This window comes from Chloroflexota bacterium, from assembly GCA_026389585.1.
In the GTDB taxonomy this organism is placed as follows: Bacteria; Chloroflexota; Dehalococcoidia; order UBA2247; family RBG-13-53-26; genus JAPLHP01.
Map to the genome: position 1 here is coordinate 1 of JAPLHP010000095.1, position 40797 is coordinate 40797.

Annotated in this window: 38 protein-coding genes and 1 pseudogene; 13 read left to right on the forward strand and 26 right to left on the reverse strand. The window is 54.1% G+C overall.

What is annotated here, in order from left to right; genetic code table 11:
- The 15 genes and pseudogenes from NTZ04_08720 to pdxT all read right to left on the reverse strand — a co-directional run.
- The coding region (locus NTZ04_08720; GenBank protein ID MCX5992386.1) for a glutamine synthetase beta-grasp domain-containing protein at positions 1–450 on the reverse strand (450 nt) is incomplete at its 3' end.
- Positions 451–517: 67 nt separating this feature from the next.
- Positions 518–856, reverse strand: coding sequence for a P-II family nitrogen regulator (locus NTZ04_08725; GenBank protein MCX5992387.1), 339 nt, complete (start codon positions 854–856; stop codon positions 518–520).
- A 3-nt stretch (positions 857–859) separates the two neighbouring features.
- Positions 860–2046 (reverse strand): annotated as a pseudogene (locus tag NTZ04_08730) (ammonium transporter).
- Positions 2039–2263, reverse strand: a complete 225-nt coding sequence (locus NTZ04_08735) for a hypothetical protein (protein MCX5992388.1) — start codon at positions 2261–2263, stop codon at positions 2039–2041. The pseudogene NTZ04_08730 and the gene NTZ04_08735 overlap by 8 nt, the downstream one beginning before the upstream one ends.
- A gap of 117 nt (positions 2264–2380) precedes the next feature.
- Positions 2381–3058, reverse strand: a complete 678-nt coding sequence (locus NTZ04_08740; GenBank protein ID MCX5992389.1) for a response regulator transcription factor — start codon at positions 3056–3058, stop codon at positions 2381–2383.
- 6 nt (positions 3059–3064) lie between these two features.
- Complete coding sequence (locus NTZ04_08745) at positions 3065–4084, reverse strand: NrpR regulatory domain-containing protein (GenBank protein ID MCX5992390.1); 1020 nt, start codon at positions 4082–4084, stop codon at positions 3065–3067.
- A 32-nt stretch (positions 4085–4116) separates the two neighbouring features.
- Positions 4117–4890, reverse strand: a complete 774-nt coding sequence (locus NTZ04_08750) for a hypothetical protein (GenBank protein MCX5992391.1) — start codon at positions 4888–4890, stop codon at positions 4117–4119.
- A 1-nt stretch (position 4891) separates the two neighbouring features.
- A complete protein-coding gene (locus NTZ04_08755; GenBank protein MCX5992392.1) occupies positions 4892–5071 on the reverse strand; it encodes a hypothetical protein in 180 nt (59 codons plus the stop codon).
- 21 nt (positions 5072–5092) lie between these two features.
- On the reverse strand, positions 5093–5860 hold the full coding sequence (gene hisF / locus NTZ04_08760) for an imidazole glycerol phosphate synthase subunit HisF (GenBank protein ID MCX5992393.1): 768 nt from the start codon (positions 5858–5860) through the stop codon (positions 5093–5095).
- Positions 5861–5950: 90 nt separating this feature from the next.
- A complete protein-coding gene (gene hisH, locus NTZ04_08765; protein MCX5992394.1) occupies positions 5951–6571 on the reverse strand; it encodes an imidazole glycerol phosphate synthase subunit HisH in 621 nt (206 codons plus the stop codon).
- Positions 6568–9312, reverse strand: a complete 2745-nt coding sequence (locus tag NTZ04_08770) for a glutamate synthase (protein ID MCX5992395.1) — start codon at positions 9310–9312, stop codon at positions 6568–6570. Before NTZ04_08770 ends, hisH begins: the two co-directional genes overlap by 4 nt.
- Complete coding sequence (locus NTZ04_08775; protein MCX5992396.1) at positions 9305–10810, reverse strand: glutamate synthase-related protein; 1506 nt, start codon at positions 10808–10810, stop codon at positions 9305–9307. Before NTZ04_08775 ends, NTZ04_08770 begins: the two co-directional genes overlap by 8 nt.
- Positions 10807–12216 (reverse strand): glutamate synthase-related protein, encoded by a 1410-nt coding sequence (locus NTZ04_08780; protein MCX5992397.1) that lies wholly within the window; start codon positions 12214–12216, stop codon positions 10807–10809. Before NTZ04_08780 ends, NTZ04_08775 begins: the two co-directional genes overlap by 4 nt.
- Before the next feature lie 42 nt (positions 12217–12258).
- Positions 12259–14100, reverse strand: coding sequence for an FAD-binding protein (locus tag NTZ04_08785; protein ID MCX5992398.1), 1842 nt, complete (start codon positions 14098–14100; stop codon positions 12259–12261).
- Between the two features lie 243 nt (positions 14101–14343).
- Positions 14344–14919 carry a pyridoxal 5'-phosphate synthase glutaminase subunit PdxT gene (gene pdxT / locus NTZ04_08790; protein ID MCX5992399.1) on the reverse strand — a complete coding sequence of 192 codons (576 nt, stop codon included), beginning with the start codon at positions 14917–14919 and terminating at the stop codon, positions 14344–14346.
- Between the two features lie 149 nt (positions 14920–15068).
- Here pdxT and hisF (NTZ04_08795) point away from each other — a divergent pair, with 149 nt between their 5' ends.
- The 6 genes from hisF (NTZ04_08795) to NTZ04_08820 all read left to right on the forward strand — a co-directional run bounded on the left by hisF (NTZ04_08795) (position 15069) and on the right by NTZ04_08820 (position 21663).
- On the forward strand, positions 15069–15839 hold the full coding sequence (hisF, locus tag NTZ04_08795; GenBank protein MCX5992400.1) for an imidazole glycerol phosphate synthase subunit HisF: 771 nt from the start codon (positions 15069–15071) through the stop codon (positions 15837–15839).
- Positions 15840–15882: 43 nt separating this feature from the next.
- A complete protein-coding gene (nuoE, locus tag NTZ04_08800) occupies positions 15883–16359 on the forward strand; it encodes an NADH-quinone oxidoreductase subunit NuoE (protein MCX5992401.1) in 477 nt (158 codons plus the stop codon).
- Between the two features lie 2 nt (positions 16360–16361).
- A complete protein-coding gene (locus NTZ04_08805) occupies positions 16362–18221 on the forward strand; it encodes a 4Fe-4S binding protein (GenBank protein ID MCX5992402.1) in 1860 nt (619 codons plus the stop codon).
- A gap of 12 nt (positions 18222–18233) precedes the next feature.
- A complete protein-coding gene (locus NTZ04_08810) occupies positions 18234–18902 on the forward strand; it encodes a 2Fe-2S iron-sulfur cluster-binding protein (GenBank protein MCX5992403.1) in 669 nt (222 codons plus the stop codon).
- 57 nt (positions 18903–18959) lie between these two features.
- Positions 18960–20537 carry an FMN-binding glutamate synthase family protein gene (locus NTZ04_08815; GenBank protein ID MCX5992404.1) on the forward strand — a complete coding sequence of 526 codons (1578 nt, stop codon included), beginning with the start codon at positions 18960–18962 and terminating at the stop codon, positions 20535–20537.
- 130 nt (positions 20538–20667) lie between these two features.
- Positions 20668–21663: an NrpR regulatory domain-containing protein gene (locus NTZ04_08820; protein MCX5992405.1), complete on the forward strand. Its 996-nt coding sequence runs from the start codon at positions 20668–20670 to the stop codon at positions 21661–21663.
- Here NTZ04_08820 and NTZ04_08825 read toward each other — a convergent pair.
- The 8 genes from NTZ04_08825 to NTZ04_08860 form a co-directional block, all read right to left on the reverse strand.
- On the reverse strand, positions 21658–22995 hold the full coding sequence (locus tag NTZ04_08825; protein MCX5992406.1) for a DUF1015 domain-containing protein: 1338 nt from the start codon (positions 22993–22995) through the stop codon (positions 21658–21660). The two genes, NTZ04_08820 and NTZ04_08825, sit on opposite strands and share 6 nt — an antisense overlap.
- Before the next feature lie 40 nt (positions 22996–23035).
- The gene (locus NTZ04_08830; GenBank protein MCX5992407.1) at positions 23036–24247 is read right to left on the reverse strand and encodes an acetyl-CoA acetyltransferase; all 1212 of its coding nucleotides are present in this window, start codon (positions 24245–24247) and stop codon (positions 23036–23038) included.
- A gap of 23 nt (positions 24248–24270) precedes the next feature.
- Entirely contained in the window at positions 24271–25710 is a 1440-nt protein-coding gene (locus NTZ04_08835) for an OB-fold domain-containing protein (GenBank protein ID MCX5992408.1), read from the reverse strand.
- Positions 25711–25817: 107 nt separating this feature from the next.
- Complete coding sequence (locus tag NTZ04_08840) at positions 25818–26495, reverse strand: endonuclease (GenBank protein MCX5992409.1); 678 nt, start codon at positions 26493–26495, stop codon at positions 25818–25820.
- A gap of 32 nt (positions 26496–26527) precedes the next feature.
- On the reverse strand, positions 26528–27217 hold the full coding sequence (gene sfsA, locus NTZ04_08845; protein ID MCX5992410.1) for a DNA/RNA nuclease SfsA: 690 nt from the start codon (positions 27215–27217) through the stop codon (positions 26528–26530).
- Positions 27218–27236: 19 nt separating this feature from the next.
- A complete protein-coding gene (locus tag NTZ04_08850) occupies positions 27237–29321 on the reverse strand; it encodes a molybdopterin-dependent oxidoreductase (GenBank protein ID MCX5992411.1) in 2085 nt (694 codons plus the stop codon).
- 330 nt (positions 29322–29651) lie between these two features.
- Positions 29652–30128 carry a hypothetical protein gene (locus NTZ04_08855; GenBank protein MCX5992412.1) on the reverse strand — a complete coding sequence of 159 codons (477 nt, stop codon included), beginning with the start codon at positions 30126–30128 and terminating at the stop codon, positions 29652–29654.
- Between the two features lie 168 nt (positions 30129–30296).
- Positions 30297–31520, reverse strand: a complete 1224-nt coding sequence (locus tag NTZ04_08860) for a homocitrate synthase (GenBank protein ID MCX5992413.1) — start codon at positions 31518–31520, stop codon at positions 30297–30299.
- An 890-nt stretch (positions 31521–32410) separates the two neighbouring features.
- Here NTZ04_08860 and NTZ04_08865 point away from each other — a divergent pair.
- Positions 32411–33262, forward strand: a complete 852-nt coding sequence (locus tag NTZ04_08865) for a hypothetical protein (protein ID MCX5992414.1) — start codon at positions 32411–32413, stop codon at positions 33260–33262.
- A 16-nt stretch (positions 33263–33278) separates the two neighbouring features.
- On the opposite strand, the gene NTZ04_08870 is transcribed toward NTZ04_08865, so the two are convergent.
- Positions 33279–34337, reverse strand: a complete 1059-nt coding sequence (locus NTZ04_08870) for a transposase (protein MCX5992415.1) — start codon at positions 34335–34337, stop codon at positions 33279–33281.
- 394 nt (positions 34338–34731) lie between these two features.
- Here NTZ04_08870 and NTZ04_08875 point away from each other — a divergent pair, with 394 nt between their 5' ends.
- The 6 genes from NTZ04_08875 to NTZ04_08900 all read left to right on the forward strand — a co-directional run bounded on the left by NTZ04_08875 (position 34732) and on the right by NTZ04_08900 (position 39382).
- The gene (locus tag NTZ04_08875; protein ID MCX5992416.1) at positions 34732–35427 is read left to right on the forward strand and encodes a hypothetical protein; all 696 of its coding nucleotides are present in this window, start codon (positions 34732–34734) and stop codon (positions 35425–35427) included.
- Positions 35428–35531: 104 nt separating this feature from the next.
- Positions 35532–35822, forward strand: coding sequence for an Asp-tRNA(Asn)/Glu-tRNA(Gln) amidotransferase subunit GatC (gatC, locus tag NTZ04_08880; GenBank protein MCX5992417.1), 291 nt, complete (start codon positions 35532–35534; stop codon positions 35820–35822).
- 2 nt (positions 35823–35824) lie between these two features.
- Positions 35825–37282, forward strand: coding sequence for an Asp-tRNA(Asn)/Glu-tRNA(Gln) amidotransferase subunit GatA (gene gatA, locus NTZ04_08885; GenBank protein MCX5992418.1), 1458 nt, complete (start codon positions 35825–35827; stop codon positions 37280–37282).
- Positions 37283–37324: 42 nt separating this feature from the next.
- Positions 37325–37804 (forward strand): hypothetical protein, encoded by a 480-nt coding sequence (locus NTZ04_08890; protein MCX5992419.1) that lies wholly within the window; start codon positions 37325–37327, stop codon positions 37802–37804.
- Positions 37805–37871: 67 nt separating this feature from the next.
- Positions 37872–39179 carry an FAD-dependent oxidoreductase gene (locus NTZ04_08895; GenBank protein MCX5992420.1) on the forward strand — a complete coding sequence of 436 codons (1308 nt, stop codon included), beginning with the start codon at positions 37872–37874 and terminating at the stop codon, positions 39177–39179.
- 20 nt (positions 39180–39199) lie between these two features.
- On the forward strand, positions 39200–39382 hold the full coding sequence (locus NTZ04_08900) for a 4Fe-4S binding protein (protein ID MCX5992421.1): 183 nt from the start codon (positions 39200–39202) through the stop codon (positions 39380–39382).
- A gap of 69 nt (positions 39383–39451) precedes the next feature.
- On the opposite strand, the gene NTZ04_08905 is transcribed toward NTZ04_08900, so the two are convergent.
- Positions 39452–39931 carry a MarR family transcriptional regulator gene (locus NTZ04_08905; GenBank protein MCX5992422.1) on the reverse strand — a complete coding sequence of 160 codons (480 nt, stop codon included), beginning with the start codon at positions 39929–39931 and terminating at the stop codon, positions 39452–39454.
- A gap of 345 nt (positions 39932–40276) precedes the next feature.
- Positions 40277–40797 (reverse strand): hypothetical protein (locus tag NTZ04_08910; protein ID MCX5992423.1); only part of this gene is annotated, 521 nt, incomplete at its 5' end.

Below are 40797 nucleotides of genomic sequence, written 5' to 3' on the forward strand. Positions count from 1 at the left end.
GGTCTCGGTGCCCTTTGAGTCCTTGAAGTAGAAGTACTCTAGTTCCGGACCAACGTAGTAGGTGTAACCCAGGTCTGCGGCCCGTTTCAGGTTCCTCTTCAAGACTAATCGCGGGTCACCTTCGTAAGGTTCACCTCCCGGATTCATAATGTCGCAAAACATCCTGGCCACGGCATGGTGCTCCTTCGGTCTCCAGGGGAGCATGCGAAAGGTATCAGGGTCGGGCAGGGCCATCATGTCGCTCTCGTCAATGCGAGCGAACCCCTCGATGGACGAGCCATCGAATCCCATACCATCCTCAAGAGCAACCTCCAGCTCTTCCACAGTGATGGCGAAACTCTTGAGCATGCCGAGTATGTCAGAAAACCACAATCTGATGAACTTTACATCGTGCTCCTTCGCCATTTTGAGCACATATTCCTTGCTTTCCTTCTTAGACTTAGCTGTCATTTCTCCTCCTTTCAGTACTACCTATTCTGGTATGCTGCCTTGGCGCTCATATCCGCCCTATCCCTATCTATATGGCGTTTTCTCCTTCATCACCTGTCCGAACACGTATGGCATTTTCGATGGGCAAGACAAATATCTTGCCATCTCCCCGTTCACCGGTCCTGGCTTTCACCATGATGGTGTTCAGCGTCTTTCCCAGGTCCTCATCCAGTACCACCACCTCGATCTTAACCTTGGGCAGGAATTCCACCCGGTATTCTCCCGCTCTCCATTGGAGGGGAATGCCATTCTGGCGGCCTCGGCCGCTTACTTCCATCACCGTCATGCCAATGATGCCAATTCCCTCAAGTGCCGCTCTAACTGGTTCCAGCTTCTCTTCCCTGATAATCGCTTCTATTTTCTTCATGGGTTATATCCCCCCATACGCTTTCTCACCATGCTGGGATATATCCAGTCCGACCGCCTCTTCCTCACTCTTCACCCTCAGGCCAATAACAGCATTGATGATCTTGGCCAGAATCCATGTGCCTGTAAAGGCAAAGACCCAGACGACGGCCACGGCTGCAATCTGCTTACTCAGCAGCAGGGCACTCCCATAGATCAGGCCATCGGTTGCTGCTGCATTGACAGTAGCGCTGGCGAAGATGCCCGTGGCCAAGGCCCCCCACGTGCCGCCCATGCCGTGGCATGCCCAGACATCGAGGGACTCATCGACGTTCTGTTTGGATCTCAGGATCATGAAATAGTAGGAGATTACTGCCGCTGCCATGCCTATAGGTATGGCAGCTAGAGGGGTCACAAACCCTGCGGCTGGCGTAATGGCTACCAAGCCGACTACTGCTCCTGTGGCAGCACCCAGGAGAGAGGGGCGTTTATTGATCCATCCCAGGATTATCCAGGTGAAAGCCGCAGCACAGGCGGAGGTATTGGTAGCCACAAAGGCGCTCGCGGCCAATCCGCCGGAGGTCAGGGCGCTGCCGGCATTGAAGCCAAACCAGCCAAACCAGAGCAGTGCTGCTCCCAGGGCCACCATAGGGATGTTCGCGGGCTCCATTGAGTGCTTCTCTGCAAACCCCTTGCGCGGTCCCAGCACCAATGCCAGGGCCATGGCCGATACCCCAGCGGTTATGTGAACCACTGTTCCGCCGGCAAAGTCCAGAGCTCCCAGCTTGGCCAGCCAGCCACCACTGCCCCATACCCAGTGAGCTACGGGGCAGTAGATCAGCGTAAACCATAAGACTGAGAAGACCAGCAAGGCGCTAAACTTGATCCGCTCCACCACCGCTCCGGGAACATCATGAAGGCCAAGTGGGGGACAGTTGTAGCATACGTAGAAGAGGGGCCCTGTCCCACATTTCTCAGGCCAATCCAGTCAAGCCCGCCGATGATGCCACCTTTGTCAGGCCCAAAGGCCAGGGTGTAACCGTAGAGTACCCAGAGCACGCCTATGACGGCGAGGATGGCAAAGCTCATCATCATGGTGGAGAGAACATTCTTCTTCCTCACCATGCCGCCATAGAACAGTGCTAGCCCGGGTGTCATCAACATCACCAAGGCAGTCGAAATCAGAAGCCAGGCAGTATACCCACTAGCCATCCCACACCTCCACCAAGAAACCGCCAGCCGGGACTGCATATCTGATATCCGTATCGTTCGCTATAGCGCCTCTGCAATGCAGTGACCAATAGTAGAGCCCCGTCATAGCTGCAATGGTCGCCTTCATTGACTGGCCGCTGGTACACAGCTTTAGCTTCAACCCAGGTGCCAACAGATCCAAACCAACTTCTATGGTCCCGCAAGTGCTACTCTTCATGATTAACCTCCCTTTTATGCTTATAACCAGAGAGTAACACCCATATATTTCCAACAGATTTCAGGGAGGTTAAATCTGTGTTAACAAGTAGCGCCGTAGCCCATTATCACAGGTGGATTAAGCTGGGCTAGGGTTGTCGTTGAACCTGTAGCCGATGCTCCTCACCGTCTCGATACAAGCAGAGTCTCCCAGCTTGCTTCTGAGTCGCCTGATATGTACATCGACTGTCCTGTCACCTCCATAGTAGTCGTAGCCCCAGACCTTGTTGAGCAGCGCTTCCCTGGTGAAGACCTTTCCCTTCTTGCTTGCCAGAAACCGGAGCAACTCGTATTCCTTGAACGTTAGCTCCACCAACCTCCCCCCCACAGCCACCTCACACTTGGCCAGATCAATCGTTATGTTGCCACAATGGACCAAGTCCTTGTTGTCAGAACCATTTGTTCTCCGCAGGGTCCGCCTTGCTCTTGCCATCACTTCATCCACTCCCCAGGGTTCCATGACGAAATCATCTATGGGCAGATCAGTATCAAAAACATCGAGGTTAGCATTGGACAAAAGGGCAATAACAGGTAAACGGGTCTCCTCCTTGATCCTCTGAAGCAAAAGCCCTGTTTCCGAACCGGGCAGTGATCCATCTACAGCTATGATCACCAGATCCATTGGGTGACTGCAGATCTTCTCCAGAGGCTCGTCATGTCCAGAGACAATCGAGCACAGGAAGCCCCTCTCGGCAAGTCCGGAATTGAGTTCCCTTACCTGCTCGCTTCTATCGGCTATTATGAATACCCTGAACATGGCTGGTTATGCGCTGCTCCTTTTATTCGCAATGTCTCTAAATCTGCTCAAATTCTTGTATTCAATTAATCCACTCATGGCGCGGTTTGTGACCTCTATACTTGCTTCCGCGGCGGCTGCCACCGGGTTAAGCCCATCATAAAGTATCAGCCCAACCTTGTTCAATTCTGAGGTGATTTCGCATATCGGTTCATTCGTCTCTCCCAGCTTGATCAGGCCATTGAAGCCCGCTGCCTTCAGCTTCCTCATAATGGCCTCCGTTTCCGGTCTGCAGGGAGAGGGAATCTCGCCGAAGCTAGCCAGTATCTTGCCGCCGCCTTCGATGCTTGCCTTCCTGACACTGGTCATTCTACTGGCAATGAATATCTCGGCGGGGTCCAAGGAGCACCCCGAGTACTCTATCAGATCGGTGAACCTGAGTGGTTTTTGATTCCTGACCTGCAGCATTCCTCCAAACCTGGAGACCAGTGGGATGCCGGCTTTTAACAGGGCACCGCTCACTACAATGCTGGATATTGTGGCCAGCCCGACCTTGCCCTGGGGTACCGTCACTCCTCCAAGCTTTGCCCCTTCGTGGGCGATTGCCACCAGGTCGCTGACGCACAGGCCAGATCTAAAGGCATCACTCATCAGCTCTAGAGCACGGTTAAATTCCTCCTCAGCGAACAAGGACGTGTTAATAGGGACATGCCCACTATAGTTATCAAGGTCGAGAGAGGTGGCATACGCTAAGAGCTCGATCCTGGCGGATATGTGTCCCAACCTATCGGACACCAGGGCACTCTTCAGTTCCTCAAGACCTGAAGAGGTGATCTGTCTGCCATCCCTCTTTCCTACAGGTTGGGTCAGACCTCGCTCATCCATCAGCCTCAGATGATACCTCACCGCCCTCTCACCGAGCTCAAAGCCAAGATCGCACAACCGGCGGGCAATCACCCTGCCGCCGAGAGGCTCCGGGGAATCGCTGAGCACTTTAAGGATGGCGACCACTTTCCTTTCCACCACTCTAGTCTCTTGGCCTATCATTTCTGACTCCTGATTCAATCGGTGTCTAATATCTAATAGGTATGGAGCCTGCCATATGGTCTAAGATAAAGCGGGAACAGCTTGATAAACTTGTGTCTGAGTATCTCCTCAGCATCGCAACTGAAGTAGGCTGCAAAGTCGGTCACGAATGCCCGGAGAATCTGGAGATCCTTCTCCTCCAATTCAGCAGTGCCCATCTCCTTGCCGAGTTGATGATCTTTGACAGTGCCCCTCAGATAGATGACACCGCCGTGCATTCCGGTTCCGATGAAGTTAGCCCTATGGGGCTCATCATTCTTTAGGCCAAGGCCAAGAAGGATCAGGATTCCGCCAGCCATGTATTCACCGAGAAAGTCCTGAGCAGTCCCTCCGATGACCAGCACCGGTTTCTTTTCCTTGTACTCCTTCATATGAATGCCTGCCCGATACCCCACATCTTCACGGACAAAGATCTTCCCCCCTCGGGCTGACAGGCCGACGATATCGCCAGCGTGCCCATGAACAATTATCTCGCCGTTGTTCATCGTATTCCCGCAGCCGTCCTGGGCGTTCCCATGAACAATTATCCGCGGACCATTCATAAATGCTCCCAGATCGTTGCCGGGAGTGCCGAATATCTCGACCTCCACTGTCTTTCTCAGATTGGTGCCAATGTATCTCTGACCACAGATATTATGAAGCTCAATTCTCTGAACCCCGTTGATCACAGCATTACGCAACCTGGTGTTAAGGTCACGGTATGGAATGTTGCTGGCATCGATGCTCAGTACCGAATCAGCTTTCACCTGGCCAATACTCTGTGTCATATCAACCTCCTGCCATCCTTACTCCCAGGATTTCGAGTCTGGTGTCAGTCAGCCCAACACCCCTCAAATGCAAGCGATTGCCGCGCAAGCTCTCCAATGCATTGATTGACACACCTGGCGCTGTATGCACCGGGATGAATCTCTCTACTGTGAACTTTGGTGGGAGGTAGGTCTTCATCATAGTAATCCTCTTGCTACGTTACTATCTCCTTACGGGAATCCCCTTTCCTGCCAGATAGTCTTTCGCCTGGCGAATCGAGTAGGTCCGGTAGTGAAAAATGCTGGCAGCAAGAACGGCATCCGCCTTGCCTGCAAGCAGGGCTTGATAAAGATGCTCCAGGTTTCCAGCGCCGCCGCTGGCGATGACCGGTACTGATACCTGCTCGCTAATAGCCCGGGTGAGCCTCAGGTCATATCCGCTCCGGTGGCCATCATTATCCCAACTGGTCACCAGCAACTCCCCGGCGCCGAGTGCAACGGCCTGATTCGCCCAAACGACGGCGTCAATTCCCGTTCCCTTCCGGCCGCCGTGAGTAAGAACCTCCCACTTTGGTGCTTCACCGTTTTCCACCAGCCTAGCATCAATGGCTACAACGATACACTGGGAGCCAAATCTTTCTGCTCCTTTACCTATTAGTTCCGGGTGGAGCACTGCCGCAGTGTTGACGGCTATCTTATCGGCTCCAGCCTTCAGCATCAGTCGCATATCATTGACACTGCGCAGCCCTCCACCTACGGTAAGCGGGATGAAAACCTGCTCGGATACACGTTCCACTATCTCTACCATGGTGTTACGGCCCTCAGGCGTCGCACCAATATCCAGGAAGACCAACTCATCGGCATCTTCCTTATAGTAGAAGGCAGCCATCTCCACAGGGTCACCCGCATCATGGAGATCCATGAAGCTGGTGCCTTTGACCACTCGCCCGCCGGTCATATCAAGACAGGGTATGATCCTCTTCGTTAGCATTGCCGAAACCGTCCTTACTTAACTCTGACCATGTTCACTCCGACTTTGGTATCCACCGACCGCTGGAGGGGCCTTCCCAGGTCACGTGGATTAAGCCCTCTTTCCGGCCAGCGCCATCTTGAGGAAGTTATCGTACATCCTCAAGCCATGCTCACCGCTCTTCTCAGGATGAAACTGGGTGGCCACCACATTGTCCCTGATCACGACACTGCAGAAAGAAACCCCATATTCTGTTGTTCCAGCTGTCACAGACAGGTCTTCCGGAGCAGCATAGTAGCTGTGAACAAAATAGAAGTTGGCTCCGTCCGGTATAGAATCAAATAGCGGATGATTCTCTTTTCGGTTCACCTGGTTCCACCCCATGTGAGGGATCTTGAGCCCTGGCGGCAACCTTCTCACAATTCCAGGGATAATCCCCAGACACCTGTGCCTGCCACCCTCTTCAGTTTCTGTGAAAAGAACCTGCATCCCCACGCAAACCGCAAAAAGGGGTCTGCCGTCAGTGACTAGCTGACGAACGGCCTGGGACATGCCCGACCTATCCAGATTGTGCATGGTATCAGCAGCTGCGCCAACACCGGGGAGGATAACTGCTGCAGCGCTAAGCACATCGCCAGGGTTGCCCGTCACCTTCGGCTGGTAACCCAGCTTGGCGATGGCATTAGCTACACTGCGCAGGTTTCCGGCACCGTAGTCGATGATGGCAATCATTTAACTTTGCCTCCGCTGTCACCATCAATACTCAGTATAAGCGCTTCATTCGGACAGTTGGCAATGGACACCGGGGTCTCCTGTCCAGCGCAGAGGTCATATTTGACCGACTCGCTCAACCCGTCGTCGTCTTCGGCGGAGGTCCCTGTCTTTTTCGGCCTGATCTTTCTGTAGACGTCTTTGGGGGCCCTTTTTCTATCGTCAATCGTCAAGAGCCGGTCGATGGTGATGTCGAAAAGTCTCTCATTCTCTTCGAGATAGGGCTGGATCAATTTCCAGTCGGCATCCGTGATCTTGGCGAACTCGCCGCCATTGAGTTGCTCATCAACCAGTTTCCGGTGCGGGTCGCGCACATAGATCGCACCGCCGGAGGCCAGGGAAAAGATATTGGACCCCGGATAAGGCGATTCATACTCCCGGATCGACCCGTCATTGTCATCAAAGCCGATGCCGTTCAGGATGACAAACCCGCCGCCGTCCAGCGGATCGCCAGCCATGAAGGATTCGGCCAGGTAGTCAAGGGCGGTGCCGTTGATGACCACGCGCGGCTTGCCGACGGCATTGACCAGGGGTCGTCCGGCGGCATTGCCCATGATATAGGCCGCGCCTCCCTTGGCGCCGTACATGAATGTCTGCCCGACATCGCCGAAGACCACCAGCTTGCCCTCTTTCATGATCTGGCAGAGTTGATCCTGGGCGTTGCCGTGCACGTAGATCTCCATACCGTCGATACCCGACGCCAGATAGTCGCCGGATGAGCCGTAGACGTCGATCCGCACGCCCTTGGTCGCCGGACCGCAGCCGCAGCCCGTAAACCGCTGGCCGCGGTATTTGTACACGATGAAGCGTCGCCAGCCGAGTTTGCAGGCCTTGACTATCATCACTGCATCGCACTTGTCGCCTTCCGGCTCAAAATACTCCGCATCGATGACAAGTATCTGATTGTTCTGCTGCGGCGCCCGCAGGGTATCACGGGTGGCGAAATCGATTTGACTGAACTGCGACGCCGTCTTTTCCGTAATCATGGGCGTGGCGGCCAGTATCTCATCCAGGTTGATTTTCAGGACATGCTGCACGGAGCTGCGCTTGATCCTGCCGGTATGGTAGCGCCGGTCGTTCAACAGGGTCAGGGCCGTGATGGCCGTTTGCTTGAAGGTATCATTTTTCAGGGCCTGACTTTTGATGATTTCAATCGCGAACCTGAAACTCACGGCATCAAATCCCCTCATAGCGTCCCGGACACAGGCGAAAATCTTGTGCGCCGCAGAGGACGCGTCTGCTTCCACGAATAAACCACGGAGACTCTCTTCTATGGGCTTGCCTTCGGGCGTTGTTTCTTTCAAATCCTTCGAGATATCGCAGATGACCTTATCCTTGGCCGTTTCGATCACCTTCCCGAATTTGTCGGTACAGATGAGCTGCTTGTTGCCCGAACCGTCGCCGGCATCCTTCAGGCTGAAGATGAACGCGCCACCGTCGGTATGACTGCCGCCGCGGGCGTTCCAGTATTTGTCGGCAATGGGCCTAAAGCGCGGATCTTCCCGCTCCAGCGATATGAGCGTCGCATCGATGGCCTGTTTTTCCGAGCAGATCAGGCCGATCTTCACCTCGCCCTCCTGCAGGGCGAACACCTGCGGCCTGAGCATGGCCGTATCCGTGAGGCCGATCAGCTGGAACTGATCGTTCTGTACGTCATTGCGGGCGATGATGAAGAACCACGGCCCGTCGGGCGATGCATAGACGTGATGAGTCTGAATGGCCTTGTATAGCGCCTGCTTTTGTGCCGGCAGCATGTCGAAGTCCATCTCCGAGGTCGGCGCCATGGCCTCGATCAGGTATTCCAGGGGATATTTGTAGACCCTGCTCCACAGATCGAGCAGGAGCGCCGCCTGCTCCGTATCGGTCCGAAACAGGGGGTGGTAGTTGCGCTGTTTGAGATATTCGTAAACGGCCTGATAGTTGGCAAAGTCGCCGTTGTGCACGAGGGCCTCGTTGAGCGCGCTGAAGGGATGACAGCCGCCGGGATGCCAAACCCGGCCGCGGGTCGGATAGCGCTGGTGGGCCAGCCAGGCGTGGGCCTTGAAATCATCCAGTTTATAATAGCGGACGACGTTCTCGGCATAGCCGACGATCTTCAGGATCATCATGTTCCGGCCATGGGACATGACAAAGGCCTTCTTTTCGCCGAGGGAGGCATAATATCGCGCGTTGATCCTGAAGCTGTTCTGATAGACAAACTCGTCCTCGGCGTCGCGCCGGTCCAGGGAGATGAAATGGTTCTCCGCGATGAATTTATCCAGGACGTCGGCCTTGACACGGACGAAATAACGCATAACATCCGGGGGCCTGACATCCAGACCGATACTGCGATGGTCATCGAGCGTGGCGAGCTTCTCGGATTTGTCAATCTTGAAGTAGGGCTTGATGAAGGTGTTTTCAAGCTCATCCGCCACGCCGGCATCCAGGAGGGCGATGTGGAACATGTAGTCCTCGTCCAGTACCTGCCTTGAAACACCGAGGGCCTCGGGGATAAATCCGACGGCGCCAATGCCGCCGCCTTTCCCATTGCCCCGGTTATGCATCTGCACGGAAGGCTCGAAGATGTTTTTTCCGGTCACGGGGATGGAACAGATAAATCCGGTGACGCCGCAGCCGCCTTCCTCTTCGGTGTTGGGGGCGAGAATCGGTGTCTGCCTGCACAGTTCAGTGCGTGAAGACAATATTCTTTCGGCATTATCCATTATGAGCAAACTCCGTTTCATGACTGTAATCTATATGCTCCAGCAAGTCCGTCCGTCCGACGAGTTCCTTGACGCTACGCATGCCGAACCTCTGGAGGATCTCGACCAGCTGGACATTCCAGGCATGGTACATATTGACCAGGCGCTGTGTCGCCCAATCCTCGTCAAACAGGTCGGCCAGCTCGGAGTCCGTTGAGGCGATGCCCCGAGCGCAGCCACGTCCCGATTCACAGTTGCCGCAGCGGACGCACTCCAGCGATACCAACTCCGCCGTGCCGATAACTACCCCATCGGCACCCAGGCAGATGGCCTTGGCCAGGTCATGGGCGGTCCGGATGCCGCCGGAGGCGATGAGCGTCATGGCATCGCGGGCGCCCTCGTCCTTCAGAAAGTTATGGACCTTGGTGATGGCATACTCGATGGGCATGGCGATGTTCTTCTTGGCGATATCGGGCGCTGCCCCGGTGCCGCCGTAGCCGCCGTCGATATGGATGATATGCGCGCCAGCATAGTACGAGCCCACGGCGACCATGTCCACGTCGTTGGGGGTTGAAACCTTGACGGATACCAGGGCGTTGGGGTTCATCTCCTTAACCCAGTCGATGTGCTTCTTGTGATCTTCGATAGAATACACCGAGTGGAACGGGAAGGGGGAAAACAGCGGGTAACCCTTGACGGCCTCGCGCATTTTAGCCACGCTTTCCGTATTTTTTTCACCGAGAAGGTGCCCGCCGAGGCCGGGCTTGGCGCCCTGGGCATATTTGAACTCGATGATTTTTACCCGCTGGATGGTCTCCTCGCGCACCCCGAACAGGCCGGTGGCGATCTGGGTGATCACGTGGTCATCGTACGGCTGGAGCATCTCGGGGTAGCCGCCCTCGCCGGTGCAGGTAAAGGTATTCCATATGGTCGCATTGCGCGCCTTGGAAACCATGGTAGGCAGGCTCACCGATCCGAAGGACATGCCGCCGCCGTAAACGGGGGTGGAAATGACCACGTTCGCCCGCCCGTCGTTTCTGCGGTTCAGCGGGATGGCGGTGGAGATCTCGGATTTATCCACCTGGGGTGGATGGGCGGGGAACTTGAACCGCAGCTTGTCGAAGCCGCCGCCGGAATTGCCCACGTTATATTCGAGGTCGGTGCGCTGCGGCGGATAGCCGGTCTCGGCCATGATCCAGGTCCCAGTGATCATGTCCGCGGTCCAGCGGAAGTCGCCCAGCGTCGCATACATGGGGTTCAACGACAGGCTCAAGGCCTTGCGCGGGCATTTGGCGACGCAGTAGAAATCCTTGCCCTGGCATTCGAAGCCGATGCATTTGTAGTCGATGGGCGGCTTGACCTTGTTATGCCCCTCGACCCTTTCATGCACGCCGTAAGGGCATGCCCTGGCACACGTACCGCAGTTGATGCAGGCATCGGAGCGGGTGACCTTGTATTTCGGCACCTGGTGCTTGAACCTGGAAGGCATCTTTCTGATTTTTACGGTTGATGGTTTCATACGCTCACTGCTTCTCTTTTTTTAAATAGTTTTCCAAAGGTGTCTTTGTCTATTTCTTCAAAGAATATGGCCCGGCCGCTTTCTCCCCGCAGACGACGGGCCTCGCGAATACCCATGGCACCCATCATCTCCAGTATCTGCGAATGCCAGGCCCCCATGAGGTTAACGATCCGCTGGGTGACGATGGGGAGCGGAATTTTACCAAGCCCTTCCGGGAAAATCAGCAATTTCTCCGGCTCCTCATAGATCCTGGCACCCAGAGCAATCATGAGCGGTATGTCTATGGCCGTCAGGTCGGCGCCGCAGAGCATGGCCTTGGGCACGTGCTCCGCCATGGCGATACCGCCCGAGGCGATAAGGGTGATCTCATCGCGGATCCGGTCTTCCACCAGCCTCAGGTGGACGGCCCGGATAATGTCCTTGAGGAGACGCCGATCCGATCCCGCCGAACCGTTGAGCTCCTGGCCGCGGTAATCGGCCACGATGTGGATGATCTCCGCGCCGCTGTGCGCCAGCTTGGCAACGATGCCTTCCACGTCGTTCATGGCTGGGATGCGTATGATGGTAAGGGCATCGCTGAGCTTTTTGATCTTTTTCTTCAGGCCCGGAAAATCGTTCAGCACCGCATCGCTATATTCGATGGACACGAGGCGCGCCTTTTTTAGTACGGCCTTATGCGTGTCGATTTCTGTGGGCGCAAGGCAGGGGATGATGTTGTCGCGATATTTCTCGACCCTGGGTGTGATGTCGGCCGCCGGCATGATGATGCAGGTGCTGATCTCTGCGGCCGCCTTTACCAGGGCCTCCTTGACATTCGAACTCAGATTATCCGCCGGGGTATCGAAGAGGATGGGTATGGGGAGATCGACGGTATCCGGGACCGTCGATGCCAACTGCCCGTCCGCATCAAAGGTCAGGTGATTGAGTTTGCGGCCCAGGTCAACGGAGGTGCTGATATATTCCCGTCCGTGGATCCCGTCGCGGGTCGGACGCACGATCTCGGACATGTCGGTCCACATGCTGTCGAAACCCGTTCCGGTAAACGGTCCGCGGTAACCGGCACCGGAAACGGGGACCTTTCCGTCCTCGGCCTGCTTCCAGAGGCTGATCAACATATCGGGTTTCCAGAACGCACCGCCGATATTGGTAAAATCCTTATCAAGGGATTTCTCCAGGGCCCCCCGCGGGCACTCCTGGATGCAGCGGAAACAGTTCCTGCATACCACGGTGTTCGGGTCTGCCATCTTGCGCGGATCGTCTTTGCGGCGTTTGTGCGCTTCATAGATACAAACCTTCGTGCATTTGCCGCAATTGATGCAGTTTTCCCCCCGCACGATCTTGAATTTAAATACATAGTCCAGATCGAGGGGTGTAATCTTGGGGTGAATGTGATATTTCTTTGGCATAGTCTTTATCCGTCTTTTTAGATTCTGTTTATATACGGAGGTTCAGCTGTTCTGCTCCACCATATCCCAGTACTCCTTGCTGGCATCGACCTTTTTCAGAAATTCCGCGATCTGAGCCTCCGGCCGGCCGAATTGACCTTCAAGCCTTTTTTCCAGGGCGTCCCAGAGCATCATCAGCTCGAGGTTGGTCTGGCATATCTCCTCGCAGGCCTTGCAGTGCATACACATGAAGGCATTGGCGGCTTCCTCCCGCGTCACGGCCTGGCCGGCAAGAAGTTTCTTGGCCAGGGCGATCTTCCCTTTGGCCGTTGCAGCTTCATTTTGGGTGACAAGATAGGCCGGGCATACCGCTATGCAGTTTCCACATTTGGCGCACGCATGGGTGCTGAGCTCGAAATCCAGGCTGTCAATCTTCTTATCGTCTCCCAGAAGGGTTGTGGCGACTTTCCCGATCACAGGCGCCATCAGCACCATGAGCTGCATGGAAGGACCGAAAACGGCTGGATGGAAGATCAGGGCGGAGATCCCCTTTGAACCGACGCTGAAGAATTTGCCCGGGTTCAGGATATTGTTGGGGTCCACCCGGGCCTTGTAGTCCTTCAGGTCGCGCAGTTTGGCACTGCTGTACAGGTTATGGATAAAGGCGGCATTCCAGAGGCCAAGCCCGTATGGTTCCGCACCCAGCGCCACCGCGGCCTTGGTGAGTATGGAAACCAGGGGCAGGTTGATATAATATTTCTTGGTCCTGGAATCGCACAGGAAGGTGGACATGATGAGCGCCTTATGGGCATCGATGATGTAGGAGTCGATACAGATCTCCACCCCGAAATGGCCGCCTATCTTCTTGGCCTTTTCGATAAAGGCGGCGGCCGACGTAATCGGGATGATGATTTCACTGGCCAGGATGGTCGGCCCCAGGCGCTTGATCTTCATGCCGAACAGGCGCTCGTTCCAGAGGTAGCTCGCAACGTAGCGGGGCGCTTCTTCAATGCTGCCGTTTCGAGCCATGGATTTTACGAAATGCTCTTCATCCTCGGCGCTGCCGAACTCCACCATAACGGCGGCGCTCTTCTTGAATATGCCGGCCCGCATGATCTCGTTGGTATCGGCCAGTTGATTTTCATCCAAAAACCGGATGACATTGGGGTTGAGCTGCGCGGCGCTCAGATCTCTTACGAACCGGCCGATGAAGGCAAAGGCCTCCTTGTCGCTCGGAAAATACAGGAGATGGGGGTATGAACCCTGAGGAACATCCCGCAACTTTAGGGTTACCTCAACCACGATGCCGAACTCTCCCTCGGTGGAGACGAAGTAGGTGAAATCACGGTCCGATGGGGATAGCTGCTTGACCTCGCCGGTGCCCGTGACGACCGTCATGGACACGATCTGTTTCGACAAGTGGCCGTACTTGAAGCTGTTGATGCCATATCCTCCGGTCGAGATCCAGCCGCCCACCGTGGAAAACTTGCTTGAGGGGTATGTCATCAGACACAAGCCCTCTTTCTTGGCCATGATGTCGATATCGCTCCAACGGGCGCCCGCTTCTACGGTAACGGTCTTTTGGGCAGTGTTGATCGCCACGATCTTCCGGAAGGGGGACAGGTCGATAACGATTCCCGCGTTGGTCGGGATGACGCCGCCGAAGCCCCACGAGGCGGCGCCTCTCGGCACCACGGGGATTTTCAGATCGTTGGCAAACGCCAGGACCTTTTCTATCTCATCTACATTTTTAGGCTGGACGACGAAATCGGGTAACGTCTTAAAAAACGTTTTGGTCATGATCAGCGGTACATCACCGATGTCATAACTGTACATCTCTCTTTCTGCCGCATTGTCGATGATTTTTATATCGCCCGCGATCTTTATGAGCTCATCTGTCTTCATAGTTTATAAGTCTCTTCACTCGCTATCTATAGTGATATGGGATCAATGATCCCCTTTGTCTCACGTACCTAGTAGCGGTATGCGGCAACCGCTTGCCGCTTCCTATAAAGTACCACGTTTTGTTAGTGCTGTCAAGATCCCTCCAACAAGGAAATAGGGAACCGGGGAGGCTGCCGACGGCAAATAAGAATCAGGTTGTGCCCAAAACCAGGAAGTATCTAATGCAGGGGAAAGAGGCTGTATTCAGTGTAAACCAACGACATCGAGGAAATATTTGTGGAATCTCAGGTCAGCCGTCAGTTCAGGATGAAAGGCAGCGGCTATCAACTTACCTTGTCTGGCAGCTACGGTGGTACCGTTGGATAGTTTGCCCAATATTTCCACCGTCGAGTTTGCCTTTTCAATGATCGGGGCACGGATGAAGACTGCATGAAAAGGCTGTTTGCCTAGAACCGGTATCTCTAAATCGGTCTCAAAGCTATCGATCTGGCTCCCAAAGGCATTGCGTCTCACTGTGATATCCATCAGCCCCAGGGTCCGGAGGGGAAAGCCAGGCACCGTCTTCGCCAAAAGGATCATGCCAGCACAAGTTCCCATTATCGGGAACCCCGCTTCGGCCAGATTCTTGATCGGCTGCATCAAGTAGAGGTCCAGCATTAGCCGGCTCATAGTAGTACTCTCGCCCCCAGGGATAATGAGGCCATTAAGGCCATCCAACTCCTCGGGCAGGCGCACCGGAGAAGCCTCCACATCCAACTGCTGAAGAACCTGAATATGTTCTATAAAGGCTCCCTGTAAAGCCAGGACTCCAATTTTCATCCTCTTTGTTTGTTTCTTCTTGCCCTGCGGACTTGACAAAACCGATTCCTCTATCCTAGACTAGGCAAACGGTTACCTATGGCACTATTAAGTTTGCCTGCACTCCACAGGTCATTATACCGAACTTCATCATGAGGGGGCAAAGAGAAGTGAAGATAGTAAAGGTAATACCATGCCTGGATATGAAGGATGGCAGGGTAGTCAAAGGGATCAAGTTTGTTAATCTGAGGGATGCCCGTGACCCTGTGGAGGCTGCCGCAGCGTACTGCCGCGAGGGTGCTGATGAGCTGGCCTTCCTTGACATTGCGGCCACTGTTGAAGGCAGGCCCACCAAGCTCGAATGGGTGAAGAAGGTCCGCAAGGCAGCTACCGTCCCCTTCACTGTAGGCGGCGGGATCAGAGACATAGCCGACATGAGGAAGCTCTTCGATCTCGGCGTAGATAAGGTCTCCATCAACACTGCGGCTGTCAAGAATCCAGACCTTATAAAGGAGGCCTCCCGCACCTTCGGCAAGGAAAAGCTGGTGGTTGCCATCGATGGCAAGAAGAACCCGCCGGGGAGCAAACTCCCCAGGCTCGAAGTGGTGATAAGGGGTGGAATGGAGGGAACCGGCCTCGACATTGTGGAATGGGCCAAGAAGGTGGAGAAGCTGGGAGCAGGAGAGATACTGCTGACCAGCAAGGATGCCGACGGGACGAAGGAGGGCTACGACCTGGAGATGACCAAGGCCGTAGCTGAAGCGGTAAGCATACCCGTCACTGCTTCGGGTGGGGCTGGCAAGCTGGAGCACCTCTATGAAGCTGTGGTGACAGGCAAGGCCTCTGCCGTACTGTGTGCCTCCGTTTTCCACTTTGGAGAGATCACCATCCCCCAGGCGAAGAAATATCTGGCCGAGAAGGGGATACCGGTAAGAATCTGAGGATCGATATACATCAAACACTATTTGGAAAGGTGATCAAGAAATGGGAGTCGATTTCAAGAAGGTAGATACTATAGTCGATGAATATGGCTGCAACCGCGACAGCCTCATTTCCATACTTCAGGACATACAGTCTGAATATCGCTATCTGCCTGAAGATGTGCTGAGGCAGGTGGCCAGGCGGCTGGATCTGCCGCTGATTCAAGTTTATGGCGTAGCCACCTTCTTCAAGTCATTCAGCCTGAAGCCTCGCGGCGAGCATTTGGTCCACGTTTGCCTGGGCACTGCCTGCCATGTGCGAGGTGCTCCTGCCGTCCTGGATGAAGTAAAGAGGCAACTTGGCGTCGAAGCCGGAGAGACGACGAAAGACATGCAGTTTACGCTGGAGACGGTGAACTGTCTCGGGGCTTGCGCCCTAGGCCCTATCGTGGTTGTTGATAGCAACTACCAGGGGCAGGTGCGGCCGGGGAAGGTGAAGGGTGTCCTCAAGCAATACAGGAAAGGCACTGAAGGGAAGTAGAGATGAAGAAACTAGGGTCAGCAGTAGAACTGGAGCAGTTGCGCAAGAAGATCGCCAGCCAGCGCGATCCGAAACGCACTTGTATTGTTACCAGTGTGGGAACGTGCGGACTGGCCCGCGGTGCGGCTGGTGTAGCACAAGCCATCAGCGCGGAATTGAAAAAGGACGGTCTGAATGGCTCCGTGGATCTGCGGACAACGGGCTGCCATGGCTTCTGTGAGATAGAGCCAGTGGTAGTGATATACCCCAAGAGAATTGTCTATCAACACGTCACGCCTGCTGATGTGCCCGAGATAATCTCGGAGACGGTCTCCAAAGGCAAGATTATCACAAGGCTCCTCTACACCAACCCTGCCACAGGACGAAAGATAGTCCGCGAGCAGACCATACCTTTCTATGGCAAGCAGTACCGTCTTCTCACCGATAGCATTCGCTTCATAGATCCCCACAATATAGAGGATTACATCGCCTTGGGTGGTTACTCGGCACTATGCAAGGTGCTATTCGACATGCACCCTGAAGAAGTGCTCGATGAAATCAGTAGATCCGGGCTGCGTGGCCGCGGCGGTGCCGGGTTCCCAACATTCAGGAAGTGGGAGTCCGCCCGCAATGCCCCTTCATACGACGGCATCCGTTATGTCATCTGTAATGCTGATGAAGGCGACCCGGGCGCCTACATGGACAGGAGCCTCCTTGAAGGGAATCCCCACAGCGTCATTGAAGGAATGATCATTGGCGCGTACACGATGGGCTCGCATCACGGGTATGTCTACGTCAGAAACGAGTACCCCTTAGCAGTGGAGAACCTGCGCATAGCATTGGACCAGGCAAGGCAATACGGTCTGCTAGGGAGGAACATCCTCGGCTCCAATTTCGACTTTGACATCAAGATCTCCAGAGGTGGCGGCGCATTCATCTGCGGCGAGTCCACTGCCCTTATGGCCTCACTGGAGGGCAGGATAGGCGAACCGCGTCCCAAGCATATTCACACAGCCCTCAAGGGGCTCTATGGCCGGCCTACCAACCTGAACAACGTGGAGACCTGGGCCAACGTGCCTCTCATCATCAACCGCGGCGCCAAATGGTACACGACGATTGGTACCGAGGGCAGCAAGGGAACCAAGATCTTCTCTCTGGTGGGCAAGATCAACAATACGGGACTGGTTGAGGTACCAATGGGAATCACCTTGAGAGAGATGGTCTATGACATTGGCGGTGGCATCCGTGGCGGGAAGAAATTCAAGGCAGTGCAAACGGGCGGCCCATCAGGCGGCTGTATCCCTGAGAGCCTGATTGACCTACCTATTGACTTCGACAGGCTAGCTGAATCCGGATCAATGATGGGCTCCGGTGGCATGATCGTCATGGATGAGGGAACCTGCATGGTTGACATGGCCAGGTACTTCGTCAAATTCTTGACAGAGGAATCCTGCGGCAAGTGTGTGCCCTGCCGTGAGGGACTGGACAGGATGCTGGATATCCTCACCGACATTACTGAGGGGCGGGGGAAGAAAGAAGATATCGAACTCTTGGAAGAACTGGGCGATGTCATCAAGGAGGCTTCGCTCTGCGGACTGGGTGGGACTGCTCCCAACCCCGTTCTCTCCACCATCAGGTATTTCAGAGACGAATACGAAGCTCATATCACAGACAGGCGTTGCCCCGCAGGCGTATGCAAGGCGCTCATCACCTTCACGGTCGATGCAGTGAACTGCACCGGCTGCAGGGTCTGTGCCAGAGAATGCCCGCAGGGTGCCATATCAGGCGAGAAGAAGGAAATACATTTCATCGATCAAGGTAAGTGCATCAAATGCGGGCTTTGTCGTGACCTCTGCAAGTTCGATGCAGTTCTAGTCTCATGAAGAGGGAAAGACATGATTGAATTGACGATTGACGGAACCAAGGTAAGGGTGGAGAAAGGAACCAGCGTCCTTGAAGCAGCCAAAGAGATGGGCATCACCATCCCGACTCTTTGCTACTATCCCGGCCTCAGTTCCTATGGTGAGTGTCGTGTCTGCCTGGTGGAGGTAGTCAAAGGGAAGAATCGCTCATCGCTGGAGGCATCATGCGCAATGCCGGTAGAGCAGGGGTTGGTCATCCGGACCAATTCGGAGAAGGCGAAGAAGGCACGTAAGCTGGTTGTGGAACTCCTGATTGCCTCATGTCCCACCTCAAAGACGCTGCAGGATATGGCCTCCAACATGGGCATCAACAGGATCCGTTTCAAGATAAAGGATAGGGGGTGCATCCTCTGCGGGCGCTGCGTGCGCTACTGTAAAGAACAGATGCGGTCGGGCGGTATCGGATTCGTGGGCCGCGGAACGTCACGCAGGGTAGCCACAGCCTTTGGAGTCACCCCAGCGGAGTGCCGCAATTGCGGCGGATGCGAATGGATCTGTCCGGTTTGCGAGCGGGCCTGCACAGCCAATAACCTGATCAACGGCCTCTGCGGGGGTTGCCAGAACCTGGCACCCGTTGAGACCTGCGCCATATGCACAGGGTGCTCCGAGAGCGTAGGGGCGCATGGACACACGGTCTACTAGACCCACAACGCTCTTCAGAATATATGAGACTTTGGAAAACAAGGAAGGAGATCAAAGATGACACTGACAAGGTATAACGCAACGGCTTCCACACTGACCAAGAACAGGACGGGTGGCGACTGGTGCCCCATCAGCGGCATGTGCGTCACCTGCGTTGATGGCTGCATCGGCATGTGCGAGATAGGCAAGAGCGCCTACCGTGGTCACGAGGTGCTCTACCCACAGCCATTCGGCATCATCACGACCGCGTCGCAGAAGGCCTATCCTATAGACCTGTCACATTTCAATATAATGGGGACAGCCGTGGGAGCCTATGGCATGGAAGCAGACTCCGATAAGGCTATCTTCCCGAACGTCAGCCTGGAATCGTGGTTGGGTCGTGATAGAGGAATCAAGCTGCGCCTGCCCTTTATTATCCCTGGCCTGGGTTCTACCAATGTCGCCGGGCAGAACTGGGATGGCTTAGCCATCGGCTCAGCTATGTCAGGTATACCGCTGACCATCGGCGAGAATGTCTGCGCCATGGACGTGGACTCCAAGATAACCAAGGGGAGAATCGTGTCTTCCCCCGATATGGAGAGGCGGGTCAAGCTCTACAAGGAGTGGCAGAGCAATGGCTACGGCGGCATCATCGTGCAGGCAAACGTTGAAGACTTCCGCCTGGGCGTGCTGGAATATGCTATTGAGAAGCTGGGCGCTACCGGCGTGGAACTGAAGTGGGGACAGGGTGCGAAGGACATCGGCGGCGAAGTCAAGCTCAAGAGCCTTGAAAAGGCACAGCTACTGAGTAAGCGCGGCTACATTGTGCTCCCCGACCCGTTGGATCCCTTCGTAGTAGAGGAGTTTAAGAAGGGGGTCTTCACCGAGTTTGAGAGACACTCCCGCGTTGGCATGGTTACCAAAGAGGGTTTCATGAAACAAGTGAAGCAACTGCGCGATGCCGGTGCTAAATACATCTCTCTAAAGACAGGTGCCTACCGGCCGGCAGATCTGGCCCGCGCGGTCAAATTCTCCTCTATAGCCAAGATTGATTACCTTACTGTTGACGGAGCTGGCGGCGGCACCGGTATGAGCCCTTGGCGCATGATGAACGAATGGGGCGTCCCCGGCGTCGAGCTGTGGTCACTGCTGCACGAGTACTGTGATCGCCTGGCTAAGAAGGGTCAGTATGTACCCCCTGTGGTACTGGCAGGCGGCTTTGTTCTGGAAGACCAGATATTCAAGGGCCTGGCACTGGGTGCTCCTTATGTGAACGCCATCGGCATGGCCAGAGGGCCGCTGGCTGCGGCTATGGTTGGCAAGACCATCGGCGAGGCCATTAAGAGCCAGGAACTCCCAGTCTACTTCGAGCGATTTGGTGGTACCAGGGAATCCATCTTCGTCACTGCCGAATCACTGAAGCGGGAATATGGCAAGGCCTATGAGAAGATGCCAACCTCGGCTATCGGCCTCTATACCTACCTGGAGCGACTGGCTCAGGGGTTGCGCCAGTTGATGGCTGGCAACCGGAAGTTCGGTGTCGAGCACATAAGCCGCGATGACATCGCAGCGCTGACACCAGAGGCAACCAGAGTGAGCGGCATTCCTCTCGTTACCGACATCGATGCCAAAGAGGTAGACAAGATACTGGCGTAGCCATATATAATAGAACCAACAAGAGATTTGAGCTGCCGCGCCTGACCTAGCGCTCAGGCGCGGCGCAACGTTATGAACCACCAGACTACAGGAGCTCAAGGGGCAGATCGTGGTTTAGCATGAAGAGACAATGATAGGTTCCAGCAGCGTCGAAGTAGAGAGGAAAGTCAATGCTATCCTCAGGATATTGAGTGAGTCGCCTGAGGCTGTCGGCGCCAGGGTGATCGGTCGCCAGTTGAAGGAGCAGGGCATCGACCTCAGTGAGAGGGCAGTGAGGTATCACCTGAAGCTGATGGATGAGCGGGGACTGACGCAGCTGGCAGGAAGGGATGGGAGGCTGATCACACCAGCCGGGGTCGAGGAGCTGCAGAATGCCCTGGTTGGTGACAAGGTTGGCCTCTTTATTAACCGGATAGAGCTAGTCTCGTTTCGCACCACCTTTGATTGGCAGAGCCGGAGCGGGTTCGTGCCAGCCAACCTCTCGCTTTTTGATAGGGACGATTTCCCAAGGGCGCTGAAGGCAATGAGGAACGCATTCAAGGCGGAGATATCCGTCGGAGATCTGGTGGCAGTGGCCAGGGAGGGAGAGAAGCTGGGAGGCAGAACTATACCCAAAGGCAAGATCGGCTTTGCCACAGTATGCAGTGCTGTGGTCACCGGGGTCCTCCTCAAAGCCGGCGTACCTACGGATTCAAGATTCGGCGGCATACTGCAGATCAGAGACCATAAGCCACTTCGTTTCGCGGAGATCATCTACTACAGCGGCACCTCTTTGGATCCATCAGAGGTCTTCATCAGGGGCAAGATGACCAACGTGACTGAAGCGACCAAGAAGGGTGAGGGGAAAGTACTGGCCAACTGCGCTGAAGTTCCGGCCCAATGTAGACCTTTAGCAGAAGGTATAATTGCCAGGCTGAAGGAAGCCCACCTGGGCAGCCTCGCTGTTATGGGAAATGTCGGCGAACCGATCTGCGAGGTCTCGGTAGATCCGAACAGGGTAGGGGTAGTCCTGCTCGGTGGATTGAACCCTGTTGCCGCTGCTGAAGAAGCCGGCGTGGAGGCAGAGAATGCTGCTATATGCTCTGTTGTAGAATACCGACGACTGAGGAGCTTCTGGGAATTATAGAGCGTCGTCCCAGAGTGGATACATCACCAGACCGGTGGGCAGCTTGGGATAGAAATAGGTTGACTTCGGCGGCATCCTATCGCCAGTGTCAGCTACAGCCAGGACGCTGGAGATAGGAATCGGATTCATCAGGAAAGCCAGTTGATACTTACCTGAATTCACCCCCTCGACAGCTTCTAGACCGTCCCTGGTGTACTCTAGAAATCTGATCTCTTTTTGTGGAGTATCTATGCCCAATATCTGCCGCAAGATCACCCAGTGAAGGATAGATACATCCAGATTTGTCCATTGCCGGCTGCGATCAGATGGCATTAGCTTCGTCAGGTGTGTACTCTCCCGGGGAGTGAGGAGGCAGAGGCATTCCTGGCTAAGACCGTAGACTCCTATAGCGCCCCTCTTGCCATGCTCCGCCAGAGTGTTCAACCAACTTCTGAGCACCTCAGACCGAGAGGCTGCAGCAGGTTGGATCTCTTCCATGATGAAGAGCTGGGCTAGCTTCTCTCTGAGTCCCGATAGAAGGTCAGGCTTGATAGACTTCACGATGCGATGAGTGGGCAAGGCAACCAGCCCTGGATCATCAGCACCTACCAGCGTCATCATCACAAAATTGGAGGATTCGTTGCCGGTAGAACGGGAACTGCCCATCTGCTGCTCTCGCTGATAGGCCAAGGCTGTTTCATAACGGTGGTGTCCGTCGGCGATATAGACATCCTTGCCGGCACACCAATCAGAAATCTGTGCCATGCTCTGTTCGTCCCTGATAACCCACATGTTGTGGACTACCTCATCACGATCTACGATGCCGATGTCCGGCTTTCCTTTGGCCGACTTCATGAGGAGGGATGTAAATCCATTCTGGCCATGATCAATCATGGCCAGAATGGGACTGAGGTTCACGCGACAGGCACGTAACAGTTTGAGGCGATCCAGTATCCGCTCTTCCATAACACTCTCGTGGGGGCGAGCTCCACCGTTACCCTGGTCGCCCAGCTGCACGCGGGCAGTCAGGCCCCAGCGGTGTTTTATGGTACCTTCGAGGGTAAAGCGGTGTTCAAAAATGTAGAAGGCGGGCGCCGGCTCACGAAAGAGGATACCCTCTTCGAGCCAGGTTGCCAGCGTCCCCGCCGCGCGGGTGTATTTGTTGTCTTCAGCAGAATCAGAGGGGTAATCCTCTCCAAGTTCGAGACGGATTATGCTGTGCGGGCTCTGTTGATGATAGGCCCGCTGCTCCTCCGGGGAGATTATGTCATAGGGTGGAGTTATGACTGATGAGAGATCCTTAACTCGCTCATGACTGTAGCGAATACCCTGAAACGGCCGAACATCAGCCACTTAATCCACGTCCACCCTTGGAAATATCAAGTGGGTACGCCTAAGGCGCACCCACTACAGTAACTCCACAGACAAACTTGCCGGGATGTCCTCCCTGATTATGTGCTAATCCCAGCTTGACATCTTTGAGCTGACGTGAAGGTTCGTCGGCCTTCTTTTGGATCTGCTTGTATATTTCATAGACCTCGCGGCAACCGCTGGCACCTATGGGGTGGCCGAATGACTTCAGCCCTCCACTTATGTTCACCGGCATTTCTCCATCAAGATAGTACGCCCTCTTGTCGGTCATCTGCTCCTTGAACTTGCCGGTCTCGCAGAGAGACAGCGACTCGGAAGCAATAAGCTCAGCAATGCTGAAGCAGTCATGCAGTTCCACCATGTCCAGTTCCTTCCGGGGGTTCTTTATACCCGCTTCGGCATAAGCTGCCTTTGCAGCCGCCTGCGTGGCATCCCAGTAAGTGAAGTCGTAGTCTATCCGCTCCTTGCCCCATCCCGGGCTGGCCGACATGCCGAACGCCTTGATAGTAACGTAGTCTTGCCGATACTTCTTGGCATCCTCTGTGCGGCAGAGTATGGCCGCTGAAGCACCGTCGGTCACTCCGCAGCAGTCGAAAAGTCCTAAAGGCCAAGCAATCATAGGAGCATTGAGTACCTGCTCCACAGTCACCTCTCTCCTCAGATGCGCCTTGGGATTCTTTGCTCCATAGAAGTGGCTCTTGACCGAGATCTCGGCCAGGACTCTCTTGCCTTCTTCGTTGCTGAGGCCATATTTGGCGAAGTAGGCCACGGCCGCCATAGCATATCTCCCCGGACCGGTGCCGAACGCGCCGTAGACCGGTTCCCAGCGTCCGATCCAGACTGAAGGCAGTCCGCCGAAACCCATGTCCTTAACCTTCTCCACCCCTACAGCCATCACCAGGTCATAACCCTTGGCGGCCAAGGCGAAAGTGGCTCCCCGAAGGGACTCTGCGCCAGTGCCGCAGGCATTCTCTACACGGGTCACCGGAATGTACTGGGTCTGCAACGTGCTGGAGACCAGTGTGCCGGTGGCGACGCCGCCTTCCGAAAGCTGAGTACCCCACTGGGTCCCCTGCCAAATCGCCTGTATGTCCTTGATCTCTACACCAGCATCTTTGCAGGCCTCGTCGACGGCCTCGGTGATCATATCCTTGGCATCGGCATCCCATCTCTCACCGAACTTGGTGCAGCCCATGCCTACGATAGCGACTTTGTCCTTTATACTCTCTGCCATCGCTCTCCTTTCCTAATTCCGCCCTAGTCCCTGGCCGGCCGGCATTTCCAGAAGTAGTTGTGGACGCCCAGAGCATCGTGGATTCTCCGGAAGGTCATCTCCATCGGCATACCCACTTTGATGGTCTTCACATCCCGATCGGTCACCTGGCTGAAGATACGCACTCCACCTTCCAGGTTGATAGCCCCCAGAATGTTCGGCGGGTCAGTGACCGCGGTTCTCTCATCCATGCTGTAGGTGAAGAGGACTCCCTTCCGTTCCGACAGGGGCACTTCCTCCAGGTACTTCTCCTCAGCCTGGCAGTACATGCACCGCTTCTGCAGCGGGAATTGGGTCTTGTCGCACTTCTTGCAGTGATGTCCATGGCAGCGATACACCCAGTTGCGATCTCTCCACATGGCTGTCAGGGAGGTCCGCGGCCTAGTCATGGGTGGTGCCGTTTGCCAAGCCGGCCCATCATCAGATACCATGAGGTTCCTGAAGGTAACGTACTTCCCGTAGTTTTCCAGCATGACCTTGGAGGCCAGATGTCTCTTGATTCCCCTGCGGTCCCTGATCTTCTCAATGGCTTGGGTCACTTTCAGCGCGTGAACGTCGGTGCCATCTCCCCAGTTGCCAAACAGAATCTTATCCCCTGGCTTGGAGTCCTCAAGCGCCTGCACCAGGGTCATCAGGGCCATGGCCGCACCGGTGTTGCCGACGTTATCGAAGAGCGGCGCTGTCACCTGTGTCTTCGGATCGGCCCCGAGGGCTACCGCCACCGCCTGGTGGCTCCTGGCATTAGGACCATAGAAAGCGACCTTGGCGAAATCCTTGGCTGTCATCTTGTGCGCCTTGAGGAAGCCAGCGAAGGCCTTCTTCATGTGTTTTTCGTAGCCTTCGTCCAGAATGAAACGCTCTTCCCACTGGCGCGGGAACCGGTCGGTCTCGAGGCGCCAGACATCGAGGAACTCGCTATACGTGTAGGCGCTGGCTTCGATCTCGACGGCGATGTCGGTAGCCCCGATCAATAGGGCGGCCGCACCGTCGCCCAGAGCGCCCTCACCGGCCGAGTTGGGCACCGGCAAGCGGCAGTCCGCAACGACGACCAGCACTTTCTTGGCTGACCCTGCCTTCACGGCATCCAGAGCCGCTCGGAGGGCTAGCGTCCCAGCTCTCAGAGAATTGCCGAAATCGCTGGTGGTGACATCTTCGCGGAGGTCCAGAGCTGCCGCTACAAAACTGGCTGATTGTTTCTCTTTGAACGGTGCTGTCGTGCTGGCGAAGTACACGGCATCCACAGTCTTTTTGTCTGTGCCCTTGAGGCAGTCTGTCCCGGCCTCGACGGCCATAGTGATGCTATCCTCATCGCAGTTGCATATAGCTTTCTCCCCCTTTCCACCTCCACCCCAGACCTGGCCCAGAATCGCCCGACTGAGCCTGTACATAGGGATATAAGCCCCATAAGAAACTATTCCGGCCATATCTACTCCTTTCCTCTTCCAGGTTTAGACCTTTTTGTCTACGCTAAGACCAGGCTGCTGATAATTATATTCCTAATCACCATCCCAAGGCAAAAATAATTAGCATCTCATGTGCTAAGTTCGTTCTCGGGAACCCCCCCCGAAGACTTCGGGAAGAGGCAGGACAAAACCAGGCAGCAGCTATCACAAAGAGGGACTCTTCTGCAGGCGGTTTTGCCGTGGCGAACCAGGAGGGCATGATATTCATTGAACAGTGACTCGTCATGGGAAAGACGCTGCATAAAGAGTACCTGGAAAGCAGCATAGCTATTGTTCGAAGGCGCCAGACCGAGGCGGGTGATAATACGGCGAGTATAGGCATCAATAACGAAGATAGGTTTGCGGGCAGCGTACAGGATTATGGAGTCCGCAGTCTCTTCACCCACGCCGTGGACAGAAAGAAGCTCCTGTCGCAGTGCAGGGACATCCAGCGCAAACAGCCTGTCGAGGTTATCATCATAATGTGCTCCCAGCCAGTCGACAAAAGCCTTGATCTTCCTCGCCTTAACATTGTAATAACCCGAGGAGTAAATCAACCGGGCCAACTCGCCCTCGGGAAGCTGCCGCAGCCTATCGACGGAGAGCACCTCTCTGTCCTTCAGATTGCTGATAGCCTTCTCCACATTGCCCCAGGCTGCCGACTGGGTGAGAATAGCCCCAACAATCATTTCCAGGGGAGTCTCTGCCGGCCACCAGTGCTGAGGGCCGTAGCGATCGAGAAGACGATGGTAAACATCTAGCAGCATGGGGCATCAGCCTCTTGAATAGCTGCCACTTCTTAGAAATTGACTGGTACCTGCCCGGCCAGTCCGATTTCCTTCGGGCTTACCCTGCACTTAAAGGCGTAGATGCCCACCCCTTCGCTTTGAGCCGATCTTAGAGTCTGCCCAAACTCGGCATCAATCACATCGTTCGGAGAAAAGCCCCTGGCGTCCTCTCGTTGGATCACAAACATGATCGCCGCTTCATACCCTTCCTTCTTAGCCCAGATCAAGCTTTCAACGTGGTGTCTGCCCCGCAGGGTGGGCGCATCGGGAAAGAGAGCAACACCACTTTGAACAAGTGTGCTCGATTTTATTTCGAGGAAGCACTGCGAGCCACGGTGGCTTAACAGAAAGTCCAGTCTGCTTCTCCCGCGGGGTACTTCCCGGCGTATTGAGGAATAGCGTTCAAACTTAGGCAAAGCCTTCTTGCTCAAAGCCTCGTACACCAGTTCGGCAGGCACGCGATCATCCACCGAAACAAACTTTCCGTCCAGTTCAACTACTACCAGGTCATATCTTGTTGCCCGAGTGGGCGACGATCTATCAGCCAGGAAGACTTTACTCCCCGGCAAAAGCACCGTCTCCAGCCTCCCCGAATTGGCGAGATAGACTTTTTCAGTCTTGCCTGCCAGCTTCACGACGCAGGAGAAACGATTCTCCCTTTTGATAAAACTAGCCTGCACTACCTGGTCAGCTATTTTCATTCTGGCAACCGTACATAGTTCAGGAGTCTGCCCTGTATACGCGGCACAGCAGGCCCTTGATCTGTGGATAGCCCGATACGGGGTCGAAAGCCTGGAGATCCGTCAGGTCATTGGCATTGGCCTGCGCCCAGCCATGGGGGACGGTGACTACTTTGGGCGCTATATCTTCGGTGACCCGGACCTTGAGCTTGATGCGGCCCTTCGGGGTTTCAACGTAGATCATATCATGGTTGATGATCCCATAGTCCCTGGCAGTGGTCGGGTGAATCTCCGCGATAGGCTCCGGGTTGCGGCGGCGCATCTGGGTCATGTTGCGGCACTGGGTATGAGTGAACTCCTTCATTCTGCCGCCGGTAATCAGGATGAGGGGATACTTCTTGGCCAGATCAGGAGTGCTCACCGGGCTCTGGGTGGGCTCCCGATGGGTTGGGATCGGATCAAAGCCGGCGTCTTTCAAGGCTTGGGAGAATATCTCGATCTTCTTGGACGGCGTGCGGAAGCCGAATGTATCCCGGGCATCGTACTTCCTCTTGTCGAAGAAGAAGCCCTCGGGCTTTTCCTTGAGCTGTTGCAGCGTCACGCCGCTCGGTTCCAGCAGCATGGATATGACTTCCTCATCGGTCTTCCAAGGGAAGTACTTCTCCATCCCCAGTCGCCGAGCCAGTTCTGTCCAGATCTTCCAGTCGGCCCAGGCTTCGCCGGGCGGCTGGCAGACCTGCTTGCGCAGCAGCATGTAAGGCAGGCCAGAGTTGATGCCGTAGACCATGCCCAACCCCATCTTCTCCAGGAAGGTGCAGGCAGGAAGGACATAGTGGGAGATCTCGGCTGTCTCTGTCATGAAGGGATTGAAGGTTACCACCAGATCGAGCTTCTTGATAGCTTCGACGGTCTTCTTGGTCTCCGGCATGGTCAGCGCCGGGTTACCGCCGGTGGCAATCAAGGCCTTGATGGGATATGGCTTGCCGCTTAATACCTGGTCCGGCCAGGGCATGGCCTGCCCGTATGGGACCGGCCTGCCCCAGGTCTTGTAGAACATGGGAAATTCCTTTGCACCCACCGGCTCTTCTTCCACGGGAATCCTGAGATCGGTGAGCTTCACGAGCGGACACATGGCCCAGCCGCCCTCGGTGTCCAGATTGCCCGTAACGGTCTCGATGATACACAGCAGGCGCTCTGCCTGAAGAGCGTTGCCGCTGTGGGCCAGAACGCAGGTACCCGGTATGATGGCCATGGGCTTTGTCAGGGCCATGATGCGCGCCGCCTTGCGGATGTCGGCCGCCGGCACCCATGTGATCCCTTCGACCTTCTCCGGTGTGTAGGGCTTCACATGTTCCTTCAATTCTTCAAAGCCCAGCGTGTACTTGTCCATGTAATTCTGGTCGTACATTCCCTCAGAGATGATCACGTTTAGAAAGCCCAGCCCCAGGGCAATATCAGTGCCGGGACGGATCTGGAGATGCAGGCCCTTCTTCGCCAGCGGTGTGCGCTTGGGGTCTATCACAATAAGCCTTGTTTCATCCCTGTCAGCCCTCTCGTGTAGCATGTCGGCCCACATGAAACGCGATTGGTCCATATTGCTGCCCCAGACGATGGCACAGGCCGAGGTGTACGGATCCTCACTGGTATACCGGCCAAAGGTGAGCAGGTGAGCCACCACGCGGATGCGGAAGCAGATGCTCTCCACTGATATCAGGTTCGGTGTGCCAAAAGCACCCTTGAAGCGCTGGGTAAAAGTGGCCAGTTCCACGTTCTCGGTAGCCATAGACCCGTTGTAGACGGTCAGGGCGTGTGCTCCGAACTCGGCCTTGATCTTCGCTAGCTTATCGGTTATCTCATCGAGCGCCTGCTCCCAGGAGAGGCGCTGCCAGGCCCCGTCCACCTTCTTCATAGGGTGCAGGACACGGTCCCTGGCATTGGCGTACTCCACCAGGTTGTCACCCCTGGGGCACAGGCGGCCCCTGTTGAGCGGGTGCTCTGGCATGCCTTTGACCTTGACCAGCTTGCCGTCCTTGACATAGGCGTCAATGCCGCACCCGGCAACACATAGTATGCAGTCGCTCTTGATCAGTGTGGTTCCATCGGGCAGAGTACTAGAGGTAGTCATTTTGTACCTCCTTACAAATTAATGCCTTCCCAGCAATGCCGAGAAGGCATTCAATTACTCCCTATTTGCCGTCTCGGTCGTTGCCGATCCAAGCGAGCCCTTTTCAGGACAACAACGCTCACCGCCATAAGGTCGATGGCACTCTCAGAGTAACAAATCACGGCATCATATGTCAAGCGCAGTGCAGGGATACCCGTTGGAGCATGGCTAGAGCAAGGGATTCTTTCGAACCCGACTGGTACTGAAGAGCGTGATACCTTGACCTCTCCGGTTTTCCGCGATGATTGCCAGAGAGTGTAGTGAACCCGCCGGGTCGCATGATCCAGCATCTTACATTCTGTTGTTCATCGGAGGTACTTCCAGATTGTCAGCCGCATAGCAGACGAGAAGGTACTTCTCCAAGGGTATCTCCAGGGTCTGCCCCTTCTGCTGTTTCTCAAGTTGGAGGCAGAACTTCTTGTCCCACGTTCTGCAGTAGCCAAGCCATCTCGTCCTGTCGTCGGCTGATAGAGTATGTCTGAGTGTCCTTGTGTAATAGCACTTTACGTTCGCAATCCCAAGCTCTTTGAATACGTGCGTCATCCGAATGTTTGTCTGCTGTGTGTTTCCGGCTGTGTTGTTGACACTGGTCTCTTGTTCATATCTTCTGCCGATTGATTGGTGTGTCTTGCCAATATAGAGAATGTCGCTTGCTCCACGCAGACGCGTTATCATCCTGTTGAAGACAAACATATAGGTTACATTTGTGTCGGCTTGAGTGAGGAACTCAATCCAGTCGTGTTCCTTCCTTACTGTCTCGAAGTTCATGGCCATTCCCCCCAGACGTTTCTATTGATTGCCATAGCAACTGCGCGAATCTTATGGTAGAAGCACTAAGAGTGTCAAGTTTGGAGCGCAATAATCCCTTCGGACAGATTCTCCTCAGTTTCCTCTATTTTCAGACTGATAATATTCACCTCTGGTTGCACCATGACCTCATGGGACCACAGTCAATATTTTCCTGGCCTGCTCCGGATGCATGGCAATAAAGCGCAGTTCGTCGTCGGTGAGATTGATCTGATTATGGGCGCTGGCATAGCGAACCAACTCCAGGATGCGTTTGGCTTCCCCCTTGTTGCTGAAGGTGATACCTAACCTGTTGTATACATGTTCAAAGCCAGCCAGCCCGCCAAATTCACCGGTGGTAATCACCCTCCCTTTGGGAGGCGGGGGCTCCAGATCCAGACCGAGAAGCTCATAGTCATAAAGCTCGTAATTGCGACGATCCTTAAGAGCGCCATCAGCATGAATACCAGCCTCGTGAGCAAAGGCATTCTCCCCTACCCCAGGCTGATTGATGGGAATCGGAACGCCAAAGGCGCAGGAAACGTAGCTGGCCAGTTTGGCCGAGACTCTAAGGTTCAGAGGGTCACCAATTTTGTATTCTTCCATTTCCCGGGCGAACTTGATAGCCAGAATACAGCTCAGCAAATCCGCTTGCCCGGCCCTCTCACCCAATCCATTCACCGAGGTATTGACATAGGCATCCACTCCTCCATCAATGGCTCCACGCGCCCCGGCAATGGAGTTGGCCACCGCCATGCCAAGATCATTATGGCAATGGATTTCGATGGGCATATCTACCTGCTCCGCCAGGGCCTTCACCCTTCTATAGATGGTATTCGGTGTTTCGTAACCCAGGGTATCACAGTATCTCATCCTGTCTGAACCAACCCCTTTCGCTGCCTGTGCAAAAGCCACCAGAAAACCCAGGTCCGTCCGAGATGCATCCTCGGCATTCACCCCGACGGTTTTCACGCTATGCTCCCTGGCACAGGTCACCGCTGCCACCATCTCCCGTATCACGGCCTCTCGATCCAGCCTGCCGCTGAACTTATGTTTAATCATCTGATCCGAAGTAGATATGGAAAGGTTCAGATCCTTCACACCAGTGGAGACTGCCTCAGCTACATCGGAAACCAGGGCCCGACACCAGCCCTCCAGAATGAGTTCCCCCATCACCCCCATTTCCTTCAACTGCAGGTTGGCCAGCACGTAGTTACGTTCGATCCTGGCATAAGGGAAGGCAAACTCCGACTGATGGATACCCATCTGGCCGAGATACAGGTTCACCATCGTTTTCTGTAGCTTGGAAAGGTTAATTCGGGAGGACTGCACTGTATCCCGGTTAGTGACATCAACGAAATAAATCTTGGGCACAAGAATCTCCAGTGGGCGCTTGGGCTGGTTGTACAGCCGTATGATACTGGAGTACCTCCAAGGTTTGCAAACTACCGTTATTCCCCCACGGAAATCCCGGCCGCCGGGACGGTTCGCGAACCCGCCCCTACATCGCACAATTGAGCGTTATTCATATTTACTTCGAGGCTCATCTCCACCTGACCTACGCATTTCTCATTCTAGCCAACTACCCTCAGAGGGAGGTGGCTAGATGAATACCCTTACATACATCACAGAACAAGCAACAAGGCTTGTGTATGTGCCATTCCACTTTCTGTATGTACTCCTCCACCGATGGTCTACATATCTAGGAGACACATTTTTATCGAACAGGGCATTCCGATGGGGAGTTATTGCCTTCTGTTGCCTCTACGTACTCCGAGATGTCTATAGGCTAATCAGGCTAATAGTACGTTATTCCTCATCGGGGAATCCTCGCAGTACCCAAATCAAGACTGGCAAATACCCATGCACGAACACCAATATATCTGCTAGACCTAGCAGGGAATACACAAGGCGTCCCACTGTAGACCCAAGCAAGTCGGTTGCGACAGTAACCAAAATAGAGGTAAGTGCAGCACATACAAGAGTATGCACCAAGAGACACCAGAACTTCGGTAGGAACTTAACAATGTTGAAGGGATTGCGGGAACGCATCAAGCAGACATTATCCAAAATCAGAACACCAAAATCAACCCTGAGTGACAAAACCACTGAAGAGAGACCAAAATGATGCTACCAAGACATACTCCCATTGAGTCCATCCGCTACTGGTTGTATCCTCTTAACAAGTTAGCTAGCGATTGTTTATGTAATTTGAAGGGTGCTATCATGTCGCCAACAAAATCTGTGTTGGCGAGGGTAGAGATATGCAAAAAGATATGCAAGTGGAAGAATGGCAAGAGTACCTTAAATCTCTGGGACTATTCGTGGTTGGATTTGGGGATCACTTATTGGCAACTGGCTCTTCCACGTTTTTCACAGTGCTGGCAATTCTTGAGTATTTCTTCAAATGGGGTGGAATCGTGCCACGTATAGTTCTTTGTGTGGTGGCTGCACTTTGTGTTGCATTCACAGTGACTCTGGTATTTCATTCTCTAAGGAAGGCATACTCAAAGTTGAAAGGGGAAAAACAAGAGCAACTTTGGCTTCCAACATCTATACGGTTGATAGAAGAACGCAGGGAATATCTCCCACAACTACGCAAAATACTTTGGCAGATGAGAAACCAAGCAAAGAAGATAGCAGACAATGCCCCAATAGTCGGCATCTCACGGGATATAGTGCTAGAAGTAGATCGCTACGTATGGTCTAAAGAATCAATGGATACAAAGGATAATGTTGCTGGGTTTCTACATAGGCTGAGGAATGCAATGGATGCTAAGAAGATTGGCTTAGCTCAGCTTTTGAAAGATGATGGGGCTTGGTCGCAGTCAGTTGTACAACTTGAGGAGCTGCGAAGCACAAGGATAACCGATGAACTTAATGAACTCGTAAAACGGTGTTGTGTGTGGCTTGAGGGGGCTGCTTACTATAGATTGTTTGTAAGGTATCTTACAGAGACGAATCTTATCCCGACAGACATTCATGCTCTAACTGCAATTAAGAGTGAATATTGGGCAGTTGAAGAGGCAGTGGATGAGAATCTTAGCATACTAAACACAAGAATAGAACATTTACTTTGTGGGGGAGATGATGGCGAATCAGGCAATAAAGTGTAAACACTACGACTCAGAATCAGTATGCTGCAATCCTCTGCTTTGTCAGTTGCTTGGTCGGCCACTTCTGCCCGACTACTCGCCTGACACATGCACGACGATTGGTAGCCAATGCACATGCTTGGAATGCTATCACAGAGAGTAAGCAATGAACTTTGACCTTGTTAATGCCACGCACTCGGACACTGTTCAGCTTCCGATTAGCCTTGAGACGGGAGAATACCCTCTCCACGCTCGTGCGTCTGTCGTAGATATCCTGCCAGTCAGCGTCTTCTGGATAAGCTCGAACAGCCCTCTTATGCGATGGGTTCGTCTTGATGATCGGAACTGCCCTGTATTGCCGACGAATCAGGTGTCTGACCGCCTCACTGCAATAGCCAGCATCCGCGATAACATACTCAGGATGAAACTTGCTGTTGATCCAGCGTGCTTGGCTCAAGAGTGTGGACGCAGCCTTTGTTTCATGCTTATTCCCACTCATGACATGGACTGCCAAAGGGAGTTCATGGGTCGTATCCACCAACAGGGAGACCTTGTATCCCCAGGTGAACTTGCCACGACCATTAGTAGCATTCTTGATAATCCATCCAGCATCCTTGTCCGTAGGCTTCAAGTGCGCCCCATTCGACCATGCCTTGATATCAGTGGCATCCATAGCTACCGAATCCCCAAACGCAGGGAGTGTGCGATAACACTTCCGAGTGAGCTTGTGGAAAACCTGATTTACTTGCCCTCTCATAAGCCTCTTGGACAGCTTCGTGAAGAACCTAGAGAAAGTCGGCTGACTCGGAATGCTCTCTGGAGAGTCAATGCCACAAGCCTTGGCAACGTAGGGGTTGTCATGGAGAAGACGGATCAGGTCAGAGACAGACGGCCTACCCAAGAGATAATATGCCACAAAGCAGTGCCAAAGTATCTCAGGGTCATACCCATGTGGCCCTCGTCTTCGTGGCCCCCTGAGTGCTTCAAGAAGTTCCTCATCACATTGAGAAAGCTCGGCCAACACTGCCTTAATCTCCTGAACCACAGGAGGCAGTGGAGACTCTTGACGAAGTGTTCTAACATTAGTGTAGGCCATTTGGAAGCTAACCCTTCCTTTTGGTTGGGAGTCGCTGGTGTTACAAGCACTGGCGACTCCGCCTTTACTATTTCTACTTCAAACTGTATTCAGTATACCATACATCGTATGGATTGTCAAATGGATTGGGTATTGACATGACCATACTTTGTATGGTATAAGATGACACCATGAGAGATGTACAAACGAAAATAACTAAACTCCAAAAGAAAGGCTGGACACTTGCTGCCATAGCCGATGAAGTTGGTGTTACTGTAAATGCCGTCGAGAAGTGGAAGGCTGGAGATCGTTACCCTGCAAATAGCAAGGCCGTTATTAGCCTCTTAGAAAAGATAGGGCAAAAGAAACGGATACCTAAGAAACGCAGGCGTAGGTAATAGGGGGATAAGACTAGATGCCACGACCAGTTGCAGAAAGAAAAAGACGCATACGAATGCTCCATGCTGGCTGTCTTTCTCTTTCCGTAGCCATGATGATTGCAGCAATACCGTTGATTGTATACAAGTCAGAGCGACTTCTAGGCATCATCTTGGCTATTTCCGCCGTAGCTTCCCTTTGGGCGATTATTGAAGATATGATCAAGACTGAAGAGAAACTTCAAAGAGACCAAGATAAGGAAGAGCAAGATGAAAGACTACGGCAAGCAGAGGGGGAACTGGACAAGCACATCCAGACGGCTCTGAGGAAGATGGAATCCTTGGGCGGTTCCTACGGAAATGAGGAGAATGCCAATCAGCAGCTTTGCCTTATGCTCAGGGAACTGATGCCTGGGGTTGATGTCCAGCTTGTAAAACCTGGGAGGGCAGGTGAAGGAAAGGGCGACATCAGGATAGGGAATACGATCATAGAAGGCAAACTGGACTTGGAAGACAAACATGAAATGGACAGGCTGGTAGGCCAACTACAGGACTATTGCAGCAGTACGCCTTGCCAAGTAAGGGTCGTGGTTTACGGTAGACTGCGCTCAGACTTCCGACGACGCATAGAGGGTCTGCCTCAATACTACAATAGAATCCTGCTTCACCACATAGGCGGTATGAAGACAAGAAGACCTGACGGTAAGCAGTTCACGGATGAGTACGATTCTTGAAATATCGAATTATGAATAACGCTCAATTGCTCGTGGCTTTGGGCCAATGCTATAATTAGGCTTCTTCAGCCAAGAGCGTCTGCTTTTAGGGGAACTGCACTGAAATGAAGCTGAGTAGTGAGGAAGTAAAGCACCTGGCCCTCCTGATCCGCCTGGGTCTCAGCGAGGATGATGTAGAAAGATTCAGGGAACAACTCTCCAACATCCTCGAAAACTTCGAGATATTGCAGCAGGTGGATACCACCAATGTGGCACCTACAGCTCCCTCCATTGCCCTCGAAAACGTCTTCAGGGATGACGAGGCTACCCCATCACTCCCTGTTGGCAGAGTGCTCGCCAATGCCCCCAACCAGGAAGAAAACCATTTCAAGGTACGTGCGGTGCTTGAGCAGTAGAAATGAATCTCTGTCAATTGACTGCCCATGAGGCAGGTGATCTGCTCCGTCGCCGTGAAGTCTCCTCCCTCGAGCTAACGAAGACTATCCTCGACCGAATATCAAACGTGGACAAGAAAGTTCACGCCTTTGTGACCGTTAGCGGGGATCTGGCCTTAAAGCAAGCACAAGAAGCCGACCAGAGAATAGCAAGGGGCGAGGCCACACCGCTCACCGGCATCCCTGCAGTGATCAAGGACAACATGTGCACCAACGGGGTGCGCACCACCTGCAGCTCCAGGATGCTGGAAAACTTCATACCGCCCTATGATGCCACAGTCGTGGAGAGACTAAATGCTGCCGGAATGGTCATGCTGGGCAAGGCCAATATGGATGAATTCGCCATGGGGTCTTCCACCGAACACTCCGCCTTTTCCCCCACCCATAACCCGTGGGACCTGAGCCGTGTCCCTGGCGGCAGCAGCGGGGGCTCCACGGTGGTTGTAGCTGCCGACGAGGCTATCTATGCCCTTGGTTCTGACACCGGCGGGAGCATCCGCCAGCCTGCCGGATTCTGCAACGTAGTGGGCTTCAAACCAACGTACGGAAGGGTTTCCCGTTTTGGACTGATAGCCTTTGCCAGCTCTCTTGATCAGATCGGGCCTTTAACAAAAGACGTCACCGACTGCGCCATCGTCATGAATGCCATCTCCGGCCACGACTCCAGAGATTCCACATCACTACCTCACGCCGTGCCTGATTACACCAAGTCGCTTATCCCCCACCTCCAGGGACTGCGCCTGGGGGTGCCCCAGGAGTACTTTGTCTCCGGGATGCAAAAGGGCGTAGCGGATGCCATGCACAGCGCCATCAAGCGACTGGAGGAACTGGGAGCCAAGATAGAGTGGGATGTATCCTTACCTCATACGCGATATGCCCTGGCTGCTTACTATATCATCGCTCCCTCAGAGGCCTCAGCTAATCTGGCCCGCTACGACGGAGTGAAGTACGGTTTCTCCGCCCGGGACGCTAACAGTATGTGGGACGCCCTGCGAAAGACCAAACAGTTTGGTTTTGGGGCCGAGGTGAAACGGCGCATCATGCTGGGCACCTATGCCCTCTCGGCAGGCTATTACGATGCTTACTATCTGAAGGCCCAGAAGGTACGCACCCTGATAAGACAGGAATTCGACCATGCCTTTGAAAAGTTCGATGCTCTGATCACGCCCACCTCTCCCACAGTGCCCTTCAAAATCGGTGAGAAGGTGGATGATCCAGTGCAGATGTACCTCAGTGATGTCTGCACTCTGCCCATCAATATCGCCGGAGTCCCGGCCATCTCCATTCCCGCCGGCTTTGTCGATGGACTCCCCGCAGGCATGCAGATCATCGGCAAGCCTCTCAGCGAAGAGACCCTGCTGCGCATTGCCTTCGCCTATGAACAGTCCACTGATTGGCATAAGAAGAAACCACCACTATAAGGTGAGTAGCTTTAAGATTCATACCAGGAGGCTTGTTTTGAAATGATGCAGAACCTCGATGTTCTCAAGATTGTTGATCAGCTCTGTGAGAAGCTGCAGAATACTGAGTTTGGAGACTATGATTCGGAAGACGATCTACTGCTTGATATTGCCGTGATTGTCACGGAGTTCATCAATACCGAGATGGGTGACTTTGGCTCGGTTTGGGTTAGCGGAAGGGACAAAGGCAAGATCAGGTCCGTGTGGGCCTATGGAACTGATTTCTGGCCGGACATGACCATTGAGGCACGGGATTTGCCCGCCATCGCTATTACGGTGAAGCTGGCCCGGAGGGGTGAGTACCTGGCGGATGTGTTGGCCTCTGCCGTCGGCAGTTCGCTATTCTACTCTGTCCAGTATTCTTATGCCATCGCGTTTGTCCTTGCCAGGACGGAAAGCGATGAGCGCCAGCACTGGTTCGATGGCGAGATAGAGGAGCGCCTCTGGGCAAATCACCGCATCAGTCTGGTTATTGTGCGGTAACCAGTTGAACACACGCCCATAGTCGCCAATAATTCACAGCACAGGGAGGCTCTTTGGAGGTGCTCATTTGAAACAAGGAAAGTACGATGTGGTTGTTGTGGGCGCCGGCATGGGCGGGTTGTGCTCCGCCGCCCTCCTCGTCCACTCAGGCTATAAGACCCTTGTCGTCGAGAAGCTGCCCTTCGTAGGTGGCCGGGCTTCATCAACGAAGTATAAGGGATTTACCCTCCCCACAGGCGCCCTCTATGTGGAGACCGGCGGGGTTGTCGAGAGGGTCTTCAAAGAGGCAGGGGCTGCCTTCCCAGTACGTGGCTTTCCGATGCAGCTCAGTTTCAGGATGGGCGGCAAGGATTACCTCATGGCCCCGAAGGGTGGTCTGAAAGGGCTGATGTCCAATTTTGCCGATGAAGCCGAGACCACCAGGGTCATAGGAGCCATTCGGCGTGCTTTTGGCTGGAAAGAACCCTCCAGCGCCATCTCGATTCACAACTGGCTGCTGCAGTACACCCAGAACGAAAAGGTTCTGGCCATATTCAGGGGACTGGTCAATTATCAGTGCGTCAATTTCAACGATATGCCAGCCAGTGAATTCATCCGGCAGCTCAGATTCGGCACGGGAGCCACCGCCGGCGCTCACCCCCAAGGTTTCCTGGCCCTGATGAAAGAACTGGTGAAGGTCATAGAAGCCGGGGGCGGGCATGTCTGGACCTCCTGTCGGGTAAAACGCATCATAGTGCAAGACGAGGTAGCCAAAGGGATAATTGTGGAGCAAAACGGCAGCGAGCTGGATATAGCCGCCAGCATGGTCATCAGTGATGCCGGCCCGCACAAGACAGTAGAACTGGCAGGAACCAAGCACTTCGACAAGGGGTATCTCAAGGAATTGAAGGAGAACGTGCGGCCCCTCTCATATATCTGCATTGAGGTTTCCAGCAAAAAGCCTCTGGTTGACTTCGCCGGGGTTATGGTTGTCCCTGAAGGCCGGAGGCAGATGACCATGATGTGCACCAGCCTGGCCTATCCGGAATACGCCCCTCCGGGGAAACACCTGCTTCAGGCATGGGCTGCCCCGGATTCCTCTTTTCTCCCTATGGATACCGCCAGGGAAATCGACCTGGTAGTCCAGGACATAAGAGACAGCATCCCCCAGTTCGACCGGGAGGCTGAAATTCTGCATGTCAGCTACTGGCAGAAGGACTGGCCGATGTACCGGGCGATGCCAGGCGCCCTCACTCAGAAGACTTCTGTAGAGAACCTGTACAATGTGGGTGACGGGGTAGCGCCCCTGGTGCCTCTGGGCCTGCCTGCTTGCGCTGAGACTGCCCGCATCGTAGTGGAAGATATCAAACAGCGGATCAAACCCGCTCCAGCCTGATCCTGAAAAGGAGGTAACCTATGCTGGCGGTTGACGAGAATAGATGTGTCGGCTGCGGTCTGTGTGTCACCATTTGTCCCCGCGAGGCCCTGAGGGCCTGGGGGGTATGCCAGATAAACCGCGAGGAGTGCAATGATTGTCTCGTCTGTGTGGACTACTGCCCTGTGGACGCACTGGCGGTTCTGGAGGAAAGCAAAACCTGAAACAGCACCAGGATATATCGCGCTGATCGAATGACTATTCAGTCAGATAGAAAGAAGTCCACCGACAATCTATTGATAAGGCAGTCGCTTGCTCTCCCGGATCAATTCGATTGCCTTCTTGTGTAACTTCCCCAGACATACATTCAGGTTATCGCGGTCTTTCTCTGACAGGCAGGATATCAAGTCTTTTTGAGCGGCATCCGCCTTGCTCTGTTCTTTGAAGGCCTGCTCACCCTTCTTAGTCAATACCACCCTGACCTGGTTCTTCCTGGCCAGGTTCTTTTCTTTTCGGACCAGACCCCGATTTTCCATGCGGCTGATCAGCCCTGATATTGTATGAGGCTCCCTGTAGAGAGAACGCGCCAGTATAGCAGGGGTTACCGGTTCCTTGGACGCTTTCACGAAGTAAATGACACTCGCCTCGATCAATGAGAGCCCGGCCACCCCGTGCAGTTCAACCTCTCTGGCTCTGCGTATTGCCTGCGCAGTCCGGTTCCACAGCACCCAGATGTTATCAATTGCATCCACTTTCTTTACTTTAGCTTCCATCTCACTCCTCACTGAAAACAATGTAGTTCTTATTACATCCTTATATCCACTGTTATACCAGTGTTTTTCATGAGTGTACCTCTGTCGGGTGTGGTTGGGAGTAGCGTCTAACGATATCGAGCACCTTGGCTCGTCCCTTGGGGTCTTGAAGCGCGCGGGTGATGGCTGACTGAACAGTCTCTGACCTGGCCCCATGGGTAAGGCGATTGAGGTTGCCTCGTGGGGCGCCGGCTCCATTGCGTTTACCGCCTCGCATGTTACGTTCAATCATACAGGAAGTACGAAGAAAGTCAAGGGGTTATGATGCTAAAGGTTAGAATTGAGCGAAGGTCTTATGCGCCAGTATCATTGTTTTACTTTTACTTTTACTCCCACACGCCTAACACGTTTCAATTTCTTGTATCTCTCATCTTCCGGTGTGACCACTTCGATACCCAGCGCGGCTAGTAGCGAGATGAAGAAGGCCCAAAAGGCTTCTTCGGCTTGCGGTATCTGACTCCGGTCCATGATAAGCAGGGCTGGATTACTCGGATCACCGATAGCCATGTCTTTCCCAAGGGCTATGATCTTCTCTTTCATAGGCTGGGGCCACTTCTCCTGCGCAGACTGTATTGCACGTTGAAGTTCACCTGGGGTTATTCGCTTGGGCAATGCGTCTCCTTGATCCATCGCTGAAGTCAAGATAATGCGGGCGAGAGTGGAAGGGCCTAGCCCTTGTTTTGCTGCAAGCTGTCGCAATCCGCTCAACTCCTCACCGCTTAGCCGAACCGCCAAGAAAGATGACCGCTTTTGGCGTGGGCGCTTGATCTCTCCCTCATATCCCTCAACAATGGGGCTGTGCGTTTTCCAGTACTCCTCCTCTTCCT

Excerpts from the sequence above, each read along its gene's own strand:
- nuoE (MCX5992401.1), top strand. The coding sequence starts at position 15,883 with ATGGGAGTCGATTTCAAGAAGGTAGATACTATAGTCGATGAATATGGC.
- gatC (MCX5992417.1), top strand. The coding sequence starts at position 35,532 with ATGAAGCTGAGTAGTGAGGAAGTAAAGCACCTGGCCCTCCTGATCCGC.
- NTZ04_08835 (MCX5992408.1), bottom strand. The coding sequence starts at position 25,710 with ATGGCCGGAATAGTTTCTTATGGGGCTTATATCCCTATGTACAGGCTC.
- NTZ04_08865 (MCX5992414.1), top strand. The coding sequence starts at position 32,411 with ATGCAAAAAGATATGCAAGTGGAAGAATGGCAAGAGTACCTTAAATCT.
- NTZ04_08890 (MCX5992419.1), top strand. The coding sequence starts at position 37,325 with ATGATGCAGAACCTCGATGTTCTCAAGATTGTTGATCAGCTCTGTGAG.
- NTZ04_08785 (MCX5992398.1), bottom strand. The coding sequence starts at position 14,100 with ATGAAGACAGATGAGCTCATAAAGATCGCGGGCGATATAAAAATCATC.
- NTZ04_08855 (MCX5992412.1), bottom strand. The coding sequence starts at position 30,128 with ATGAACTTCGAGACAGTAAGGAAGGAACACGACTGGATTGAGTTCCTC.
- NTZ04_08770 (MCX5992395.1), bottom strand. The coding sequence starts at position 9,312 with ATGGATAATGCCGAAAGAATATTGTCTTCACGCACTGAACTGTGCAGG.
- NTZ04_08740 (MCX5992389.1), bottom strand. The coding sequence starts at position 3,058 with ATGTTCAGGGTATTCATAATAGCCGATAGAAGCGAGCAGGTAAGGGAA.
- NTZ04_08805 (MCX5992402.1), top strand. The coding sequence starts at position 16,362 with ATGAAGAAACTAGGGTCAGCAGTAGAACTGGAGCAGTTGCGCAAGAAG.
- NTZ04_08810 (MCX5992403.1), top strand. The coding sequence starts at position 18,234 with ATGATTGAATTGACGATTGACGGAACCAAGGTAAGGGTGGAGAAAGGA.
- NTZ04_08745 (MCX5992390.1), bottom strand. The coding sequence starts at position 4,084 with ATGATAGGCCAAGAGACTAGAGTGGTGGAAAGGAAAGTGGTCGCCATC.
- gatA (MCX5992418.1), top strand. The coding sequence starts at position 35,825 with ATGAATCTCTGTCAATTGACTGCCCATGAGGCAGGTGATCTGCTCCGT.
- NTZ04_08775 (MCX5992396.1), bottom strand. The coding sequence starts at position 10,810 with ATGAAACCATCAACCGTAAAAATCAGAAAGATGCCTTCCAGGTTCAAG.
- hisF (MCX5992393.1), bottom strand. The coding sequence starts at position 5,860 with ATGCTAACGAAGAGGATCATACCCTGTCTTGATATGACCGGCGGGCGA.
- NTZ04_08780 (MCX5992397.1), bottom strand. The coding sequence starts at position 12,216 with ATGCCAAAGAAATATCACATTCACCCCAAGATTACACCCCTCGATCTG.
- sfsA (MCX5992410.1), bottom strand. The coding sequence starts at position 27,217 with ATGAAAATAGCTGACCAGGTAGTGCAGGCTAGTTTTATCAAAAGGGAG.
- NTZ04_08870 (MCX5992415.1), bottom strand. The coding sequence starts at position 34,337 with ATGGCCTACACTAATGTTAGAACACTTCGTCAAGAGTCTCCACTGCCT.
- NTZ04_08875 (MCX5992416.1), top strand. The coding sequence starts at position 34,732 with ATGCCACGACCAGTTGCAGAAAGAAAAAGACGCATACGAATGCTCCAT.
- NTZ04_08725 (MCX5992387.1), bottom strand. The coding sequence starts at position 856 with ATGAAGAAAATAGAAGCGATTATCAGGGAAGAGAAGCTGGAACCAGTT.
- NTZ04_08905 (MCX5992422.1), bottom strand. The coding sequence starts at position 39,931 with ATGGAAGCTAAAGTAAAGAAAGTGGATGCAATTGATAACATCTGGGTG.
- NTZ04_08850 (MCX5992411.1), bottom strand. The coding sequence starts at position 29,321 with ATGACTACCTCTAGTACTCTGCCCGATGGAACCACACTGATCAAGAGC.
- NTZ04_08755 (MCX5992392.1), bottom strand. The coding sequence starts at position 5,071 with ATGATGAAGACCTACCTCCCACCAAAGTTCACAGTAGAGAGATTCATC.
- hisH (MCX5992394.1), bottom strand. The coding sequence starts at position 6,571 with ATGATTGCCATCATCGACTACGGTGCCGGAAACCTGCGCAGTGTAGCT.
- NTZ04_08820 (MCX5992405.1), top strand. The coding sequence starts at position 20,668 with ATGATAGGTTCCAGCAGCGTCGAAGTAGAGAGGAAAGTCAATGCTATC.
- NTZ04_08750 (MCX5992391.1), bottom strand. The coding sequence starts at position 4,890 with ATGACACAGAGTATTGGCCAGGTGAAAGCTGATTCGGTACTGAGCATC.
- NTZ04_08900 (MCX5992421.1), top strand. The coding sequence starts at position 39,200 with ATGCTGGCGGTTGACGAGAATAGATGTGTCGGCTGCGGTCTGTGTGTC.
- pdxT (MCX5992399.1), bottom strand. The coding sequence starts at position 14,919 with ATGAAAATTGGAGTCCTGGCTTTACAGGGAGCCTTTATAGAACATATT.
- NTZ04_08815 (MCX5992404.1), top strand. The coding sequence starts at position 18,960 with ATGACACTGACAAGGTATAACGCAACGGCTTCCACACTGACCAAGAAC.
- NTZ04_08830 (MCX5992407.1), bottom strand. The coding sequence starts at position 24,247 with ATGGCAGAGAGTATAAAGGACAAAGTCGCTATCGTAGGCATGGGCTGC.
- NTZ04_08840 (MCX5992409.1), bottom strand. The coding sequence starts at position 26,495 with ATGCTGCTAGATGTTTACCATCGTCTTCTCGATCGCTACGGCCCTCAG.
- NTZ04_08735 (MCX5992388.1), bottom strand. The coding sequence starts at position 2,263 with ATGAAGAGTAGCACTTGCGGGACCATAGAAGTTGGTTTGGATCTGTTG.